The organism is Bradyrhizobium denitrificans (assembly GCF_013179005.1).
GTDB lineage: Bacteria > Pseudomonadota > Alphaproteobacteria > Rhizobiales > Xanthobacteraceae > Bradyrhizobium > Bradyrhizobium denitrificans.
Genome location: NZ_JABFDP010000025.1, coordinates 55948 through 111307 on the forward strand (window position 1 = coordinate 55948; position 55360 = coordinate 111307).

At 60.7% G+C, this 55360-nt stretch carries 61 protein-coding genes and 1 pseudogene (2 of these 62 running past the window's edge); 30 read left to right on the plus strand and 32 right to left on the minus strand.

What is annotated here, in order from left to right:
• On the minus strand, positions 1-216 hold the 5' end (the start) of the coding sequence (gene clpB, locus HL671_RS26715; protein WP_172240288.1) for an ATP-dependent chaperone ClpB. Its footprint begins 2373 nt before the window's first position; 216 of the gene's 2589 nt are visible here — the first part of the coding sequence; the start codon lies at positions 214-216; its stop codon lies off the left edge, out of view.
• 51 nt (positions 217-267) lie between these two features.
• Positions 268-2154 (minus strand): molecular chaperone DnaK, encoded by a 1887-nt coding sequence (dnaK, locus tag HL671_RS26720; protein WP_041751153.1) that lies wholly within the window; start codon positions 2152-2154, stop codon positions 268-270.
• A 228-nt stretch (positions 2155-2382) separates the two neighbouring features.
• Between dnaK and HL671_RS26725 the strand changes: the two genes are divergently transcribed.
• A complete protein-coding gene (locus HL671_RS26725; RefSeq protein WP_012047503.1) occupies positions 2383-3168 on the plus strand; it encodes an LOG family protein in 786 nt (261 codons plus the stop codon).
• 92 nt (positions 3169-3260) lie between these two features.
• Here the strand turns inward: HL671_RS26725 and HL671_RS26730 are convergent, their stop codons facing one another.
• The 14 genes from HL671_RS26730 to HL671_RS26795 all read right to left on the minus strand — a co-directional run bounded on the left by HL671_RS26730 (position 3261) and on the right by HL671_RS26795 (position 16691).
• A complete protein-coding gene (locus HL671_RS26730) occupies positions 3261-4949 on the minus strand; it encodes a cation:proton antiporter domain-containing protein (protein ID WP_041751154.1) in 1689 nt (562 codons plus the stop codon).
• A gap of 82 nt (positions 4950-5031) precedes the next feature.
• On the minus strand, positions 5032-5622 hold the full coding sequence (locus HL671_RS26735) for a MarC family protein (RefSeq protein WP_172240291.1): 591 nt from the start codon (positions 5620-5622) through the stop codon (positions 5032-5034).
• A gap of 5 nt (positions 5623-5627) precedes the next feature.
• The gene (lon, locus tag HL671_RS26740; RefSeq protein WP_172240294.1) at positions 5628-7988 is read right to left on the minus strand and encodes an endopeptidase La; all 2361 of its coding nucleotides are present in this window, start codon (positions 7986-7988) and stop codon (positions 5628-5630) included.
• Positions 7985-8404, minus strand: coding sequence for an Hsp20/alpha crystallin family protein (locus HL671_RS26745; RefSeq protein WP_172240297.1), 420 nt, complete (start codon positions 8402-8404; stop codon positions 7985-7987). Before HL671_RS26745 ends, lon begins: the two co-directional genes overlap by 4 nt.
• Positions 8405-8441: 37 nt before the next feature.
• The gene (locus tag HL671_RS26750; protein WP_172240300.1) at positions 8442-9365 is read right to left on the minus strand and encodes an HPF/RaiA family ribosome-associated protein; all 924 of its coding nucleotides are present in this window, start codon (positions 9363-9365) and stop codon (positions 8442-8444) included.
• 121 nt (positions 9366-9486) lie between these two features.
• Positions 9487-10143: a DNA starvation/stationary phase protection protein Dps gene (gene dps, locus HL671_RS26755; protein ID WP_312010751.1), complete on the minus strand. Its 657-nt coding sequence runs from the start codon at positions 10141-10143 to the stop codon at positions 9487-9489.
• Between the two features lie 33 nt (positions 10144-10176).
• Positions 10177-10617 carry a thioredoxin TrxC gene (trxC, locus tag HL671_RS26760; RefSeq protein WP_172240304.1) on the minus strand — a complete coding sequence of 147 codons (441 nt, stop codon included), beginning with the start codon at positions 10615-10617 and terminating at the stop codon, positions 10177-10179.
• Positions 10614-11102 carry a phosphate-starvation-inducible PsiE family protein gene (locus HL671_RS26765; protein WP_012047511.1) on the minus strand — a complete coding sequence of 163 codons (489 nt, stop codon included), beginning with the start codon at positions 11100-11102 and terminating at the stop codon, positions 10614-10616. The genes trxC and HL671_RS26765 overlap by 4 nt, the downstream gene beginning before the upstream one ends.
• Positions 11103-11155: 53 nt before the next feature.
• Positions 11156-11986, minus strand: a complete 831-nt coding sequence (locus tag HL671_RS26770) for an SDH family Clp fold serine proteinase (protein ID WP_012047512.1) — start codon at positions 11984-11986, stop codon at positions 11156-11158.
• Positions 11987-12007: 21 nt separating this feature from the next.
• On the minus strand, positions 12008-12745 hold the full coding sequence (locus tag HL671_RS26775) for a rhomboid family intramembrane serine protease (protein WP_012047513.1): 738 nt from the start codon (positions 12743-12745) through the stop codon (positions 12008-12010).
• Between the two features lie 3 nt (positions 12746-12748).
• A complete protein-coding gene (gene ftsH / locus HL671_RS26780) occupies positions 12749-14629 on the minus strand; it encodes an ATP-dependent zinc metalloprotease FtsH (protein ID WP_172240307.1) in 1881 nt (626 codons plus the stop codon).
• Positions 14630-14662: 33 nt separating this feature from the next.
• Positions 14663-15013, minus strand: coding sequence for a chaperone modulator CbpM (locus HL671_RS26785; protein WP_041751159.1), 351 nt, complete (start codon positions 15011-15013; stop codon positions 14663-14665).
• Positions 15014-15925: a DnaJ C-terminal domain-containing protein gene (locus tag HL671_RS26790; RefSeq protein ID WP_041751160.1), complete on the minus strand. Its 912-nt coding sequence runs from the start codon at positions 15923-15925 to the stop codon at positions 15014-15016.
• A 151-nt stretch (positions 15926-16076) separates the two neighbouring features.
• Entirely contained in the window at positions 16077-16691 is a 615-nt protein-coding gene (locus HL671_RS26795; protein WP_111355647.1) for an HdeD family acid-resistance protein, read from the minus strand.
• A gap of 278 nt (positions 16692-16969) precedes the next feature.
• On the opposite strand from HL671_RS26795, the gene HL671_RS26800 reads away from it, so the two are divergent.
• From HL671_RS26800 to HL671_RS26830, 7 genes are all read left to right on the plus strand, one after another.
• Positions 16970-17410 (plus strand): Hsp20/alpha crystallin family protein, encoded by a 441-nt coding sequence (locus tag HL671_RS26800; protein ID WP_172240310.1) that lies wholly within the window; start codon positions 16970-16972, stop codon positions 17408-17410.
• 16 nt (positions 17411-17426) lie between these two features.
• Complete coding sequence (locus HL671_RS26805; protein WP_012047519.1) at positions 17427-17810, plus strand: Hsp20/alpha crystallin family protein; 384 nt, start codon at positions 17427-17429, stop codon at positions 17808-17810.
• A gap of 19 nt (positions 17811-17829) precedes the next feature.
• A complete protein-coding gene (locus tag HL671_RS26810; RefSeq protein ID WP_041751161.1) occupies positions 17830-18333 on the plus strand; it encodes an Hsp20/alpha crystallin family protein in 504 nt (167 codons plus the stop codon).
• Between the two features lie 14 nt (positions 18334-18347).
• Positions 18348-19751 carry a DegQ family serine endoprotease gene (locus HL671_RS26815; protein ID WP_244424279.1) on the plus strand — a complete coding sequence of 468 codons (1404 nt, stop codon included), beginning with the start codon at positions 18348-18350 and terminating at the stop codon, positions 19749-19751.
• 127 nt (positions 19752-19878) lie between these two features.
• Positions 19879-21171, plus strand: coding sequence for a M16 family metallopeptidase (locus HL671_RS26820; RefSeq protein ID WP_049795449.1), 1293 nt, complete (start codon positions 19879-19881; stop codon positions 21169-21171).
• Between the two features lie 7 nt (positions 21172-21178).
• A complete protein-coding gene (locus HL671_RS26825) occupies positions 21179-22498 on the plus strand; it encodes a M16 family metallopeptidase (RefSeq protein ID WP_172240313.1) in 1320 nt (439 codons plus the stop codon).
• 51 nt (positions 22499-22549) lie between these two features.
• Positions 22550-22891 carry a DUF5335 domain-containing protein gene (locus HL671_RS26830; RefSeq protein ID WP_246705965.1) on the plus strand — a complete coding sequence of 114 codons (342 nt, stop codon included), beginning with the start codon at positions 22550-22552 and terminating at the stop codon, positions 22889-22891.
• 146 nt (positions 22892-23037) lie between these two features.
• On the opposite strand, the gene HL671_RS26835 is transcribed toward HL671_RS26830, so the two are convergent.
• From HL671_RS26835 to HL671_RS26845, 3 genes are all read right to left on the minus strand, one after another.
• The gene (locus HL671_RS26835; protein ID WP_172240319.1) at positions 23038-23412 is read right to left on the minus strand and encodes a PRC-barrel domain-containing protein; all 375 of its coding nucleotides are present in this window, start codon (positions 23410-23412) and stop codon (positions 23038-23040) included.
• A 72-nt stretch (positions 23413-23484) separates the two neighbouring features.
• Positions 23485-24102 (minus strand): HdeD family acid-resistance protein, encoded by a 618-nt coding sequence (locus HL671_RS26840; RefSeq protein ID WP_172240322.1) that lies wholly within the window; start codon positions 24100-24102, stop codon positions 23485-23487.
• Positions 24103-24227: 125 nt separating this feature from the next.
• Positions 24228-24761, minus strand: a complete 534-nt coding sequence (locus tag HL671_RS26845; RefSeq protein WP_172240324.1) for a DDE-type integrase/transposase/recombinase — start codon at positions 24759-24761, stop codon at positions 24228-24230.
• A gap of 155 nt (positions 24762-24916) precedes the next feature.
• Here HL671_RS26845 and HL671_RS26850 point away from each other — a divergent pair, with 155 nt between their 5' ends.
• The 4 genes from HL671_RS26850 (at position 24917) to HL671_RS26860 (ending at position 26851) form a co-directional block, all read left to right on the plus strand.
• Positions 24917-25447, plus strand: coding sequence for a BON domain-containing protein (locus HL671_RS26850; protein ID WP_312010752.1), 531 nt, complete (start codon positions 24917-24919; stop codon positions 25445-25447).
• Positions 25408-25578 (plus strand): BON domain-containing protein, encoded by a 171-nt coding sequence (locus HL671_RS38985; protein WP_312010753.1) that lies wholly within the window; start codon positions 25408-25410, stop codon positions 25576-25578. Before HL671_RS26850 ends, HL671_RS38985 begins: the two co-directional genes overlap by 40 nt.
• A 17-nt stretch (positions 25579-25595) precedes the next feature.
• Positions 25596-25769 (plus strand): hypothetical protein, encoded by a 174-nt coding sequence (locus HL671_RS26855; protein ID WP_172240162.1) that lies wholly within the window; start codon positions 25596-25598, stop codon positions 25767-25769.
• A gap of 347 nt (positions 25770-26116) precedes the next feature.
• Positions 26117-26851: an autoinducer binding domain-containing protein gene (locus tag HL671_RS26860; RefSeq protein ID WP_172240327.1), complete on the plus strand. Its 735-nt coding sequence runs from the start codon at positions 26117-26119 to the stop codon at positions 26849-26851.
• A 36-nt stretch (positions 26852-26887) separates the two neighbouring features.
• On the opposite strand, the gene HL671_RS26865 is transcribed toward HL671_RS26860, so the two are convergent.
• Both HL671_RS26865 and HL671_RS38505 read right to left on the minus strand, forming a co-directional pair.
• Positions 26888-29230, minus strand: coding sequence for a relaxase/mobilization nuclease domain-containing protein (locus HL671_RS26865; protein WP_172240330.1), 2343 nt, complete (start codon positions 29228-29230; stop codon positions 26888-26890).
• Positions 29227-29493 carry a hypothetical protein gene (locus HL671_RS38505; RefSeq protein WP_246705967.1) on the minus strand — a complete coding sequence of 89 codons (267 nt, stop codon included), beginning with the start codon at positions 29491-29493 and terminating at the stop codon, positions 29227-29229. The genes HL671_RS26865 and HL671_RS38505 overlap by 4 nt, the downstream gene beginning before the upstream one ends.
• A gap of 738 nt (positions 29494-30231) precedes the next feature.
• On the opposite strand from HL671_RS38505, the gene HL671_RS26875 reads away from it, so the two are divergent.
• Together HL671_RS26875 and HL671_RS26880 are read left to right on the plus strand one after the other, a co-directional pair.
• Entirely contained in the window at positions 30232-30933 is a 702-nt protein-coding gene (locus HL671_RS26875; RefSeq protein ID WP_172240336.1) for a ParA family protein, read from the plus strand.
• Positions 30930-31361, plus strand: a complete 432-nt coding sequence (locus tag HL671_RS26880) for a hypothetical protein (protein ID WP_172240339.1) — start codon at positions 30930-30932, stop codon at positions 31359-31361. Before HL671_RS26875 ends, HL671_RS26880 begins: the two co-directional genes overlap by 4 nt.
• A 49-nt stretch (positions 31362-31410) precedes the next feature.
• Here the strand turns inward: HL671_RS26880 and repC (HL671_RS26885) are convergent, their stop codons facing one another.
• Positions 31411-32637: a plasmid replication protein RepC gene (gene repC, locus HL671_RS26885; protein WP_312010754.1), complete on the minus strand. Its 1227-nt coding sequence runs from the start codon at positions 32635-32637 to the stop codon at positions 31411-31413.
• Positions 32638-32937: 300 nt separating this feature from the next.
• Between repC (HL671_RS26885) and HL671_RS26890 the strand changes: the two genes are divergently transcribed.
• Positions 32938-33249 carry a helix-turn-helix domain-containing protein gene (locus HL671_RS26890; RefSeq protein WP_172240342.1) on the plus strand — a complete coding sequence of 104 codons (312 nt, stop codon included), beginning with the start codon at positions 32938-32940 and terminating at the stop codon, positions 33247-33249.
• Between the two features lie 318 nt (positions 33250-33567).
• Entirely contained in the window at positions 33568-33729 is a 162-nt protein-coding gene (locus tag HL671_RS38510) for a hypothetical protein (RefSeq protein WP_246705969.1), read from the plus strand.
• An 80-nt stretch (positions 33730-33809) separates the two neighbouring features.
• Here the strand turns inward: HL671_RS38510 and HL671_RS26900 are convergent, their stop codons facing one another.
• Positions 33810-34139, minus strand: coding sequence for a single-stranded DNA-binding protein (locus tag HL671_RS26900; protein WP_172240345.1), 330 nt, complete (start codon positions 34137-34139; stop codon positions 33810-33812).
• 614 nt (positions 34140-34753) lie between these two features.
• A complete protein-coding gene (repC, locus tag HL671_RS26905; RefSeq protein ID WP_172240348.1) occupies positions 34754-35986 on the minus strand; it encodes a plasmid replication protein RepC in 1233 nt (410 codons plus the stop codon).
• Positions 35987-36524: 538 nt separating this feature from the next.
• On the opposite strand from repC (HL671_RS26905), the pseudogene HL671_RS38515 reads away from it, so the two are divergent.
• Positions 36525-36626, plus strand: a pseudogene (locus HL671_RS38515) (GIY-YIG nuclease family protein); the annotation flags it as partial.
• Positions 36627-36633: 7 nt separating this feature from the next.
• Here HL671_RS38515 and HL671_RS26915 read toward each other — a convergent pair.
• Positions 36634-37092: a MarR family winged helix-turn-helix transcriptional regulator gene (locus HL671_RS26915; protein ID WP_011942631.1), complete on the minus strand. Its 459-nt coding sequence runs from the start codon at positions 37090-37092 to the stop codon at positions 36634-36636.
• A gap of 169 nt (positions 37093-37261) precedes the next feature.
• Between HL671_RS26915 and HL671_RS26920 the strand changes: the two genes are divergently transcribed.
• The 10 genes from HL671_RS26920 to HL671_RS26965 all read left to right on the plus strand — a co-directional run bounded on the left by HL671_RS26920 (position 37262) and on the right by HL671_RS26965 (position 46260).
• Positions 37262-37687 carry an organic hydroperoxide resistance protein gene (locus tag HL671_RS26920; RefSeq protein ID WP_011942632.1) on the plus strand — a complete coding sequence of 142 codons (426 nt, stop codon included), beginning with the start codon at positions 37262-37264 and terminating at the stop codon, positions 37685-37687.
• Positions 37688-37837: 150 nt separating this feature from the next.
• The gene (locus HL671_RS26925; RefSeq protein ID WP_011942633.1) at positions 37838-39040 is read left to right on the plus strand and encodes a CaiB/BaiF CoA transferase family protein; all 1203 of its coding nucleotides are present in this window, start codon (positions 37838-37840) and stop codon (positions 39038-39040) included.
• Between the two features lie 191 nt (positions 39041-39231).
• Positions 39232-40548: a sn-glycerol-3-phosphate ABC transporter substrate-binding protein UgpB gene (gene ugpB, locus HL671_RS26930; RefSeq protein WP_011942634.1), complete on the plus strand. Its 1317-nt coding sequence runs from the start codon at positions 39232-39234 to the stop codon at positions 40546-40548.
• A 69-nt stretch (positions 40549-40617) separates the two neighbouring features.
• A complete protein-coding gene (gene ugpA / locus HL671_RS26935; RefSeq protein WP_011942635.1) occupies positions 40618-41499 on the plus strand; it encodes a sn-glycerol-3-phosphate ABC transporter permease UgpA in 882 nt (293 codons plus the stop codon).
• On the plus strand, positions 41499-42347 hold the full coding sequence (gene ugpE, locus HL671_RS26940) for a sn-glycerol-3-phosphate ABC transporter permease UgpE (protein WP_011942636.1): 849 nt from the start codon (positions 41499-41501) through the stop codon (positions 42345-42347). The genes ugpA and ugpE overlap by 1 nt, the downstream gene beginning before the upstream one ends.
• 137 nt (positions 42348-42484) lie before the next feature.
• Positions 42485-43564, plus strand: a complete 1080-nt coding sequence (locus HL671_RS26945) for a sn-glycerol-3-phosphate import ATP-binding protein UgpC (protein ID WP_011942637.1) — start codon at positions 42485-42487, stop codon at positions 43562-43564.
• Positions 43565-43697: 133 nt separating this feature from the next.
• Positions 43698-44123, plus strand: coding sequence for an Hsp20 family protein (locus tag HL671_RS26950; protein ID WP_011942638.1), 426 nt, complete (start codon positions 43698-43700; stop codon positions 44121-44123).
• Between the two features lie 58 nt (positions 44124-44181).
• The gene (locus HL671_RS26955) at positions 44182-44445 is read left to right on the plus strand and encodes a BQ00720 family protein (RefSeq protein ID WP_011942639.1); all 264 of its coding nucleotides are present in this window, start codon (positions 44182-44184) and stop codon (positions 44443-44445) included.
• A 124-nt stretch (positions 44446-44569) separates the two neighbouring features.
• On the plus strand, positions 44570-45076 hold the full coding sequence (locus tag HL671_RS26960; protein ID WP_172240351.1) for a GNAT family N-acetyltransferase: 507 nt from the start codon (positions 44570-44572) through the stop codon (positions 45074-45076).
• Between the two features lie 176 nt (positions 45077-45252).
• Positions 45253-46260 (plus strand): sulfotransferase domain-containing protein, encoded by a 1008-nt coding sequence (locus tag HL671_RS26965; protein ID WP_172240354.1) that lies wholly within the window; start codon positions 45253-45255, stop codon positions 46258-46260.
• Here the strand turns inward: HL671_RS26965 and ptsN are convergent.
• The 7 genes from ptsN to HL671_RS27000 form a co-directional block, all read right to left on the minus strand.
• Positions 46212-46673: a PTS IIA-like nitrogen regulatory protein PtsN gene (gene ptsN, locus HL671_RS26970; protein WP_011942642.1), complete on the minus strand. Its 462-nt coding sequence runs from the start codon at positions 46671-46673 to the stop codon at positions 46212-46214. The genes HL671_RS26965 and ptsN overlap by 49 nt on opposite strands.
• A gap of 325 nt (positions 46674-46998) precedes the next feature.
• The gene (gene hpf, locus HL671_RS26975; protein ID WP_008962741.1) at positions 46999-47601 is read right to left on the minus strand and encodes a ribosome hibernation-promoting factor, HPF/YfiA family; all 603 of its coding nucleotides are present in this window, start codon (positions 47599-47601) and stop codon (positions 46999-47001) included.
• Positions 47602-47673: 72 nt separating this feature from the next.
• Positions 47674-49311: an RNA polymerase factor sigma-54 gene (gene rpoN / locus HL671_RS26980; RefSeq protein ID WP_011942643.1), complete on the minus strand. Its 1638-nt coding sequence runs from the start codon at positions 49309-49311 to the stop codon at positions 47674-47676.
• Positions 49312-49522: 211 nt separating this feature from the next.
• Positions 49523-50533, minus strand: coding sequence for an LPS export ABC transporter ATP-binding protein (lptB, locus tag HL671_RS26985; protein ID WP_011942644.1), 1011 nt, complete (start codon positions 50531-50533; stop codon positions 49523-49525).
• A gap of 158 nt (positions 50534-50691) precedes the next feature.
• Entirely contained in the window at positions 50692-51369 is a 678-nt protein-coding gene (locus HL671_RS26990) for an LptA/OstA family protein (protein WP_172240357.1), read from the minus strand.
• Between the two features lie 4 nt (positions 51370-51373).
• Entirely contained in the window at positions 51374-52075 is a 702-nt protein-coding gene (gene lptC / locus HL671_RS26995) for an LPS export ABC transporter periplasmic protein LptC (protein WP_172240361.1), read from the minus strand.
• A gap of 162 nt (positions 52076-52237) precedes the next feature.
• The gene (locus tag HL671_RS27000; RefSeq protein ID WP_011942647.1) at positions 52238-52852 is read right to left on the minus strand and encodes a ribonuclease D; all 615 of its coding nucleotides are present in this window, start codon (positions 52850-52852) and stop codon (positions 52238-52240) included.
• Positions 52853-53619: 767 nt separating this feature from the next.
• On the opposite strand from HL671_RS27000, the gene HL671_RS27005 reads away from it, so the two are divergent.
• The 3 genes from HL671_RS27005 to HL671_RS27015 form a co-directional block, all read left to right on the plus strand.
• The gene (locus HL671_RS27005; RefSeq protein ID WP_011942648.1) at positions 53620-54591 is read left to right on the plus strand and encodes a TRAP transporter substrate-binding protein; all 972 of its coding nucleotides are present in this window, start codon (positions 53620-53622) and stop codon (positions 54589-54591) included.
• A 111-nt stretch (positions 54592-54702) separates the two neighbouring features.
• Positions 54703-55248, plus strand: a complete 546-nt coding sequence (locus HL671_RS27010; RefSeq protein ID WP_011942649.1) for a TRAP transporter small permease — start codon at positions 54703-54705, stop codon at positions 55246-55248.
• Positions 55239-55360: the start of a TRAP transporter large permease gene (locus HL671_RS27015; protein ID WP_011942650.1), read on the plus strand. 1171 nt of this gene lie beyond the right edge of the window; only the first 122 of its 1293 coding nucleotides appear in the window; its start codon is at positions 55239-55241; the stop codon falls past the right edge of the window. Before HL671_RS27010 ends, HL671_RS27015 begins: the two co-directional genes overlap by 10 nt.

The following is a 55360-nucleotide window of genomic DNA, read 5'->3' on the forward strand; positions in this document are numbered from 1 at the left end:
CCTTTGCAGCTCCTGTTCGGCCGCTTGTTTAACCTGGGCACTCGCCCCAGCGCCCGCAGCGGCATCGATCAGATTGAGGGCTAGCCGGTCTTCATCGTCCAGCAACGCTTTCAGCACATGAACCGGCGTGAGTTGCTGGTGCCCGCTTCGTAGCGCGAGCGATTGTGCGGATTGCACCAGCGCTTTAAGCCGGTCGGTATATTTCTCGATCTGCATGGCGGTACTCTTGTTCCTGTCGACACGTTTCGTGAGAGACAAACCTCTCGGCTAACCGGATTTTCGCTTGTCCACTTCCTCGAATTCGGCATCGACAACATCTGACTCCGGGGCACTAGAAGCACCAGAGGAGGTACTGGTTCCACCGCCTGTCGGCTGCAGGCGCATGGCTTCTTGCGCAAGCTTTTCGGTCGCCTGCCGGATGCCGCCGACATCCTCGCCAGCCATGGCGTCCTTGGCAGCCGAAATTGCTTGTTCGACTGCGGTCTTTGCATCCGGGGCAACTTGATTGCCGACCTCTTGGAGACGCTTTTCCGCACCGTAGATAGTGGCATCCGCCTGGTTGCGTGCCTCCACCAGCTCCTTGCGGCGCTTGTCTTCCTCGGCGTGCGCTTCGGCTTCCTTGACCATACGCTGGATGTCGGCTTCGGTCAGTCCGCCGGAAGCCTGGATGCGAATTGTCTGCTCCTTGCCGCTTGCCTTGTCCTTAGCGGACACGTTGACGATTCCATTGGCATCAATATCGAAAGTAACCTCGATCTGAGGTAATCCTCGTGGGGCAGGCGGAATCCCGACCAGGTCGAATTGTCCAAGCAGCTTGTTGTCAGCCGCCATCTCACGCTCGCCCTGAAAAACGCGAATCGTCACCGCGGTCTGGTTGTCCTCGGCGGTCGAGAATACCTGGCTGCGCTTGGTCGGAATGGTCGTGTTGCGCTCGATTAGCTTAGTCATCACACCGCCAAGCGTCTCAATGCCAAGCGAAAGCGGCGTCACGTCAAGCAGAAGGACATCCTTAACATCGCCTTGAAGAACGCCCGCCTGAATCGCCGCACCGACCGCCACGACCTCATCCGGATTGACGCCCTTGTGCGGTTCGCGCCCGAACAGCTTCTGCACCGTCTCCTGAACCTTAGGCATGCGTGTTTGGCCGCCAACCAAAACGACCTCGTCGATTTGAGAGGCTGCGATCCCGGCGTCCTTCAGTGCCGCTTGACATGGTGGCACCGTCTTCTGAATGAGATCGTCAACCAACGCTTCCAGTTTGGCGCGCGACAGCTTGATCGTGAGATGCTTCGGACCGTGCTGGTCGGCGGTGATGAACGGCAGATTGACCTCGGTCTGCGTCGCGCTTGATAGCTCGATTTTGGCTTTCTCGGCGGCATCCTTTAGGCGCTGGAGGGCGAGCCGGTCGCCGCGAAGATCGATCCCGTTCTCCTTTTTGAACTCATCCGCCAAGTAATCGATGATCCGCTTGTCGAAGTCTTCGCCTCCCAGAAACGTGTCACCGTTCGTCGATTTGACCTCGAATACTCCGTCGCCAACCTCGAGAACTGAAATATCAAAGGTTCCGCCACCGAGATCGTACACAGCGATCTTGCCGGTTCCCTTCTTTTCAAGACCATAGGCCAATGCTGCCGCGGTCGGCTCGTTGATAATGCGCAGCACGTCGAGTCCGGCGATACGCCCCGCGTCCTTGGTGGCTTGGCGCTGAGCATCGTTGAAATAGGCAGGAACCGTAATGACCGCCTCGGTTACTTTGGTGCCAAGGTAGGCCTCCGCGGTTTCCTTCATCTTCGTAAGAATGAATGCGCTGATCTGACTCGGGCTATATTTCTTGCCGCGGACCTCCACCCAGGCATCGCCATTGGGGCCTGGCACAATATTATAGGGCACCATGCCCTTGTCCTTCTGCGTCATCGGATCGTCGTACCGGCGACCGATCAGGCGCTTGATGGCGAAGATCGTATTTTCGGGATTCGTGATGCTTTGGCGCTTGGCGGGTTGCCCGACGAGAACCTCCCCCGTATCGGTGAAGGCCACCATGGAGGGAGTGGTGCGGGCGCCTTCTGCGTTCTCGATCACTTTCGCCTGGTTGCCTTCCATCACGGCAACGCAGGAATTGGTCGTTCCCAGATCGATCCCGATCGCCTTTGCCATCACGTTCTCCTCTCGTTCCGGGGACGAGTTAAATCAGCCCGACGCCTAGCCGGATCTCGGCGTTACTTGTATTTCAACCGACATGCTGCCCGATCACGTTGACGGATATCAACATTCCGATCTTTCGATCAGCATCCTGCGTCGGATTTCCCGAGACGGCAACCGGATTTCCGGACCGGGGCTCGGCAAAAACGCGAATTTCATCGTGCCACTAAGAAGGACTACCGGATGACAGCGCAAACGACCCCTATCGACAATAGAAAACAGCTTCAGTCTCGGACCTATCAGCTCGCCGCGCTCGACCAGGACTTCATTCTTGGAGAGTCGACACGCGGTATCCGGCTTCAACTTGAGTACGCCAAAGCGGAAGAGGCTCTGCGCGCGTGGGGCGTGCGCTCGACGGTCGTCGTGTTCGGCAGTGCACGCGTGCGTGAAAATGGGCCTCCCCGGCATGCGACCTGGTATCGGCAAGCTCGCGAATTCGCCCGCATCGTTTCGGAACGTGGCGGCGCAAAGAGATCAAATGGCCCGGTCCGCGATAACGTAATTGCGACCGGTGGAGGACCGGGCTTGATGGAGGCCGCCAACCGAGGCGCATGTGATGCCGATGCCCCTTCCATCGGCTACAACATCACGCTCGTTCACGAACAACAGCCCAATGCCTATTCGACACCCGAGCTGACATTTCGATTCCAGTATTTTGCTATACGCAAAATGCATCTCGCGATGCGAGCGAATGCGCTCGTAATCTTTCCCGGAGGATTTGGCACTCTGGATGAGATGTTTGAAATATTGACGTTGAAGCAAACCGCCAAAATTTCACAAATTCCAATTCTTCTTTTCGATCACTCTTACTGGCGCTCGCTTCTAAATCTTGATGTCTTGGTGTCGGAAGGCATGATCGCGCCTCAGGACACGAGCCTGTTTATGTTCGCCGACGATGCGGAAGAAGCGTGGGCCTTGCTCAAGGAGCATCTGTTATGCGCCTTTTCGCCACGTCAGGACTCTCCATGACAATTTCTTTGCGGCCTCTACACCCGGTCGCGAGGCACCCATTGGGATGAGCAACAAGTCCTATTCAGTTGCGCGATAACCCCGACTGATATTCATTCGGTGTGGAGCTCCCGGCGCATTTGCGAGAATAATACCTCAAGACGATCGCGGGGCAATCCTACTTCCTGCAAACATTGCCTCGCAAGCGCCAGCCCAGCGGCAATATGTTCATGAAACACGTTGACGTTCCCGATGAGCTGAAGCTCCTCCGCCGCTGCTTCGGTTCTCGCGCTGGCAATCAAAGCCAGGTTTGGAAAGCGATGCCGCAACGCACGAAGTATCCTGAATGCCGGTCGGTGCTGGTGGAAGGTGACGACAACCGCCCGGGCGCGCTCCACACCAGCCGCTTCCAGAGTCGCGAGCCGGCTCGCATCTCCGAGAATGACGGGCAATCCCAACTCTTTCGCTTGCACAAATGGCTCGTAGCGCGTTTCGAACAAAAGATGAGATATGCCGGCTTTCAAGAGCGCTCTCGATACGATCCGGCCAAGGGAGCCGGCACCGCAAACGAGCACGTGCTGTTGTAGGTCCTTCGACTGATCAAATCCTTCCAGCTCCTCGAGCTGAGGGTGGTGTGGTTGCCGGTGGGCGCGGAATATGTGTTGCACTAACCGATCATGTTCTCGAATCAAAAGCGGCGCCAGCGCCATGGATATTGCGATCGCGATCATCGCTGGCTGTCCGATGGTTGCGGGCAGAAAGTCTGCGCTGATTCCCAAGCTCACGAGCAGCAATCCGAATTCGCCCCCGTGGCCCAGGATGATTGCCCCTCGTCCGGCATCAAGCGAACCGAGCTTCGCGAGACGTAGTGCTATCGCGCTGATAACAATTTTGATTGGCACCAGCAGGAACAGCCAAAAAATCACGCTGAGCGGAGATTGCGTGACAAGAGCAAGATTGAGTTGCACTCCAGTCGTGATAAAAAACAATCCAACCATTAAATCCCGGAAGGGACGAATGTCGTCTTCGATGCGATGTCGGAAGTCGCTCTCCCCTAGAACAAGACCCGCAATGAATGCCCCCAGAGCAGGCTCAATTCCGAGATAATGGCTGATCCACGCTGTTATCAGAACGAGCAAGATTGAAGCGAGCAGAAAGGCTTCAGAATGACCGTGACGGGCAACCCATGCCAACGACCGATAAAGAATCGGTTTTCCCACCAGGACGATGATGCCGAGGATCGCCAGAATTCGAACCACTTCAATCGCAATTTGGGTGCCAGCCTCGGTCCTACTGGCTAGCAATGGAAGCGCCGCGAGAAGAGGAGCGGTTGCAATGTCCTGGAATAGCAGAACGGCCACGCTGGTTCGGCCATGGCGCGTGGTAAGCTCGCCCTGATCAGCCAATTGTTTGGCGCAGATCGCCGTCGATGACACCGCTGCGGCCGCCCCGACCATGACGGCCGCACTTGGAGAGGCGCCGAGCAAATACGCTACTCCTCCGAATGCGACGCTACCCAAAGCAAACTGTAGCCCGCCGGCCGAAAGAACACGCCAGCGTGTTGCCCATAGTTCGGCGACTGACAGTTCGAGACCGACCGTGAACATCAGCAAAATGACGCCGATTTCTGAGAGAAACGTCAATGCGTCGCCGGGCTGCACGAGCCTTCCGACCGATGGGCCAATTATGACCCCGGCTAGAATATAACCAAGGAGGGTTGGAATTCGCATTCGAGCGCATAGACCAGCCGCAATCGCAGCTGCGGCGATCAACACGACCGATATAGCGAGAAGGTCTTGCATACGTTTTATCGCACAAGCCGTGCTTCCACGACGAATTGTGAGCCTGCGATCGATCTGCAGACTGACCGCTGGCCGATAGGCTTCACGCGTCAAATGGTTTCAGAATTGCAATATAAGCGGCAAACCCGTCGAGCATATATTGAACGATCCCAAAAACGCGCCCTATGACATTGACGCCCGTCAATCCGAGCACGGCCATCAGTCGCGATGCAAAAAGGAAGACCAATAGGCAAAGCAGCAACACAGAGAGGAGGGTAGACATTGCGATAAGCTGAATCAGGAAATCGCTGCCTGCCTTTCCCATAATAAGAATGACGGAGGTCATTGCGCCCGGACCGGCAGAGCGGTACTGCAAGTGGAAAACCCGCCACGTCCGTGCTTTGCTCTGCCTCGTCTTCTTCGGCCTCGGTTGCAGTCCGTAGTCCGCTGGGACGCCGGCAATTCGAAACGCCGGGAGCGATATGCCCAGAAAGCGAAAAACAGTATCGCCGGCGAACGCAAACACGATCAAAATCGGGCCAGCAAGAAGGACGGCGCGAACTGCAATTTGTTGTCGGATCGCGACACTCTTTTTTCCGGTCAAGGCCATGAAGATCGGGAGAATGCCAAGTGGGTCGATCACCACAAAAAATGTGACGAAGGTCGTAATGACGAATTCCAGCGTCGACGGCACGCGAGCTATTTCCCCTTAGGCGGTTCAAGCGCCGCCGCGATTGCGTCATCGACGGTCCGCATCCAAACGAATTTGATCCGTTGTCGCGCATCAGGAGGGATATCTTCGAGATCCTTTCTGTTTCGTTCGGGAAGCATGACCGTTTCAATGCCGCCCCGCACCGCAGCGAGGACCTTCTCCTTGACGCCGCCGATCGGCAGAACCAGTCCACGGAGCGAAATCTCGCCTGTCATCGCGGTGTCGCCTCGTGCCGTACGGGCGGTCAGAAGCGAGGTCAAGGCGATGAACATGGCAACGCCCGCGCTCGGGCCGTCCTTCGGAATCGCGCCTGCCGGCACATGAACGTGAATATCCGACTTTTCGAACTGGGCAGGATCGATGCCGAGGCTCTCGGCGCGCGATTTGACAAGACTGAGCGCGGCTTGCGCGCTCTCCTTCATCACGTCACCAAGTTGCCCCGTCAGAATGAGCTTGCCGCTTCCGGGCACGCGCGCTGCCTCAATGAACAGGATGTCGCCGCCGGTCGGCGTCCAGGCAAGTCCGGTGGCGACGCCCGGGACGCTGGTGCGCATCGCGACCTCGTCCTCGAAGCGATGGGGCCCGAGAATCGTTGGCAGGTCCGCCTCGCCGATCTTGACCGCGGTGTCTTTGCCCTCGGCAATACGCATCGCGGCGTGGCGGCAGAGCGCGCCGATTTCTCTCTCCAGGTTGCGGCAGCCGGCCTCGCGCGTGTAATACCGGATGATCCCCCGGAGCGCCTCGTCGGAAATGTCGCATTGCTCGGCCTTCAAGCCGGCAGCATCGAGCTGTCGCTTGATGAGGTAGCGCTTGGCGATCTGCAGTTTTTCATCTTCCGTATAACCGGGGACCGAGATCATCTCCATGCGATCGCGCAGGGGGCCGGGAATGCTGTCCGGAATATTGGCGGTTCCGATGAACAGCACTTTCGATAGGTCGAAGGGTAGGCCCAGATAGTTATCGCGGAAAGTGCGGTTCTGCTCGGGATCGAGCACTTCGAGCAGGGCCGACGAAGGGTCGCCGTGAAACCCGGCGCCAAGCTTGTCCATCTCATCGAGCATCAGGACCGGATTGCGCGCGCCCGCTTTGCGAATAGCCTGAATGATGTTCCCAGGAAGCGCACCGATATAGGTTCGGCGATGCCCGCGAATCTCCGCCTCGTCGTGAACGCCGCCGAGGCTCAGGCGCGCGAAGGGACGTCCGGTCGCCCGGGCGATGCTCTGACCAAGCGAGGTCTTGCCGACGCCCGGCGGGCCGACGAAACAGAGAATCGGCGCTTTGCCATCCGGATTAAGCTTGCGCACCGCAAGATATTCGAGAATGCGCTTCTTGACCTTGTCGAGATCGTAGTGGTCTTCGTCGAGGATGCGGCGCGCTTCTTGAATGTCGATCCTCTCGTCGGCCAGTTTTGACCAGGGCAATTCGATGAGCCAGTCGAGATAGGTGCGGATCATGGAATACTCGCCGGCGGCATCTGGCATCCGTTCGAGACGCCGCAGCTCCTTCTTGGCCTGATCCTCGACCTCCTTCGGCATGCCTGCCGATTCGATAGCGCGCTTCAGTTCTTCGAGCTCGGCGGAACGATCGTCGGACTCGCCGAGCTGGCGCTGGATCTGCCGCATCTGCTCGCGCAGGATGTGCTCGCGTTGCTGCGTACTGAGTGTCTCCTGCGTCTGCTCGCCAATCTCTTTGCTGATACGGAGCACCTGAATACGCTCGGTCAGGAACCGAATCGTTTTTTCAAGCCGCGTTTTGACGTCGAATGTTTCGAGAATGTCCTGCTTGTCAGACGGCTTGATGTCCATCAGGTTGGCGACGAAGTCGGCCAGCGCCGAGGCCGACTGAACCCCGTCAAGTCCTGCGACAAGCTCGGCCGGGACATTCGGCAAGAGCTGCATGGCCTCGTGCGCCCGCTGTCGCAGCAATTGCACCCGGCCCTCGATTTCCGGCGTCAGAACTTCGGATTCCCCGATTTCCTCCACCTGCGCGGTCACAAAGGGATATCCTGGCAAGAAGCTTTGAATGCGAAACCGGCGAGTGCCGCGGACGATCAGATGATGGGTGCCGTCCGGCGCCGTCACGTAGCGCAGAATTTCCGCGACTGTGCCGATACGATGAAGCTGCTCATCGCCCGGTTCGTCGACTGTCGGATCGGTTTGCAACACGATGCCGATCGGCCGCTCACCGCGCAATGCTTCCTGGGCGGCAGCCTGGGAGCGTGGCCGCCCCACCGTCAGCGGCATCACGACGCCGGGAAACAACACCATATTGCGCACTGGCAGCAAGATCAGTGCGCCCGGCGGGAGCTTGGTGTTGCTCTGGCTTGATGGCGAGACTTGTTCGTTCATCTTTTTGCGCCTTGTGCCGATTTGGCGAGACGGAGAAGGAGACAGCCATCCTCAAAATCCTGCGCCGCGAGTGCTGCGCCCGCTTCGGGAAGCGTGAATCGAAGCAAAAAACGTCCCTGAGGAATCTCAAGCCGATGAATGGCCGCGCCTCTGACCAATGCCGGCATTCGGCGATGGCCGCGAACTTCAAGCGTCCGCCCGAAAAGCCCAATCTCGACGTCGCCCGGAGCCACCCCGGGCAACGCGATCAGTGCAATGAATTCGCTTTCCGTCTCATATAAGTCAACGGGCGGCGACCAACCGATTGTGCCTTCGACGGCAAGAGGCGTGAAAAATTGACGATGAAGCCGCTCCGCGCGAGCCAGGAGCTCACAAGCATCCGCCCACATCCACCGCTCGATTTCGCCAAATGCCATGGATCTGACCCCCTAACACCGCTTCGGTGCTGTCTTCCTATGTCTCAACCGGCTCCGAGCGCAGACTCCGACGAATTTGATTCTCGATGACATCAAGAGCATCCTTGACTTGTTTCTCTGGCTTTCGGGTGACCATCGCGATCTCGTCCGTCTCAAAGCCTTCGACGTAATGCAAATCGAACACTTCTTGCTCGAAAGGGGATAACGTAGCTAGCACCTGATCCATCGCCGACAACAAACCGGATTTCGGAGAGGCTTCTCCGGTAAGCGATGAGGGCGCGATCGGAGGATGCCCTTTTCGCGAGCCGCTGCCGCGCTGTGCGATGGCCTTGCGGACGAGGCGATAGAGCTGCGCGCGATCATTTGTCAGCTTTTGGCGCTTCGATAAAGCCGCAAGCTTGTCTTTTGCCTCCCCAACCAATTCCGCAAGCTCTCGATCGGTGACTGACTCATCTTGGCTAGGAGTGCGATTGACAGCTCTGCGCGCGAACCGTGTCAACCGGCTGCGGTGACCTTCAACGAAAGCTTCGCGGATTTCGGCGGCGCTTTGCGGTACCGCGCCACCTTCGCTTGGTCCGGACGCAAATGACAGCTTCTTGCGCCTCGCTTTGCGTTTCCATTGCGGCTCTTCCCGCATCTTCTCTTTGAGAGCCTTTAGTTCTTGCAGAAGCGCCTTTACCGCATGCGTCAATGCGGTGATAGCTGACTTTGCCGACTTGTCAGCATGCAAGATGTGCGACGGCAGCCGGAGCGTAAGAACGGCCCGATGCTCCTCCTTGCGCGCGTGCCGGTCGAGTTCAATAAGAAGATGCACAGCATCCGGGGGAAAACGTTGCAGATGCTGTTCGAGAGCGCGAATTTTGCTGTAAAGTTTCTCTCGCAAAAACGGGTGTCCGTGCAGGTTGCGCGTGACGATATTCCAGCTGAAGTGACCGGCGTTTTCACCTAAGTCTGCTGTCATGGACGGGGGGTCTCCGCTGGCCGATTGAACGAAAATAGTCATATCACCTATTGGTGGCGCTGAGCCGCAAGCGGCAGGCGCATCGTATCTTCTTCAGCGCCTCCAGTCTTTTTACCTGCGATCACGCCTTGGCCTGACCATGGGCTTCGACAAACCACAATGTTTTGTCGATACTTCTGGAGACCTCAGTGAACAAGTCGGCCGTGCCCTGGTCGCCCGCCTCAACCGCCTCGTCGATGTTGCGGCGAACATTGGCGCCAAATGCGGCAAGCGCATCCGCGAGAGCCGAAACATGGGCGCGACCGTCGACGATATCGAGCGGGTATTCCTTAAGCATCGATTGCTTGGCGGCAACGCGCGCCGTGCCTTCCGCGGTACCGCCGAGCGTCGCGATTCGTTCGGCGATCGTGTCGGCATGCTCGCGAGCGGTCGTTGCAACCTGATCGAACAGTCCGTGCAACGCGATAAAGCTCGGTCCTTTAACATTCCAATGCGCCTGCTTGGCTTGGGTTGAGAGGTCGACGGCATCGGCCAATCGCGCTTGAAGCAATCCGATGGCGGTTCCTCGAACGTTGGAAGGCAAATCGATGCGGGTGTCATGCATGGCGACCTCCTGATTTCGCTTGCTTGGCAAATCCTCGGCAGGGATAGGTACCGCAGGGCCAATTCGCGCCGGAATCCAGCCCGGCGGATCGCTGGCAGGAAACGATTCGATGGCCGCTTCAATGACAGGATCGTCATCGGTTTCAGGAGGATCCGGCTTACGTTTTCTTGCCATTCGCGTACTCTCATTTTTAGCGCGTTAAGGCACTCAATGCGCGTGCGACACGATCCATTGCTGAAGGCGGCGTTCATCCATGGCGCCGCTCACGCGATCTACGATCTGGCCTTTACGAAACATAATCAGGGTGGGAATCGATCTTATGTCGTAACGCTCCGCAGCGCCTGGATCATTCTCGGTGTTCAACTTCAGCAACCGCGCGTTCGGCTCCAGTTGTCCCGCGGTGCGCTCGTAGGCCGGCGCCATCATGCGGCATGGTCCGCACCACGGCGCCCAGAAATCGACGACGACCGGTATCTCATTTGACTTGATATGCTTCTCCAGCCGTTCGCCGATGACCTCCGCCGGATGACCGTCGAAGAGCGCACGATGACAGCGGCCGCATTTGGCCTCTTTGGCCGGCTTGTCCGCAGGGATGCGGTTGACGGCATCGCAATGAGGACAAACGATATGCGTGACGTGTTGACTCATGTTGCCGGCCTCTCACGCTCTGCGATCTCGGCCTTTCGGTCCTGATCGCGCACGAGCCAATAGACGGCGCCAAGAGCGATGACGCCCGCCGCCAGCGCAAACATTTGATTGGCCGTAGCGGATGACAAATCGATGATGATGAATTTCCGGATCACCGCGAGCATGGCAATCAGGACGACCGTGCGCACCTGCACGACGCTTTGTTCCCGCTTCACCATGATTAGGATGGAATGTTTGAATTCCAAGGCGATGATGACGGTAAACATCATGCCAAACACTGTCTGAAAAACAGCAGGATCTGTCGGATCAAAACTGGCCAGGACGAGGCCGAATAGGATCTTAATTGCCAGATGCCAGACCGCGGAGGCGATAACGACGATGATCAAGCCGGTCAGAATGAGAACGACCACTTGCTCGAATTTCTCGTAGACGCTGGCGACCTCCCATTGCGTGGTTTTGATGTCCAAATGTTCGAGCAATTTCATAGTTGACTCCGTCCGCTGCGCCACCGGCTTTTCTCTGACCACGCCTGTTTAAGTTACTTTCGCAACGCTTCCTTCTGTCGCGGCACCGGAAGATATTCGACGCCGCCCCCTTGCGACCGTACCGGCTGGGGATAAAGCGTCATCAGTTCGAGCACTGCGTCCGGCATGTTCGTGCTGACAGGCAGGCCCAAGTCTTTGGCCTCCGTCGGCGAAATCGGATAGTCGTGCGTCCATTGTCCGGTCGATAATTTTTCAGCGAGCGCTTCGGCCTTATCCTCGGGCATTTTATCCGTCAGGAGTTCCTTGGCAGCAGCTTTAACCTGGGCAATCGCCTTGCGGCCGACATCGGCAAGAACCAGGGTCTGGTCGTCGATCTCCGCAATCGGCTTCTGCTCGATCACCTTAAGCAAAGAGGCCGCGGGCGATTGCCCGAGCTGCGGATCGATCGGGCCGAGCACAGAGTGCCGGCACATGACGATCTCATCGGCTGCGAGTGCAATGAGCGTACCGCCGGACATCGCGTAATGAGGCACGAAAACGGTCACTTTCGCCTTGTGCGCGCGGATGGCGCGCGCGATCTGCAACGCAGCCAGCACCAGTCCGCCCGGCGTGTGCAGCACGATGTCGAGCGGCACATCGTCATCGGTCATATGAATGGCGCGAAGCACATCCTCGGAGTCGTTCACGTCGATGTAACGCATCAGCGGGAAGCCGAGCAGCCGCATTGTTTCTTGCCGATGCACAAGCAGGATGACGCGCGAGTTCCGATCCCGCTCGATCTGCGCGATCTTTCGCGTTCGCATGGCCTCCAGCATGCGTTGCCGAAGCAACGGCTGCAGCATAGTGAACATGAAGAACAGCCAGAAGATGTCGTTGATGCTCATGAAGGCAGATCTCCGGATTGCTCAGCGTCGGCCATTGGGCGTGAAACCATAGATTCCCTCGTCAAGGTAGTATTTCCGATAAGTTCGCCGCGGCTGCGTCAAAACGGATGTCAGCAACACCCCCGCGATGAATCCGCCGATATGCGCCCACCATGCGATACCTCCGCCCGCCGAAGGACTGACAAGTTCGATCGTTCCTTGCACGAATTGCATCAAAAACCACAGTCCGGCGAACAAGAGTGCCGGAACTTCAAAAAAGAACGGAAAGAAGAAGATCGGAATGACGACGATCAAATTCGCCAGCGGAAAGAGACGGACGAAGGCGCCGATGACGCCGGCGATCGCACCGGAGGCGCCCAAAGCCGGAACAAACGATGTTGCATTAAAATACGCATGCGCTGTCGAGGCCGCGATCCCGCAAAACAAATAGAAAAGCAAATAACGGGCTCCTCCCATTCGATCTTCGACCGTCGGCCCGAACAGAAACAGGGTCCACATGTTCAAGATCAGATGCAGCCATCCGCCATGCAGGAACATATTGGTTGCAAACGGCAGATAATCCGAAAGCGTGGGTTCGGGCACGAAAGGCAGAGGAACGAAATAACGTCCCGGAATAAGCGCGTAGTCCACGAGAAATCGATCGAGTGCTGGCGGCGAGAGACTGACTTGGTAGAGGAACACGGCCACGTTTGTGGCGATCAGACTCCAGGTGACAAAAGGTGCGCTGCGGTGCGGAACGCCATTTTGGATCGGAAACATCGGTCATGCCCTCGCGGCTTGAGAGGCGGCCGTCATGGCCGGCGCGGCCATGGCCTGAGTGCCAGGCGAACGCAGATCGCGGGTAAGCTCGCGCAGTTCGTCTTCGTTCAACGTCTCTTTTTCGAGCAAGGATTTGACGCAGCGCTCCAGAACATCACGGTTGGCGGTAAGGATTACGGTTGTCCGATCGAACACGGCATGGACGATCGATTTCACGGCAGCGTCGATCGCTTCAGCCGTCGTTTCGCTGAATTGACGCTCGCTCGGCGCCTGTCCTGGCACATTGCCCAAGAAGGAAGGCCGTTCGGGTTCGTACACGACATAGCCGAGGGTTTCGTCCATGCCGTAGCGCACCACCATATTGCGGGCAATGTCGGTCACCTTGGCGAGATCGTCGGCGGCGCCGGTCGAAAGCTTTCCGAACACCAATTTCTCGGCAGCACGCCCGCCCAACAGAACAGCGATTTTGGCTTCGAGTTCGTCGCGGGTCATTAAATAGCGGTCCTCGGTCGGCCGCTGGATCGTATAGCCAAGCGCGCCTACCCCGCGTGGAATGATCGAGACCTTGTGAACGGCATCGGTTTTGGAAATCGCGAGTGCAACCAGCGCATGGCCCATCTCGTGATAGGCAACAACCTTTCGCTCGTTCGGGTTGAGCAGCCGATTCTTCTTTTCCAGACCGGCGACGATGCGCTCGATGCCGGCCGTAAAATCCTGCATGGCAACCGCCGACGCGCCCCGGCGGGTGGCCAGGAGGGCGGCCTCGTTAACCAGATTGGCGAGGTCGGCACCAGTGAATCCCGTGGTCAGAGCTGCGATCTTTTCTGGGTCGACATCCTCGGCCAAGGTCACTTTCCGCATGTGCACCTTCAGAATTTGGACGCGGCCGGTCTTGTCGGGACGGTCGATGAGAACCTGTCGATCGAAGCGGCCGGCGCGTAACAGAGCGGGATCGAGGATTTCCGGGCGGTTGGTGGCGGCCAGAAGTACGATGCCCTGCGCCGGATCGAAGCCGTCGAGCTCGACCAGAAGCTGATTGAGCGTCTGTTCGCGCTCGTCGTGACCGCCGACGGCCGGAAATGCGCCGCGCGCCTTGCCCAGCGCATCCAACTCGTCGATGAAAATGATGCAGGGTGCCATGCTTCTTGCCTGCTCGAACAGGTCGCGCACGCGCGCCGCACCAACGCCGACGAACATTTCCACGAATTCGGAGCCGTTGATCGATAAAAACGGCACGCCGGCCTCGCCCGCGATCGCGCGTGCCAGCAACGTCTTGCCCGTACCCGGCGGTCCCACCAGAAGGACGCCCTTCGGGATACGCGCACCAAGCCGGCCGTATTCCTGCGGCGCCCGCAGGAAGGCGACGACCTCCTTCAGTTCTTCCTTGGCTTCATCGACGCCAGCGACGTCGTTGAACGTGACCTTGATATCTTTCTCGACATAGACCTTGGCCTTGCTCTTGCCGATCGGCAGAAAGTTGCCCAGCCCCTGCTTCTCCGCTACTCGCCGAAACACGAACATCCACAGGCCGAAGAAGAGCAGGATGGGCAGAACCCATGAGAGGATATCGCGAAGTAAGGTGCTTTCGACGGCCCCAGTAAAGCGCACGCCCTTTTCAGCAAGCTTCTGGGCCAAAGCCGGATCGACCCGCGTGGTCACAAATTGCGTGCGACCGTCGCGCGGCTCTTTGAAGTAACCGCGGATGAACTGATTGCCGACGACGATGTTGTTGATCTTTCCATCATCGAGATAACGCTCGAATTCGCTATAGGGGATCGGCTCGACGCGCTGGCTCTCGATCCAGAAATGCTGAATCAACAGAACGCCGAAAACGGCCGCAACCACATACCAGATGTTGAAAGTCGTTTCCTTACTGAACTGCATGGCGCGTCCCAAATGGTAACGGATCGAGCGTGCTCATGGGGTCTCCGGGCCTTTCATCGGTATCGGCCGCCGGCTGCGCATATCGGCAAGGATACGTTGTTGCAGCTCGGGCGACTGGACGCCGACGGCTTCGCACAATTCGCGCAGCGTCTTTCTGAGACCGTGCATCTGGTCGATCAGATCGAGAACGATGGCGATGCCTTCTTCGTTGACGCCCAGATCTTCGCGCAAATCGCGAATCATTTGCGCGCGGGACATGTCCATTTCCGTAAAGGCCAGTCCTTGGTCGGTTCTTTGCGGGCGTAGCCATCCTTCCTCAACCCACGTCTCGACAACGTCCTGGCTCACCTTCAAGCGCAAAACAAATTCTGGGATATGGAGCATCTACGCCTCCATGCCGCGGCGGGGATCGTGGGCTTTGCCAGCGGTCCAACTTTGAACGAACTTCTCCAACTCGGGATCGGGCTTCTCCGGCAGGACCACCTTTAGTTTCACATACTCGTCCCCCCGCGTCCCGTTCGAACGCGCGACACCCTTGCCGCGCAGGCGCAGAACCGTGCCCGTGTTGGAGCCCTTTGGGACGTTCATCGACACGGCTCCCGTCGGTGTGGGAACGGAAATCTTACCGCCCAGCACGGCTTCGGTGAGCGAGACCGGCAATTCCAGATGGATATCGTCATCTTTGCGCGTGAACAGCGGATGTGGCTTCACAACAATTTCAACAAACGCGTCGCCCGGCGGACCGCCGCCGATCCCCGCGCCCCCCTTGCCGGCAAGCCGCAGAAGCTGGCCGTCACGCGCGCCGGGCGGGACGGTAACATCGACGGTGGAGCCGTCCGAGAGCGTGATGCGTCGCGTCGCACCATTGACCGCCTCCAGGAACTCGACGGGCAGGCGGTAATGCACATCCTGCCCGCGCATCTTCAGGTTCATCCGGCCGCCCCGGCCGAACAGGCTGGAAAAAAGATCACCCTCGTCGCTGAAATCGGAAAATCCTTCTGATGATGCATAAGGATGGTCACCGGCCGCCCCGCCGGCAAAATCCCGATAGTAGCGCTGCCGCGGCCGCTCCTGGCCCGAGGCGTCGATCTCGCCACGATCGAATCGCGCGCGCTTTTCCGGATCGCTCAGGAGATCGTAAGCCGCTGAAACGGCTTTGAATTGCTCCTCTGCCTGCTTGTTGCCGGGGTTGAGGTCGGGGTGCAGCTTCTTGGCAAGCTTGCGGTAGGCCTTCTGAATGTCGTCCTGACTAGCGTCCTTCTTGACGCCGAGGACGTTGTAGGGATCTGCGTTCAATCGGGGCCCCCGAACCAATATGTGGTTTTCCGTGACCGGCCCGGTCTGCAGAGCCGATGCGCACAAGCTAATTCTGCTACGGTCGGGGGCTCGACGCAAAGCCGCCAGACGAGCGGCGCACTCCGGGGATCCGCGGGCTCGACCTAATCCATCAGCGCAGTCGGCGCAGCCTCAGCCCCAGGATCGTGAGAATGATGCCAGAAAACAAAGCGTAGGTCGCCAGCAGCCAACCGGCGGCCACAAAAGTTTCAACAGGCTTGGTCAAGAAGAGCCAAACGACAATGCCTCCGAGGACAACCGAAATCGCTCCGCTAAGAATTAGCCAGATTTCGCCCCTGATTTCATGACGAAGGCGTATAGCGGCGAAAATTTCAAAGGCTCCGGTGAAAATCGACCAGACCGCAATGCTCGCCCATAAAAACGACGCGAGCGCCAAGGTAGCCGTGAGCGGCCAGACGATCACCACAATGCCAGTTAGAACGCCCAGGATGCCGCTGAAGGCAAGCCATCCCCAGCGCTCGCCTTTGCGGACATTGTACACTGCCGCGATCAAGACCAACACACCGTCGGCAAACGAGAAAGCACCAAAAACGAGCGTAAACGCCAGCAACGCCTGTGTTGGCATCCAGAATGCCAGAGCAGAGAGAATCAACGCCAAAACGCCGCGAATTACAAATGCCCACCAATTGGTGCTCAACGAGCACAACAGCCGACGGCCGGAGTCGTCATAGTTGACGTCTTTTTCTGCGAAACTCTGGTAGCTCATGATTAGGCCCTTTCAAACCAACCTGCCGAATAGTCTCATCGAAGCTGCCAGACTTGACCGTTGCTAGAGTGATCGTGAGCCGGCTCACCCTCGGACTGGCGAAGTGCTACAATATGCAAGCCTGATGCGCTTGGCCATTGATCATTGATGGCATTCCGTTCGGTGCGCCACATTGACGACCGTCAATGCTGAGCCACGCAAATGCAGCCTTGATGTCAAGGCGCCGATGCGTGAGGGCGCTATCGGTTGATCTGAAGGGGATAAAGGGAGTTTTAGCCATGCTCACTGATCTAGCGCTCGGCGGCCGGTGGCCCGACCTGGCCCGCGATATGCGCCGACTTCAGGAAGAAATGAACCGCACCTTCGGCGGCTTCAGGTTTGCCGTCCCGGCCGAGTACCCGCCCGTCAACGTCTGGGCGGGGGCGGACGGCGCCATCATCACCGCGGAAATTCCGGGCGTCGCGCCCGACCAAATCGACATTACGGTGCACCAGGATACGGTGACGCTGCGCGGAAAGCGCGAGCCTGCGGCGCCTGGCAAGGACGCGACGGTTCACCGGGAAGAACGCACGGTGGGTGCATTCGCCCGAACACTGGTTCTCCCTTTCCGCGTCGACTCCGAAAAGGCCTCCGCACGCTTCGAGCGGGGAGTTCTCATTCTCGAACTGCCGCGGCCGCCTGCCGACAAGCCCCGCCAGATCAAGATCAACCCGGCGTGAACGAGGGAGGTTCTCCATGACCGACAACACATCAGGCGCTAAAGCGCAGACCGAGACTGTAAGCCAGGCTCCGACATTCCTCCCGGCTGCCGATATCTACGAGACCAACGATGCGGTGGTCATGCTGCTGGAAATGCCGGGTGCCGATCCGCAGAGCCTCAACGTCACGCTGGACAAGCGGACGTTGACCATCACCGCGAGTTCCAAGCCCTTCGCGCCTCAAGGGTATACGCTGGTCCATGCCGAGTACGAGGACGGTAACTACGAACGAGCATTCACGCTTTCGGAATTGGTCGACGGCGATCGGATCGACGCCGAATTCAAGGATGGCGTGCTACGTTTGACGCTGCCGAAGGCTACGCCATCCCCGGCCAAAAAGATCAATGTCCGCGCGGCGTGACCGTTCAAGGAGGACTCCAATGAATATCCGCGATCTTATCCCCTGGAACTGGGGCAAACGGCAGGTGCCGGTTCGGCGCGAGCAAAGCCAGCCGCTCCAATCGTTGCAAAACGATATCAATCGGGCCTTCGACAGTTTCTGGCGGGGATTCGATCTGCCTTGGCCGTCCACGTCGTCCGCGTGGTCGATCTCAATGCCGAGCGTTGATGTTTCGGAGAGCGACAAGGAAATCGAGGTGACGGCGGAACTCCCCGGCATAGACGAAAAAGACATCGATATCAGCCTCGCTGAAGGCGTGCTGACGATTCGCGGCGAGAAAAAATCAGAGGTCGAGAAGAAGGAGAAAGACTATTATCTCCAGGAACGGACCTTTGGCTCGATCGAACGAGTCGTGCCGCTGCCCGATACCATCGATCTCGACTCCGCCAACGCCACGTTCAAGAATGGTGTCTTGACCGTCAAGCTTGCAAAAAAGCCGGAAGCTGCGGCCGCCACAAAGCGGATTACTGTGCGGCGCGCTTGATCCAGAAGCCCTCAATGAAGGTGGCTGCGATGAGAATGCACGTGCGAACTGTCCTTCTGACCCTGTGCTTTGCCGCCGTGATCGGGAGTGCTCCCGCAGTCGCACAACAGGCAGCACTCGTTCCGTCGCAGCCAACCCTCGCTCCGCTGGTCGAAAAAGTGGCGCCCGCGGTAGTCAATATTTCCGTGCTGTCGCGGTCGCCGGTGCAGGATAATCCACTGCTCCGGGATCCGTTCTTCCGTCGCTTCTTTGAGTTGCCGGATCCCGACAAGATTCCTCCGCAGATGAGCGCGGGTTCAGGCGTCATCGTCGACGTCGGTAAGGGTTACGTGATCACTAATCATCACGTGGTCGACAAGGCGACCGAAATCGTCGTTACGTTGCGCGACCGCCGACAGTTCAAGGCAAAGCTCATCGGCAGCGATTCCGCAACCGACATTGCGCTGGTGCAAATCGAAGCTGATCGGCTGACCCAGCTCCCGCTTGCCGACTCCGACAAGGTCCGAGTCGGAGATTACGCCCTCGCCATCGGCAACCCCTTCGGCCTCGGGCAGACCGTTACTATGGGCATTGTGAGCGCGCTCGGGCGTAGCGGCATCAATGCCGAAGGCTATGAGGACTTCATTCAGACCGACGCCTCGATCAATCCGGGCAATTCCGGTGGGGCCCTGGTGTCCCTCAGTGGCGAACTGATCGGGATCAATACGGCCATCATTGCACCTTCCGGCGGAAATGTCGGAATCGGCTTTGCGGTATCGAGCAACATGGCTCGCTCCGTCATGGATCAGCTCATTCGCTACGGCGAAGTCCAACGCGGTAGGCTCGGATTCGTGGTGCAGGATATCACGCCGGATATTGCGAAGGCGATAGGCGTACCCGCGACGGCTGAAGGCGCGGTCGTCGTGCAGGTTGAGCCGGGTTCGGCGGCCGACAAAGCCGGCGTCAAGGCCGGAGATGTCGTGACCGCCCTCGGCGGGCGGCCGGTGCGCGGCGCATCCGACCTGCGTAACCGCATTGGACTGACCCGCGTCGGTGAGGACGTCGAGTTGAAAGTCCTCCGAAACGGCGCAGAGCGGCGGCTGCGAGCGCGCGTCGAGCGAAGCTCGGCCTCTCCTCAAACGGCCGCTTTACAGACCGACAAGGGCACAACGATCCCGCGTTTACGCGGCGCGGTTGTTCGCGACATCGGTCCGGGTATGCCTATGTACGGCAAGGTCCAGGGCGTCGTGGTCGCCGAGGTTGAGGACGGAAGCCCGGCAGCCGCGCGCGGCTTGCGCGCCGGCGATGTGATCGTCGCCGTCAACCGCAAACCCGTCCGCAATGTGGCTGAATTCCAGGCCGCCCTGCAGGAGGCAGGCCGTGTCGCCGCGCTCGATGTGCTGCGTGGAGACATGTCGCTCTTTATCTTGATCACGTAGGCAGAGCGCATCGGCTATGTCCTCTTGGAGGTTATCGGCGAGAGGCTGGCGCGCTATCGTTGCGCTTCGAAAATTGTCGCTTACGGCTGTCGTTTGTGTTTGGGCGCTTACAATTGGCGATGCGACCATGAGCAGCTTGCAGACAATCGCTCAGGCACAATCGCTAAATGCCCAGACCTTCGAACTGCCGAACGGGATGAAGGTCATCTATGTCCCCGATCGCCGTCTCCCGATCGTCACTCATATGCTTTGGTATCGCGTCGGCTCAGCCGACGAGGAGCCGGGCAAATCGGGTCTTGCTCACTTTTTCGAGCATCTGATGTTCAAGGGGACGCCAGCCAATCCGGGTGACTCCTATGCCCGTTTCATCGGTGAGGTTGGAGGCGAGCTGAACGCATTTACGTCTTATGACTTCACCGCCTACTACGCGACCGTGGGCTCTGCTCACCTTGAGAGAGTCATGGAGCTTGAGGCCGACCGCATGGTCAATCTCGCGCTCACTCCGCAACAAGTCGCTGTCGAACGGGAGGTGATCGTCGAAGAACGGCGCTTGCGTACAGATAACAAACCGGAAGCATTGCTTCTCGAACAAGCCCTTGCGTCGCTTTTTCTCAACCATCGTTATGGAATTCCTGTCATTGGCTGGATGCATGAAATTCGCTCTTGGACTCAAGAGGATGCACTTTCTTTTTATCGTCGGTGGTATGGGCCTAGTAATGCGTTGCTCGTCGTTTCCGGCGACATCGATTTTGAGCAGCTCAGGCGTCTCGCGACCAAGCACTATGGGAAGCTACCTGCTCACGCCGTAACGCGTAAGCGCGCCACCGAGCCGCCCTCGCTCGCGGAACGGCGCGTCATCATGAAGGACCAGCGAGCGGGCCGTCCCTTATGGCTTCGTCTGTATTTGGCTCCGTCCTATGGAACGGAAAATCGGTCCAAGACCGCTGCAATCGAAGTTCTGGCTGAACTCCTTGGCAGCGGAGCGACCGGTATTCTTCATCGTCGTCTGGTGATGGAGCGCGGATTGGCGACTGACGTGTCCGCGAGCTACGACCCCGCTGCGATCGACGAAACGATGTTCGCGATCAACGCGATTCCTAAGCCGGGTGTTACAATGGAACAGTTGGGGGGCGCAATCGACGAGGAGATCAATACTGTCGCAAAGACTCTTTCAACGGCCCCTGCCGATCTGACGCGCGCAAAACAGAAGCTCATCATGGCTGGCTTGCAAGCCCGCGATGGAACCTACAAAGCCGCACTTACAGTTGGATCTGCTCTCATGACTGGAGCGGCGCTAAATGACATCGAACAACGACAAGATTTGATTTCCTCCGTCACCGCCGAAGAGATCGCAGTTGTCGCTCACGATCTCTTCCAACCAACGCGCTCGGTAACATCGTTTTTGTTGACCGAAAGGTGAATGAAGCATGTCTGTGCGGCTAAAAAGCGCCTCGCATCTCCTATGGGTGACCACTTTTATGTTTTTGCAAACTCACCAGGCGTTTCCCTTGGACATACATACCGTCAACAGTTCCTCCGGAATCGTGGCTTGGCTGTCGGACTCTCGGCAGCTTCCCGTCATTGTCGTCGACTTTGCCCTCATCGGAGCCGGCTCTGCGTCTGACCCTGATGACAAACGAGGACTCGCCAATTTCGGTGCTCAGATGCTTTCCGAGGGCGCCGGTGTATTTGATGCCAAGGCATTTCAGGAACAACTCGCGGATATCGGAGCTACGCTATCCTTTGCCGCAGACCGAGATGCGCTGGTCGGACACCTCGAGGTCGCACGCGAGCATCGAAATCGTGCATTCGATTTGCTCCGATTGGCTTTGTTGCAGCCGCGCTTCGATCTTGAAGCCATCGAGCGGGTCAGGATCAAACGGGACGTTGATCTCGCGCGCCTTGACAACGATCCAGCTTATGTCGCCTCACGCGCGTGGTGGGAGGCTGCTTTCCCGGAACATCCGTATAAGTATCCTCCGCTCGGCTCTCGTGAAGCAAATGGCCGCATCACGTCGGCTGATTTGCAAAACTTTCAGTCTCGATTAACGAACTCGAAACTCGTTGTGGCAGCAGCGGGCGACGTGAATGCCGCTGAATTATCGGATTTGCTTGATCGTGGTTTCCCAAATGGGTCGAAGGGTCGAGGAATCGACGCTCGTGCAAAGGCCGAGTATCGAACATTTGCGCCTGCCATTGTGCGTCTGCCCTTTCCCCAATCCGCATGTGTTTTCGGCCAACCGGGCATTTCTCCGACCTCGGCCGAATACCTTCCCATGCTCGTGCTAAATCACATCCTGGGAGGCGGGACACTGACATCGCGACTGTTCGTCCAACTGCGAGAGCGGCGGGGGCTCGTGTACTCAATTCGCACCGCCCCGGAGACACTTTCGCAAGCCGATCTTCTTATCGGTCGGTTCGCGACGGAAAACGTCAAGACACAAGCAGCGATCGAAACAATTCAGGCGGAGTGGCGTCGTATGGCCCAAGGAGAGATTTTAGACAAAGAAATCGCAGCGGCAAAGTCCTATCTCAAGGACATGTTGCCCGTATCGATGGACGGCACGTCCGCTATTTCTTCAAGACTTCTTGCTGTCCAACGTATGACGCAAGGTATCGATTACATTCAGCAATGGCGCAATAGGATCGAGTCAGTTGAGCCGGAATTGGTGAGACGCACGGCCAGGAAGGTATTTGTGACCGACGTCCTGACTTTCGCCGTTGCGGGCGAACCTAATGGCCTTTGATTTGATGTCGGAAATCAACGAGAGTGTCGCCGCTAGAGGAGCATGAAGCAAATGCCTGTCCGTCAACTTCAAAAGAGCGAATGGAAATCTTACTGCGATCGCATCTCCAAGGGCCTGGAGGGAAAGCGGGCAGAAATTGAGGTCGCGGGTCTTCCGATAGGGGACCAAATCGTCGCCAAGCAGATTCATATCTTTGGTATTACTTATGATCCGAAGGACGATATCATTGAAGTGGCGCTCGAAGGCCTCGATCACATCATCCATAAGCCCCGGAGCTTAGTTGCGGACGAGGGAGCAGCCGGCCTTGCCAATTTGGCAATTGTCGATGGAGAAGGCCGAAAGCAAATCGTCAAACTGATGGATCCGCTGATGTTGCCTCCGCCGGAACGGTGAGATGCCGGACAACACGATCGAGGTTCGCGTCGAGGATAACCCGGAAACTCTAACCTCCGGCGATCCAAGATTTGGGAGCGGAGCACGGCTTCGTCGGAACTCGCATCTAAATGCCCGGCACATCTATTTAGGATTTACGAAATCCGCTATCGAGGTAAATACACCGGCAATTTTTCCAGTGTTGAAGGATTGATACCGGACAACACAATACTTCCGCTCGAATTCTCGAGTTTAAGGCTTCGAAACGGAATGGCGACTAAGTGATACGACACGAGGTCGCCGACTGCGAGGACCACATAAATGTTGCCATCTTTGCCAAAGATAAAATCGCTGATTCGTCCGAGAGTCTCGCCTTTTTCATTAACAACTGTTTTGCGCTTTAGCGCCTCTCCACTATAGCCTCTCGCGAGTTCTGCAGTCTCCACAGGGGTGAGGGCCACTTCCTGTCCCACAGCATAGCTGTACGGGAGACAATTCGTCACCAAGACGAGTAAACGGAAGTGTGACAACAATTTCTTCATGAACGACTCCTGACTGATGGCACGTCATACCTTTATGGTTCGACGATCATTGTTTGTGGACTTTACGATCGGCTAGAACTCCGTCTTACTTCGTCTGTGCTGGTGTCGTAAAACGCCAGAAAGAACCACGAGCGCCACGGCAAAACACAATAAATAACCCATCAGCCACCCAGCGAACGTATTCGCGGCACCATCCGACGATGACCCTACGATGCTTATCAGTACGCCCCATACAATCGACACCAGTCCTACCAAGGCTAGTAGTCCCTGGATATAACTCTCCGGCGTTCGCCGCGCGGCGGCAAGCAACAACGCACCAGTTGCAACAGCCCATATGCTGGCCAGACTTACAAAGGCAGTGGCGGCAATGGCGGGCCAAACGAGCACGGCGGTCGAAAAAAATAGATTAAGCGCGCCCTCAAACACCAAACTCCGCCACAACTCACGGCGCCTAATCCTAAAAAGTCCAGCGACAATAGCGGCGAGGCCGTCAGCCGCGACATATATTGCAAAGATCACAACTAGTGCTGCGAATGTATGCGCGGGACCCCAAAAGATGCCAATTGCAAACCCAGCAGCAAGCGTTGCGCGGATCGCGATCGCCCACCAATTGCGTGCAAGCCCGTCGCTTCCTGACTTCGCACGAACTACTGAGTCGCTTTCGCTGTTGGTGCTATTTGGATTTGCCATGGTTTCTTGGATAGCGGCTGTCCTCTAGCTGTCGTTCCCAAGAACGTTGTTCAGCCTGAGGCATGGGGTTTGGTTGGTGAGGGCTGAGCGGGGTCTTTTTGTGTCGTAGGCGTCGATCCAGCGGGTCATGGCTTCGGTTCGTTTTCTGCGGAGAATCGATAAGGCCTGGCATAGGCCCATTCCCTGAGGCTGGTCAGGATGAAGCGCTCGGTGCGCGGCGTATATGGTCGGGTGCGGATATGGCGGAGGCGGCTGGCGGCACACAGATTGCGGAAGTCGTCGCGCCTGTGGGCGGCGCCGTTGTCGGTCACCACCCGCTCGACGCGGACGCCATGAGCGGCGAAGAAGGCCCGCGCCCGGAGCAGGAAGGCGAAGGCGCCCCTTTCTTCTCGTCGGGCAGGATCTAGGCTTAAACGAGGCGGGAAGTATCGCCGACACAGCCATGGAATGGCGCTGACGGTCGAGCGAGGAGGGCCGAGGCGAACAGCGATGTGCGGGCCGGTCCGTCCCCCCGCCTGAGCCCTTCGATCGCGGCAGCCATCACCGCTGGCAGGCGATGCCAAAAGCGGGCGGGCGCTGAGCTCCTGTCGGCAAGCATCCCGTTTCGCCAAAAGGGCTCGACCGTCGACCGTCATGCGGGCATTGTTGTGCGCTTTCACGGGAGGCTCCGACTCTGGGATCAGTTGTTACAACCCAACCCTCGCAGTCCATCTCCGGATGAACAAACTGACATTGACAACGATCAATGCGGGCATTCTTGCCTCGGACGATAGTTGCTTGCGGATAGGAAGTCTCGAGGAAAGGGAGAAGTTAAATGGTTTCACTATTTCGCACAGATTCTACGATAAAGCGTGACGTCGAGGATGAGATCAAATGGGATCCCTCGATCAACGATTCCAGCCATATCGCCGTTGCCGTGAAGGATGGCGTTGTGACTCTAACCGGGTTCACAAAGAGCTACATGGACTCCTATCAAGCGGAAAAAGCTGCAAGGCGTGTTTCCGGTGTCAAAGGCATCGCTAACGATATTCAAGTCAAGCTTTCGTATGAACGAACCGATCCTGAGATAGCTGAAGAGGCTGTCAAGGCCATCAAACGTGAACTGCCGTCGAGTTCTGACAGCATCCGTGTCGTAGTGAAAAACGGATATCTCACACTCGAGGGTGAGGCAGAATGGAACTATCAGAAGGAATGGGCCGAGCGTTCAGTCCGCTCGATCTCTGGTGTTAATCGATCTCCAATCTCATTCAAGTCAAGCCGCGCGTCAGTGCGAGCGATGTCAAGCACAAGATCGAAGATGCTTTGGTGCGCAGTGCCAAGGTTGATGCGGACAAAGTCGTCGTAGACGTTGAGGGCAGTAAAGTAACCTTGCGAGGTACAGTCCGCTCTTGGGCAGAGCGTCAGGAAGCCGAACGCTCTGCGTGGGCTGCACCAGGAGTTAGCAGTGTCGAAAATAAAATAGTCGTCTCGATTTAGTTTAGCGCGACGAAATCGTGAAACTTTTGCGGGGGCAACCCGTTCGATGGTTATGGCGGCGCGGGCTGCACGAAGTCGTCGCTGCGATCAACTACGAGCTCACGGAAATGACCGTGGCCTATGGTTCGAAGCTGCGGCGGGAAGCCAAGCTCACCCTGCCGCAGGAACCGATTGCGGAGTATGCTCCGTGAATCGCGCCATACAGATCACCTGGTGGCTTGAGCAGATCGAGGCAATACGGTACGCGGTGGCGCAAGCGCGCCCCGACGCGCACCATCATCGGTGCGTCCCGGCCGGCAGAGCAGCGACAGGCCGAATCTTGCCGGCGGCAACGCCGGAAATCCCTATGAGAAACTTGCTGCCTCGGAAATGGCGACAAATTACATTAATGCTCGGAAAGTCTACCTTAAACTCCTGCGCGCGGCCATGGACAAAACGTCTTCTCACGGCGTTATCCGATGTGCCGGCATTGGCGGTATGGCGATGCATGTAGAATAATAGCCTAACAGTGAAAATCACATGTCGGGGACGCCCACCATTGAACTTGGATCTAACACAAACCTGGACTGTTCTTGGTTGGCTCGAGCAAGCCATTGATGTTCAAGACATCGAGACGCGTCTTCTTGCCTACGCAGCCCGGTTCGGCCTCACCGCTCTTTTCGCAGGTTGGGTTCCCAGGCTCGATCCCGGCACCGCTGGCGATATTCCTTCGAAGATCCTGTTTCAGAAGTTCCCTCTCGAGTGGGCTGCGCGATACAATGAGCGGAATTACGTATTCCGTGATCCGGTTGTTCAACGTCTGCAAACCGACCACAATTTGTTTAGCTGGACCGAGGCCTACGATTCTTGCCGCTCGTCGAAAGACGTCAAAGTAATTGGCGGAGAAGCGTCCGAATTCGGCTTGGTCAATGGTCTCGTCGTCCCGATTCAATCAATTGACGGAGCACATGCGGCATTCTCGTTCGGCGGAGAACGCTTACAGATCAGCGAAGAAGAAGCGGCTGCGTTCGCCTTCGTGACGAATTTCGCCGCAGGGCGTCTATTGACGATAACGTCTCGCCGAAGGATTGGTAAACAATCCAGGCTCACGCCTCGAGAAATTGATTGCTTGCTCTGGTCGGCAGAAGGCAAAACTGACTGGGAGATATCGCGAATTCTGGGAATATCTCGGTCAACCGTCCTAAAACATATGGCATCTGCTCGCGAGAAATTGGGCGCCATGAACAAAGCCCATGCCATAGCGATAGCGATGCGAGCAAACGTGGTGAGGTGATAATCCGCAGATATTGATCGTCGTCTTCTTGACCCGTCATGTAAGCCGCTGGCCTTTGATAATCTGTGTCTCAGCCTTGTCAGCCTCAAGCTCGAGTACGATTTTTTCCTGTTCTGCGCGTAACTTTGCCAAGGCGTCGGTTTGGATCACATTTGTAGGTAACGGCTGGCCGGGATGCTCCGCTATCACGTGAGCGGCCTGAGCCGTGGCGGCCGCTTCGCGCGCTTCCTTCGCGGCCGCGCGCTCGGTTCCTGCAACGATCGCTCTCTCAACGCGAAGCTCACGTTGGGATGTCGGATCAAGCCCCGCAACCGCATCTTCGCGCCGCTCGGCATTCACAGCGCGATCGGCAAGCCGCGCGGCCTCAGTCGCCTCACGCCCTTCACGCAGCCGAAGCGCTTCCGCCTGCTCGATCAGACGCTCGGCGTCGACGCCGGCGATGGCGGCGACCTCCGCCCGCGTCATTCGCTCGACCCCACGCTCCTGCACGCGCTGCAGGTCCAGCCGATTGGCAAGCGTCTCGAGATACCGCGATGAGGCTTCCCGGAACTGCTGTTTCGTTTCACCATCAAGCAAATCGCTTGTTCTCGACACTGCCTCGTTCATGAGGCGAAGATCTTTCACCATTTGCTCCGACGTGATGGCCATTTCCGGTCCCTCCTTGGTGAGTTGGTCGACCCGCCTCCCAATCGTTTGAAGAATGGCCCCGACGGTCTGAGCCATCAACAGCCTTTCGAGCATGCCCCTTGCCACGGGATTGCCGGGCTGCTCGGAGGCGACCGTCTTCCAAGCGAGGACGCTTTCGTTCACGGCTTTACGATCGGGAGCCGACATCGGCAGACGGATCGGATTTGTGCGCGCCACCTGGATCCTTTGGCGGGCATTATCGATCAGCCTGTGGTTAGCTGGATCCGCCGCGTAGGCCCGATCGCGAGCCTCGCGCGCCGGGCGAGGACGGTCCGCGGCCTCGACGATCGCCTTGTCCTTCGGACCATAGCTCTGCGACGATGCCCGTTCTCGCGCCGACGTCGCCACGATCTTCAATCCTTCGGCTTGGGCATGCTGAGCGTAGGCCTGGCGCCATTCGGAGAAGGTTTCGCGGCTGGGGTGGATCTTCTGACCGGACTCGGATCTCACCGCGATCACGGCATGCGCATGGATGTGCCCGTCCGCCTCTTTGTCCGTATGGACCCCGAACATGAACTTGTGGTCGGCGAACCGATCCTGCAGGAAGGCGCGGGCTGCTCGCGTCAGTGCCTCGACATCCGTCCCGGCTTTCGCCGAGATGATGAGATGCATCGTGTCGCGCGCGGATTGGGAACGCAACGATGGTCCCCACTCGCGTGCAGCGATCCGGGCATCCGCAACATTGCTAACGGTCTTGCCGCGGTCGTCGGTCGCCGGGCCCTTTTCGATCAGTTTGTTGAGTCGATAGGTCACACCATCGCGGCCGTGGCTGGTCGCGCCTGGCGCGAGGCGGATCGCATCCACGGGGATTGCGGTTGCGCCAGCGATCCGCTCTGCGACACGGGCCTCCGACTTCATGTCGAGGCGCTTTTGGGTGAACCCGTTCTCACCGTCGCCTACTTGCTCCTGGCGCACCCTGAACCTCTCCTTGGAGAGGCCGGCCATCGCAACGACGACGCGCGCCTCGAGTGCGCCGGATGCCGTTGTCTCAAGGCGATAGGCATAGCGATGGCCGTCGAACCCGGCGGCGACCGCCTTGGCGTAGGTCTCTCGGCCCTCGGCGGTGTCGGAGACGCCATCGAGCCTCAGCCGGATGGCGCCGACATCCTGGCTTTCCGCTCGTTTGGCGAACGAGCTGGACCAAGCCTTGATTTCATCGGCAACCGCCTCGCGATCGGAAAGCGTGCGTCCATCATGCGTCTCAAGCGGAACGTCCTCCCGCTGCACGTACTGACCCGTCGCTGCCGCGCGCGCAACGCCACGCGCATAGGACACGACCTTGATGACGGCAGGCTGATAGCCTGCGGCAAGCTGCCGGGCGCGACCGACCGCTCCGCCCTGCCCTGCCCGGCTGGCGCCCGTCGCTCCCCCGCTGAGACCGCCGGCGATCGGCGCAAGCCCCGCCCCGCGTGGCGTTCCAGAGCGGCCGCCGGCGCCGCCTCCGCCGCTGACAGCCGGCAGAGCTCTCGCCCGCTCCTCATCACGCTCGCCCGTAATGGTCGCACCTTGGATGATCTCTTTCACAGGCGGCGACTTCGGAAGCGGCGGGACGCGGGCGCGCCGGCGGCGCAGATCATCTTCGAGCAGACCCGACGGCCGCGGCCGAAGCCGCTCCTCGCGTGCTTGCGCCACCGCGTGCCGTGTCGCCTCGACCTGCTCAACCCACCAGGTGATCTGTATGGCGCGATTCACGAAGCATCCTCCGCAATCGGCTCCTGCGGCAGGGTGAGCTTGGCTTCCCGCCGCAGCTTCGAACCATAGACTACGGTCATTTCCGTAAGCTCGTCGTTGATCGCAGCGACGACTTCGTGCAGCCCGCGCCAGACCGGCTCGGTATCCTCGATCCGCACCGCCTGCCCACGATGAATGGCCTTTAGGACCTGAGCCAGATTGCGACCGACCATCCGCACCTGTTGTGCGAGCTCGACGACGACTCGGGTGTTCTCGGCCGACAAGGCAGGACCTGCCTGGACTGAGGCTCGGATGAGCCGCCGCACGACCTCGGCCTTCGGCAGTCCATAGAGCTCCACGGCTCGCTGCAGATGGTCCTCGTCAGCCTCGGACAACTCTGTCCGGAGCCTCGGCTTGCGTCGCGGAGCTCTGGCGGAGCGAGCCATCGGCGCTCCCCTTCCCTTCCCGTTCGAACGGCTCCTCGGTTGAAGACCGGGAGCCGAACATGCCGGCATCGACGAGATGCCGGCGCCAGCGCGTCAGCGCGCTTCGGCTGCGTCCAGCAGCCGTCCCCGGTTTGGCCCACAAACCGGTATCTTGTCAACCAATATCTAATATAATGAACCTAAGAAGTCGATGCATGAAGGGCTCTTGCGTCCGAAGAGCCGTCCGCATGGACTCCGCATCACTTACGCGCACAGTGCGAACCGCAATACGACAATACGACATTCCCGCACACAAACATTCCAGCAATATCCGAATGCCGCCTTATCGGACGTGCCAACAACGCTACTGCGGTATTTCATCAATCCAACAACGTACCAGTGCCGCATGTCGCTTATAACGAGATGCCCCAATGCAAGGTTGCGAGCTTTCGATATCCCGATATCGCTGCAATAGGACACTGCCGAATTGAAGCAACATCGCCTTGCGCGGATCGCGCTTTCGCGCGTTGCGCCATGTTCATTTTACTGTATGTTGTCACTCACGAATTGCGGCATTGACGCAACAGGGAGGCCGGCATGCCGAGCATCTTCGCAGTGGCGAACCCAAAAGGAGGCAGCGGCAAAACCACCGTTGCGATCATCTTGGCCGGCGAATTTGCCAAGCACGGCTATTCAGCCGCAATCGTCGACGCTGACCCCCAAGGCTCGTCTTATCAATGGCACGCCTCCTCCGTCGTGCGCGGCCTCAGTCCGCAAGGCGTCGATCTCGTCCGGGCGCCCGATGAAGCGGCCCTGCTCCACGCGATAGAACGGCTTGGCGGGTACGACGTCATCGTTGTCGACACACCCGGCTACTATGGCGGCGTTCTCATTGAGTCGGCTCTGCGTGCGGATCTCGTGGTGCTGCCCTGCAAGGTCCACACATTCGACGCTTCTCAGGTCGTCCGAACCATCCGAAACCTCGAGCAGCACGCCGCCGGTGCGAAGCTGCCGATGAGCCAGCACCGCGTGCTCTTTAACGAGTACGACAGTCTCGACCGGAATACCCGGCCATTGCGCGAGGTGGTGGCTTATCTGGACGCCGAACGCGTTCCCGTCTGCGCAAACGCCCTTTATCGACGTGTCACGTACCGCACGATGACGAGCGGTCACGGGACACTCTACCAGATGAGTGACAAAGACGAGTCCGTGCGTAAAGCGCGCTACAATGCGGACCAGGTCGTGCGCGAGCTGCTGGCGGCGAGCCAAGGCACCGCCACGGACGAGACGGCCGCATGAACGACTCAGCGGCAACGCCGAAGCCCGACCGCCCTACCCTGCCCCGCGACGCCTTCCGATCGCAACGGACCGGCATCGCCCGCGTCGAGGCTGTCGCTCCTGTTCAGCCCGTCGTCGTGACGCCCGCTTATGATGATCCCATCACACCTGCGCCGGTTCCAAAGCCAAGCGAGGCGGCGGTCGCTAACGCGGAAGTGCCTAGATCGTCACCACGACCGAAGCCGGCGCCGCGACGCGAGCGCAACCCGTTCGATGGTTATGGCGAGCGCTCGTCCTCGCGGCCCTACGCGATGCGGTTTCCCGACGCGATCGATCTCGTGCTGCGTCAACTTGCGGCCGAAGACCGCACGCACCCGCTGCGAATTATCGACCGTATCGTTTACGACCACCTCAAGCGGATCGGGCGGCTGCCGCCGCGGAGGGACTGAAGCGATACGCATCAGGGCCTCAGCGTAACGAGGATCGCGGAGGGACAGTTCATCCGGAAGGGAAGGAGTCGGATGGCGCTCGGGCGTGTTTGTCCTGCCGGTTTAGGCGGGACGTTGCGAGCGCCATAAGCATTGGCCAGATCGAGAACTGACCTGCAGAGGCGCGTCGTGTCAGCGTTCTCAGATATCCGCCAGGGTTTTTGATGGCGTCGCCTTTTTGCAGGATTGCGGCAAGAGTAGCGCTCGCTTGGCCTTCCCCCATCACCGTGCAGGCGTCTTCCCAGGCACTCGGGCTGACGCCGAGCAGAGGCCGAATGAGGGTCGCCGTCGCAATGACGTCGCGCGCAGTGCGAATATCGTCGCTGGCATAGTCGCCAAAGTGCGGGCAAGCCTCGACGATCAATCGAACTGGAATTGTGTTCGGTGCCTGGGGTTTGACACTAGGTGCGGCGGCGGGGGGAGACACCGGCGCCGCGTCCGGTTCTGGCTCGCTGCAATCGTCTGCCGGATGGACCTGCGCGGTCGCTGGCTTCTGCCCGTGCTGATCGAGGTGTTGTCGCAGAATTTCGAGGACGGTCGCGGCAAGCATGGCGAGTTCTTGGACGAGCGGCTGAAGGGCCTCGCGGGATGGAACACGCGGAAGGCGCGCGACCAACTGACGGAAATCGCGATGAATCGTCGACCAGTCGGCATCCACGCCGTCCTCGACGCCTGCCGCGATCATCTTGGCGATATCACGACGGGAGAGCGTGGCCTGCTCTCGCAGCAGATCGACCGCTTGGCGCTCCCTGGCGATCGCTTCGGCGAGACGAGCAAAATCGTCTGCGCGGGCGACAATCGGGCCGAGGTCGAAGCCGAAGGCTTGATCGATATGCCCGCTTGCAGCTCGCCGAGCATAGCGCTTTCCGTTTGGGCTATCGCGCCGCAGGAGAAGGCCGGCGGCGATGAGAGAAGCCAAATGCCGGCGGAGCGTCGAAGGGGCGACGCCATGGGCCCTGAGCGCAAGCTGCCGGTTCGAGGGATAGACGACGAGGTCCGCCGCGCCCGAGACGAGCACCGTATCAGGATGGAAGCTGACGAGGGCGTTGAGGATGGCGAGCGCCCGATCAGAAACGCCGAGCTGGGATCTCGCTTCGCAGATATGTCGAAATACCTGCCACTTGTGAACCGGCTTACCGGGTGGGCATGTGTTGACGTCGCATTGCGTTTGAACGATCGCAAGCGTTAACCTACCCCTTCCGAAGGGCGTCGTCGGACCTTGGCCAAGCATCTCCATTCGCGGACTCTCCTGATCGAGAGCGCGGGTCAAACAAAGACCGTGGCGTAAAAACGCTGAGTCTCTTGAACTGTCGGGTGGGGCGCGCTAAAGTGCCATCAAGCGTTTTGGGCACTGTTGGCGATTGGCGTCGCCAGCCCGCTCACCCTCATGAGAGACCCGGCTCTGCCGGGTTTTTCTTTGTCCGAACGCTCTGCTCCTGGTTGAATCGAATCCGTCTATTATATTGAATGTTGATTAGGCGTCCAACGTGTGAGTTCAGGGACGGCGCCATCGATTTTCGATGCGGGCGGGTGAGCGATGGTCGCAAAGAAATCCGGTCGAAAGGCTGCACACGCGGCCCAGGGCAACACGCTTCTCCTAGCCTTCCAGGGAGCGCTCGAGGGTCTGCGCCGTGAACTGGGGCTAAGCCGCCGCGCTTTCGCGGAGCGGCTCGGAATCCCGCGATCGAGCTACTTCCATCTGATGACGGCCGCCGCCAATCCGAGCCTCGATTACATCGAGCTGATCGCCGAGCGCGCCGGCATCGAGCCGATCGCGTTTCTCGGAAGCGTCGCGGCCAGGCGGACGACGCAGAGCCGGGTTTCGCAAGGCCTGCGACCACTAAGTTGAGTCATTTTCAAAGAAAATTTGATCTGACAACGTCCAATATACTGGACTTCAGACACGGGGTGTGATGATGGATCAGGGTGTCTCAATTTGTGTGAAAACTCGGTCGCGATGCCGCCCGTCCGCAAGCCCCAATCCGTCGATCATTCGGTGCTGAACGAAATGCTCGCTGTTCGGCTTCAGCAGCTCGAACTCGAAAACGGCGGCATGGAGGCCTTTTGGCCAAAGACCGGATTGGCACGGGGCACCTACTATACGATGCTACGCGGAATCGGAAATCCAACGTTGCGGACGATCGAGAAGATCGCATCAAGCCTGAACATGAGCGCGCTCGAACTCCTGGGCTTCGAGGCGTCGGACGCGCGCCGCGCGCTCAAGAAGAGCGGCGTCGACTATGACGACCTGGTTTCGGCGATCGGAAAGAAGAACCGGGCTGATCGGGCCCTGGCGCGCCAGACGCGGTCGCGAAAACTGCCGTCCTGACTTTGAGTATCATCGGGGCGCAGAACGCGGCCCGGCCGGCAAGAAAGGGATGGGGAGGCTTTCGCCTCCCCGCTCCTGGCTCAGGCGGCCGCGCGGTCACTCGCCTGAGCGAGCCGGCCGAACTCGAGGGCGATGAGATCCACCGTGTAGACCCGCTGACCGTCGCGCTCGAAGCTATTCTGCCGCAGCCGTCCGCGCACATGGACCAGGTCACCCTTGCTGACGTGCTCCTTCACGTAGGTCTGAATCGACTTTGTGAAGATCGTGACTTCGTTCCAGTGCGCGTCGTCTTTCCACTCGTCCTTGTCCTTGAAGGGATAGTTGGCGCAGATGCTGACGCGGACGGTCTTGCCAACTTCCTTGATGGTCCCGACGCGACCGATGAGGGTGAATTCGGCGATGTTACGCATGGTCTCTCTCCATCTTGTGGGGCTGCGCCCCGTTGCGATGGCGATCCGTCATGGCCGGGAAGACGGCACAGAGCCGTAGCCCGCGAGACGCGGGCGAAGGGCAAGCGCAGCGCCGCTCCCCGGCAGGAGCCACGAATTTTGGCGCCGCAGGCGCATGCGCGAGGAATGCCGGTCGGGGTCCCCGCTCGCGGGGTGATCCGGCAGGGGAAATTCTTGGCTCCAGGGGTCGACGTGCCGGCGACGGCCATAGGTATTCCGCCATGCAACCGGGAGCCGCAGCCCAAACCGGAGAAGGCCGTGAGCGTCGCCCGTTCTCATCCGGCCAGACGGGCCCCGCGAGTTGGCAAGACGACTGCGATCATCCCCCCTGCCCCTCCCCCCAGGACGGACGAGAGCGACGTGCCGATGATGGACGCCACGATCGGAACTCGATTCCAGACCGCGGACCGCACCCGGCGCGACCGGTTTGCGCACTGGCGATGGCCGTCGACAAGCGCCGTTCGGTCCTGGATCACGCGGGATCTTGCGTCGAGATTCGGCCGGGATCCAAGCTCCGGAAATGACGCCGACAACGCCTGAGCCAGCGCGCCGCGGAGAGACGTCTTTTTCGTCCATCAGGCCGGTCGCTTTTCGTGAAGCCGCGAGTTGATCTGCGCCATCAGGATCGGCCCGAGCGAGAATTCACCGGCCTCGGCTTTTCGCGTCAGCCCACGCAAATATCCGCCCGCGGAACGGATCGCGGCTCCACGCTGCAGGATGCAGCCGACGACGATTGCCGCCTGGGTTTCGCCCATGACGGTTTGCGCCTCTTCCCATGCGCTGGGACTGATTCCGAGCATCGATCGCACCACCGACGCCGTCGCGAGAAAATCCCGCCAAGTCGAAATTCCGCCTTTGGCGTAATCGACGATGTCCGGGCAAGCGCTCAGCACCATCCCCAAAGGATAGGATCCTTCCGCAGGTCGCGATGGTTGAGGTTTTGGCTCCGCCCTCGCCGCCCTGCCTTCTCGAAGGCTAGGTTCAAGATCAATAAAGGGGTCTGTATTTGAATTCTGTATGTGGCGCTCAGAATGGGACTCATTGGCGCTTGGATTCTGAGATTTAATGTGCGCTTCCAAAAGATTGAGTACGTCGTCCGCGAGCCGCGAGAGTTCTTCGGCTATCGGCTCGAGTTCCTGTCTGGTCGCGGTACGCGGAATCCCATCGACGATCGAGCGGAAGGCGGCATGGACTTCCTGCCAGTCGGTCGGCCCCTGCCCTTCCCTGCGGGTCGGGACGCCTTCCTCGATCCCCGTGGCGATCATTTTCGCGATGTCGCGCCGGCATAGCGTGATCCGCTCGCGAACGAGTTTCAGCGCCCGCGCTTCCGCCTCGATCTCGGCCGCCAGGTTCTCGAACTCTTCTGATCGCACGACCAGCGGCGACAAATCGAACCCGAAGGCAAGCTCGATCTCGCCGGCCCTGCCCTTGCGCGCATAACGCTTGCCGTTGGGGCTATCTCGTCGAACGATCAAACCCGCGTCGACCAGCACGGCGAGGTGGCGTCGCAACGTCGACGCCGGCATGCCGTGAGCTCTCAGCGACAATTGGTGGTTCGACGGGAAGACGATGAGATCGTCCTCACCGGTCAGTGCGGTTTCGGGGTGAAACGTCAGGAGCGCATCCAATACGGAGAGCGAACGTTCCGAAACGCCAAGGCGCGGCCGTGCCGTGCAGATGGCGTGGAAGATCTTCCACTTGTGGACGATCTTCTCAGGCAGCCGCGCGGTTGCTACCATCTGGCTTGACACATGGGCAAGCGTCAGCGATCGCCGCCCAAAGGGCGTCGTTGGGGAATGTGATTGCATCTCTTTGCCTCAGTTAGGGCAAAGAAAATCCGCTCGCCGAAACGGCGATCAAATCGCGTGGAGACTCTTGACTGCGATTCGCGAAAGTGATTCTCTGTCAGTCGCCAAACTTGAAGAGAAGGCTTCCGGAACTCCGTTTCGGGGGCCTTTTTTCTTTTGCCGTGTTGCTCCTGGTTGGTGATTGACGATGAGGCGATCAGGCCTCGGTGGTCTCCTGGCGCTCGCTCGAATTGGAAAAGGCGTCGAACAAGTGCGGGAGCTGATCGACGAGGAAGTCCGCGAACGCTGCGGGCACCGCCTTATCGATGGAGAGTTTCAACTCGCGGTCGGCATGTTGGATCTGAGCGATTTTCTGCCCGTTGGTCGCGACGACCGCCGCTAAACGGCCAGCCTTGGACGCGTGTGTTGCGGTCGGTCTGCTCGCCGCGGAAAACGCGGCGAGAAACCGGGCATTCGAATCCTTGCTGGCGAAAGCCGGATCGGAGATTGCGGCCTTGGTCCGCTTCGCCGCTGCGGCATCCGCGAGCAGTTCCGATAGTGCGCGTTTCCGGACAAGTCGAACGCGCTCGCATTCGAGGCCTATCTGAAGTCGCATTCCGGGCGAGCGTTTTCGAAGAAGCGGCTTGTCCGGCCGTGTTGAGCCTCTCTCACCCCGCCGCCGCATTCAGTTGTTCCCGCAGCCGCACCAGTTTGCCATGCAGGTCGGCAAGCTCCGCGAGCGAGCAGCCTGTGGCGTCGAGGATCGCCGGCGGGATGATGGCCTTGGCCTTGTCTCGCAGCGCGGCGCCCTGCGCGGTCAGCGCGACCAGCACCTGTCGCTCATCCGCTGCCGAACGTGTGCGCTTCAGCAGATGCGCCGCCTCCATCCGCTTCAGCAGTGGCGTCAGGGTGCCCGAGTCGAGGTACAGCCGCTCGCCGATCTCCTTCACCGACAGCCCATCCCTTTCCCACAGCACCAGCATGACCAGATATTGCGGATAGGTCAGACCGAGACGGTCGAGCAGCGGCTTGTAGACGCGGTTGAAGGCGTGGGCCGTCGAATAGACCGCGAAGCAGAGCTGGTTGCCGAGCTGGAGCGGCACGTCGGCCGCGGATTTCTTTCGCATCGAGGTCACCACAGATCGATCCTGTCCGGCATCTTTGGCCCACGGTTCCCCTAGCGACAATGAGGGGCCAGCGCCGATCACGATTTTTCTACCGCACAATCGTATTGTGCACAATCTAATTGTATGCAATATGGCGTCATTGAATTCGTCATCAACCCGGAGACACCCCATGTCCGTGAACGTGCTCTACAAGACCAGCGCCAAGGCCACCGGCGGCCGCGATGGTGAGGCGGCCACTCTCGACGGCTCGCTGAGCGTCAAGCTCTCCACGCCGAAGGAGCTCGGCGGTGGCGGCGGCGCCGGCAACAATCCGGAGCAGCTGTTCGCAGCCGGCTACGCCGCCTGCTTCATCGGCGCCATGAAGTTCGTTGCGTCGCAAGGCGGCCCGAAGGTTCCGGCCGACGCCTCGGTGACGTCAACGGTCGGCATCGGCCCGCGTTCCGAAGGCGGCTTCGGCATCACCGTCGAGCTCGCGGTCGCGCTGCCCGGCCTTGCCAAGGCGGATGCCGAGGCGCTGGTCGAGAAGGCCCACCAAGTGTGCCCGTACTCGAACGCGACCCGCAACAATGTGGACGTGAAGCTCAGCGTCATCTGAGGCTGAATTCCACCCTGCGGCACAGCCGCTCTCGGACCTTCCGCATGGCAGCCCCCGTCTCTGGCGAGGGCTGCCATGGCCCGACGCGTTTGCACCTGCGCCTTGGCAGTGCTTAATGACCGCGAGTTCAATCCAACCTCGCGACATCCGATGACACCCCAATTTGCTCCCGGCGCCATGGCCGGACTGCGCGTGATCGATCTCACGCGTGTGCTCGGCGGCCCCTATTGCACGCAGATCCTGGCCGATCACGGCGCCGACGTGATCAAGGTCGAGCCGCCGGCCGGCGACGAGGTGCGCGACTGGGGCCCGCCCTTCCACGACGAGGACGCGGCGTATTTCGTCGGCATCAACCGCAACAAGCGTTCGATCGGCCTCGACCTCGCCTCGGACGGCGGCCGCGTGGTGCTTCTGAAGATGCTCGAGACCGCCGATGTGCTGATCGAGAACTTCAAGCCGGGCACGCTCGAGAAGTGGGGTATCGGCAGCGATGCGCTGCGCGAGAAATTTCCGAAACTCGTGCACTGCCGCATCTGCGGCTTCGGCGCCGACGGGCCGCGTGGCGGTAATCCGGGCTATGACGCCATCATCCAGGCGATGACCGGCATGATCGCCGCGACCGGCTCACCGGAGAGCGGCCCGATGCGCATCGGCGTGCCGCTGGTCGACATCACCACGGGGCTCTATGCCGCCATCGGCATCCTGATGGCGCTGTCGGAGCGGCAGCGCTCAGGGATCGGCCAGTTCCTCGAAGTGACGCTGTACGAGACCGGCCTTGCGATCATGCATCCGCACACCGCGAACTACTTCATGCACGGCAAGCCGCCGTCGCTGACCGGCAACGAGCATCCCAATTTGGTGCCCTACGCGATCTTCCCGACCAAGACCGATGACATCTTCATCGGCGTCGGCAATGACGGCACCTTCCGCAAGCTCGCACGCGAGATCGGACGTCCCGACCTCGGAACCGACCCGCGCTTCGCCCGCAACAGGGACCGCGTTGCCAACCGCGAAGCGCTGCGCGCCGAGCTTGCCGCGGTGTTCAGCCAATTCGAGGCCGAGCCGTTATGCGATCGGCTGCTCGCCGCCGGACTGCCGGCGGGTCCCGTACAGAAGATCGATCAGGCCCTGACCCATCCGCACACGCTCTACCGCGGCGATGTGATCGAGAAGGACTGGTACAAGGGCGTTGCATCGCCGATCCGGCTCGAACGCACCAAAGCGAGCCTCCGCACGACACCGCCGGCGTTCAGCCAGCACGCCCAGGAGGTCCTGGCCGAGTTCGGCTACACGCCGGACGAGATCGAGGCGCTGCTGGCTGAAGGAACCGTTTGCGCCGAACGCAAGCGCTGACCGCGACCACATCGGAGCGATCGCCGCGCCGCACCAGGACGCGGCGAGGACTCGCTAGATTTACCGCTCTTCAACGATGCACTTCGCACGGCTTTCCCATGCCGGATCAGCCGTCTATACATTCACATAACTGTCATCTGGCGCTGTTAACGGCCGCAAACGACGATGACGTTCATGGGAGGTATATTTTGATGTCACTTCGCCAATTCGCTGCTGCCGCCGTGGTCACGGCGACCTTTGGTTTCGCTGTTTCTCCCGCACACGCGGTGACTGAGATTCAGTGGTGGCACGCCATGACCGGCGGCAACAACGACATCGTCAACCGGCTCGCCGAGGAGTTCAACGCCTCCCAGAGCGACTACAAGGTCGTGCCGACCTTCAAGGGCGCCTATCCGGACACGCTGAATGCCGGCATCGCTGCGTTCCGCGCCGGCACCGCGCCGCACATCCTGCAGGTGTTCGAGGTCGGCACCGCGACGATGATGAGCGCCAAGGGCGCGATCAAGCCGGTCTATGAGCTCATGAAGGATGCCGGCGAGCCGTTCGATCCCAAGGCTTATCTGCCGGCGATCACCGGCTACTACTCGACGTCGAAGGGCGACATGCTGTCGTTCCCGTTCAACTCGTCCTCGATGGTGATGTGGATCAACAAGGATGAGCTGAAGAAGGCCGGCGTCGCCGAGATCCCGAAGACCTGGCCGGAGGTGTTCGACGCGGCCAAGAAGCTGAAGGCGGCCGGACACGACACCTGCGGCTTCTCCAACGCCTGGGCATCCTGGGCCAATATCGAGCAGTTCTCGGCCTGGCACAACGTGCCGATCGGCACCAAGGCCAACGGCCTCGACGGCTTCGACACGGTGCTCGAATTCAACACCCCGCTGCACGTCAAGCACCTGCAGAACCTCGTCGAGCTGCAGAAGGACAAGACCTACGATTATTCCGGTCGCGGCAGCGCCAGCGAGAGCCGCTTCGGCTCCGGTGAATGCGCGATCTTCCTGACCTCATCAGGCTACTACGCCACTGCCAAGAGCACCGCGAAGTTCGACTTCACCTCGGCACCGATGCCGTACTACCCGGATGCACCGGGCGCGCCGCAGAATTCGATCATCGGCGGCGCCTCGCTCTGGGTGATGGGCGGCAAGTCGGCCGACGAGTACAAGGGCGTGGCCAAGTTCTTCACCTTCCTGTCCGACACCAACCGCCAGGCCAAGCTGCACCAGGAGTCCGGTTATCTGCCGATCACCAAGGCGGCCTATGAGAAGACCAAGGCGGACGGCTTCTATGAGAAGAATCCGACCCTGCAGACGCCGCTGAAGGAGCTCACCAACAAGGAGCCGACCGAGAACTCGCGTGGCCTGCGCTTCGGCAACATGGTGCAGATGCGCGATGTCTGGGCCGAGGAGATCGAGGCGGCGCTGGCCGGCAAGAAGACCGCCAAGGACGCGCTCGATTCCGCTGTCGCCCGCGGCAATGCGATGTTGCGCACCTTCGAGAAAACGGCCAAGTAGAGCCGTCCTTGAGATGTCCCCTCCGCCCCCGGAGGGGACGTCTCGCCTCTCCCTCTCGCGGCGCACTGCATGGAAAAGTCGGTCGTCTTCAACGGCAAGCTCTTGCCCTATGTGCTGCTGGCGCCGCAGCTCGCGATCACGCTGATCTTCTTCTATTGGCCGGCCAGCCAGGCGATCTGGCAGTCCTTCCTGCGCGAGGACGCATTCGGCCTCAATTCCGAATTTGTCGGGCTCGAAAACTATCAGGCCCTGTTCGCTCAGCCGGAATATTACACCGCTATCGGCACCACCGTCGTGTTCTCGTCGCTGGTGACGGTGCTCTCGCTCGGCGTCGCGCTGCTGTTCGCCACGCAGGCCGACAAGAACCTCAAGGGCGCCTCGGCCTATAAGACGCTGATGATCTGGCCCTATGCGGTGGCGCCGGCGATTGCCGGCGTGTTGTGGTTCTTCATCTTCCATCCGACCCTGGGCACGTTGGCGCGCCCGCTGCGCGTCATGGGCTTCGACTGGAATCCGATGCTCAACGGCACCCATGCCATGGTGCTGGTGGTCATGGCCGCGGTCTGGAAGCAGGTCGCCTACAATTTCCTGTTCTTCCTCGCCGGCCTGCAGGCGATCCCGAAAAGCGTGATCGAGGCCGGCGCGATCGACGGCGCCGGTCCGCTGCGGCGGTTCTGGACCATCATCTTCCCGCTGCTGTCGCCGACCACCTTCTTTCTGCTCGTCGTCAACATCGTCTATGTGTTCTTCGAGACCTTCGGCATCATCGATGCCGTGACGTCGGGCGGTCCCGCCGGCACCACCACGACGATGGTCTACAAGGTGTTTGCCGATGGCAGGCTCGGCGGCGATCTCGGCGGCTCGGCTGCGCAATCGGTCGTCCTGATGGTGATCGTGATCGCGTTGACGGCGATCCAGTTCCGCTACGTCGAGCGCAAGGTGCAATACTGATGGTCGAGCATCGCCCGCTCCGAGATCTCGTCGCGTATCTGGTGCTCTCGCTCGGCGTCGTGATCTTCGCGTTTCCCGTCTACGTCGCCTTCGTCGCCTCGACCTATGACGCAGCGACCGTAGTCAGTGGCAATCTGCCGCTGGTGCCGGGCGGACGCATGCTGGAAAACTACTACCGCGCCGTGTTCGTCGGCGGCTCCCGCTTCATGAACCAGCCGGTCGGCGTGCTGCTCGTCAATTCCTTCATCACCGCCATCGGCATCGCGGTCGGCAAGATCATCATCTCGATCCTGTCGGCCTTTGCGATCGTCTATTTCCGGTTTCCATTCCGCAAGACGGCGTTCTGGATCATCTTCATCACCCTGATGCTGCCCGTCGAGGTCCGCATCTACCCGACCTACAAGGTCGTCGCCGATCTGCGCATGCTCGACACCTATGCCGGGCTGATCCTGCCCCTGATCGCTTCCGCGACCGGCACGCTGCTGTTCCGCCAGTTCTTCATGACGGTCCCGGATGAGCTGCTCGAGGCCTCCCGGATCGACGGCGCCGGCCCGCTGCGGTTCTTCTGGGACACGCTGCTGCCGCTGTCGATGACCACCGTGGCGGCTCTGTTCGTCATTCAGTTCATCTATGGCTGGAATCAGTATCTCTGGCCGCTGCTCATCACCACCAAGGATTCGATGCAGACCATCGTGATCGGCATCAAGAAGATGCTGACCACCACCGACGAGCTTGCCGAATGGCAGCTCGCAATGGCCACCGCCGTGCTGGCGATGCTGCCGCCGGTCGCTGTCGTGATCTTCATGCAGCGCCTGTTTGTCAAAGGCCTGGTGGAGACGGAAAAGTGAGCGGGGCGAATAGCGAATGGCGATTAGCAGATAGGGGCGTCCGCGCATGAAGATCCATTCGCCTTCCCCTATTCGCCACTCCCTCTTCGCTCTTCGCCAGCAATCGCTCGCTCGTCACGCATCACCGGTACCCGCCCATGGCTAACGTCACGCTCCGCAACGTCCGCAAGGTCTATCCCGGCGGGTTCGAGGCCATCAAAGGCATCGATATCGAGGTCGGCGACGGGCAGTTCTGCGTGCTGGTCGGTCCGTCGGGCTGCGGCAAATCCACGCTGCTGCGGATGGTCGCGGGGCTCGAGACGATCACCTCGGGAGAGATCGATATCGGCGGCCGCATCGTCAACGCGATCGAGCCGGCCGATCGCGACATCGCGATGGTGTTCCAGAACTACGCGCTGTATCCGCATATGAGCGTCTACAACAACATGGCCTATGGCCTGCGCAACCGCCGCGTGCCCGAAGCCGAGATCAAGACGCGCGTCGAGGACGCCGCGCGCATCCTCGAGCTCGGCACCATGCTTGAGCGCAAGCCGCGCCAGCTGTCCGGCGGCCAGCGCCAGCGGGTGGCGATGGGCCGCGCGATCGTGCGCAAGCCGAAGGTGTTCCTGTTCGACGAGCCACTCTCCAATCTCGACGCCAAGCTGCGCATCGCGATGCGGGTCGAAATCCGCAAGCTGCAGCGCCGTCTCAACACCACGGCGATCTACGTCACGCATGACCAGCTCGAGGCCATGACACTGGCCGACATCCTGGTGGTGATGAATGGCGGCAAGGTCGAGCAGATCGGCAATCCGCTGGAAATCTATCAGCGGCCGGCGACCACGTTCGTGGCGTCCTTCATCGGCGCACCGCCGATGAACCTGATGCCGATCGAGGGCGTGCGCGCGCAGCTGCACGGCGCCGACGCGGTTCCGGCCGAGGCCGGCCAGCTCGGCATTCGGCCGGAGGATTTCGAGCTTGCCGATACGGTTCCGGCCGGCGGGATCGGCCTCGACCTCAGGGTCGACGCGATCGAGCATGTCGGGGCGGAGACCTATGTTTACGGCGCCCGGCAGGGTTCCGACAGCCAGGACAGCCTCATTGCGGCCGCCAACGACGTCATCGTGCGGCTACCGGGCACCGCGGCGCCGGACATCGGCGCCCGGATCCGGGCCGTCGCGCCGCGCGGCAAGCTGCATCTGTTCTCGGTTGACGGCCGGCAACGGCTGCCGATTTAACCCCTTCCACAGACAGGCCGTTTGCGACTTTGGAGGTGCTTGAACGCGCCTGGCATCATGACCATATTGCTGCTCAAGGGGTGCCGTCAGGGCCCTGAAACGTCAAAGTCGCTTCGAGAGGACTTTGTAAACCATGTCTCGTGTTCCTTCGCTCTCCAGTCCGTTCCTGCTGGGCTTCGACGAGATCGAGCGCGTGCTCGACCGCGTGGTCAAAGGTGCCGACGGCTATCCGCCCTACAACATAGAGCGGTTCGAGCGCACCAATGGCCAGCCCGAGCGTCTTCGGATCACGCTGGCGGTGGCGGGTTTCACCCGTGACCAACTCGATGTCACCATTGAGGAAAACCAGCTCGTCATCCGTGGCCGCCAGCAGGACGACAAGTCCCGGCAATACATTCATCGCGGCATCGCCGCGCGCCACTTCCAGCGCACCTTCGTGCTGGCGGAGGGAATGCATGTGCTCGGGGCGGATCTGAAGAACGGGCTGTTGTCGGTCGATCTGGCCAGGCCAGAACCTGAGCGGATCGTTAAGACAATCGCTATCAATGAACACGAATAATGGTGTGATGGAACGAGTAGCGGACTCGACCGCTTGAGTCTCAGAAGGAGTCGAGACCATGAACGAAGTGAATGTTGCGTCTGATTCCCGCGTCTCCCCGGAGGCGCTGGCCACCTTGGGTGAAGGTCACATCGCCTATGTGAAGCAGATCCGCTCCGAAGACGTGCCGGGCCTGTTTCCGCAAGCGCCGCGTATTGCGCCGGGACTGAAGCTGTTCGCCTTGCATGCCGCCGATGGCACGCCGATCATGCTCACCGACAGCCGCGAAGCCGCGATCGCCAATGCGTGGAGCCATGAGCTTCAGGCCGTGAGCGTGCACTAAGCGGGGCGCAGTCCTCGCCGCCGGCGACGGCATCTTGTGAGACCCATGCGGCTGATGCACTGATATGAGGGCGGTCCCCTGACCAGGGGACGGCCCTTTTTTATCGTCAGGACGGTCGCCACGCATGAGCTCGTCGATCACCGCGTTGAGCGCGACGGAGTTGCGGGTCGACGACAAGCTCGCGGCCGCCCTGCTCGCTCTGAACAATGCCCACGCGTCTGAACTGTCGTGGCTCGCGCCCGAAGCGCTGCTGCATCTGGTCGAGCAGGCGTGGCGCGCCTGGCGGATCGGCGCGGCGGATGCGCTGCTGATCGCGCTGGACCAGGACGCTGTCTATGACAGTCCGAACTATCGATGGTTTCGCGCCGGCTATGATCGCTTCGTCTATGTCGATCGCATCGTGGTCGCGCCGTCCGCCCGCGGCCGCGGTCTGGCGCGCCGGCTCTATGACGAGCTGATTCGGACGGCGACGGAAGCCGGGCACGACCGCGTCGTGTGTGAGGTCAACCTCGACCCGCCCAATCCGCAATCGGACGCGTTCCACGCCGCACTTGGCTTTCAGCCGTTGGCGACAGCGCGCATCCATGGCGGCACGAAGACGGTGCGCTACATGGCGAGATCATTGCGATAGCCAGCGACAGACGAAGCCGCTGCGGAAAGGATTTTCGAGAAATTCATTTCCGTCGATGTCCGGAGCGGTTGATTTCACAACCAGAAACAATCCGGACAAATATGTCCAATCCTTAAGTTGTCCCCGTTGCAGCACGCGGTAGTCCGATGTGTGACGAGCATGTGTAGGGATGGCAAATGCATGGATCACGGCTTGATGCAGGCGTCTTTCGCGAGCTTGCACGCGGGACCATACCCAACCGGCACGTATTTCTGGACAGTCCTCAGCCGGGGCCGAGCCCTTACTACGTCATCTGCAACAGCGTGCCGAAAGCGGGGACCTACCTGCTGGTTGAACTTGTCCGAGCGCTGGGCGGTCATGTCGACCTCGGCTATCACACCTACACGTCATCGATCAGCAAGCTCAATCCCGACGGTTCTTTGGACTACGGGCGCGCGCTTCCGGCCCCGCTCTGGGCGTCGGCCCTGCGCTCCGGTTACTTCTGCGCCTCGCACACCGAGTACTGTCCGTATCTCGAGCAATATCTTCTGGGCAGACCGGAACACAAGATGCTGTTCATCGTCCGCGACCCCCGCGACATCGTCGTGAGCTGGGTCGACTTCGTCTACCACTCGGCGTCGTACCCGAAGATGCGGAAGTGGAACGCCTATCTGCGGGCGGCCGGATCGGTCGCTCACCCCGATGACGCCTCCCGCATCACATCGACCCTTCTCTCTTTGCCCCGATCGGGCATCAAGAACTTCATGAGCTGGCTGGACTCGCCGGCCTGCCTGACCGTGCGCTTCGAAGAGCTCTATTCAGAACTCGCGGCCGACGATGCAGCACGGTCATCGTTTCCTGTCCTGCATCGCATCTGCGACTATCTTGGACTGCCACGCAGGACAGCCGCGGAGCTCGATGTGCTTGGCCGCGGTCTGACGTCGTCAGGACGCGGCCGGAAGATCGGCATCTACAAGGAGCGGATGCTGCCGCAGCATTTCGACCTGCTCCGAAGCGAGGCATTCCAGGAGCTTGTCGTCGAATTCGGCTACGAGCCGACGCCGCTGCCCATACCCGCGCGGACGAACGGGTTTGGCGCCGCGCGGAGGCTCGCCAGCAGGCTTTCCCGATCGTTACAGGGCGGGGTGATACGACGTCAGGCTGCGGAGGCCGGCGGCAGTGCCAGCACCGAATACAGCGCCTGAGCATCCCGTGAGGCGCGGAGCTTCTTGGCGACGTCCTGGTCGCGGAGCAGTCGGGCGATGCGGGCCAGCGCCTTCAGATGATCGGCCCCCGCGCCTTCCGGCGCGAGCAGCAGGAACACGAGGTCGACCGGCTGGCCGTCCATGGCTTCGAAATCGATCGGCCGTTCCAGCCGGGCAAACAGCCCGAACAGCTTGTCCAGCTTCGGCAGCTTGCCGTGGGGGATTGCCACGCCGTAGCCGACGGCCGTGGTGCCGAGCTTCTCGCGCTGCAGCAGGACTTCGAACACGGCACGCTCGTTCTGCCCGGTCAATGCGGCGGCCCGAGCCGCCAGCTCCTGCAGCGCCTGCTTCTTACTGATGACCTTCAAAGCCGGCAGGATCGCCTCGGGTGCGACCAGATCGGTAATCGGCATAGGGCGTTCCGAGGTGATTGAACCGTCAGTGTGCGAAATAGGTCGGGACAGACCGGCGTCAAGAAGCTGAGGCGGCAGGCGGGGTTAACCCCGTGTCCGATGCGAGGCGCTTCTACCCCAACGCAACGGCGGTGCCAACTCCCGCAAGCATGTTCCGGCAGCCTATCCTTAAGATCGCCGGAGCATGGCGGCCTGAAGGCGCGAACGCCCCAAACCGCTCATCGCACCTCTTCATCACCGTGGCGTGACGTCGCGACCTCTTCGGCAAACGTTTGATCAACAACCGATTTTGCGGTTGCAGCGCCGCCCGGCCTGTCCCGTCAAATTACGGCTTCACGGCCGGCGGATCGACCCAGCCGATATTGCCGTCGGCGCGGCGGTAGATGATGTTGACCCGGCCGCTGGAGCCATGCTGGAACACCATGCAGGGTGCGCCGGACAGATCCAGCTCCAGAACCGCTTCGGACACCGACAGCCGCTTCAACGCGGTGGTGTTCTCGGCGATGATGACCGGATTGTAGCCCGTGATCTCCTCGTCGCCCTCCGCCGGCGCCTCGATCACATAGCTCGGCGCATCCAGCACGGCGCCGTCGAGACCGGCCAGCGCGGCATTGGCCGCATGCGATTTGCGCGCCGACCGGTCCTTGAGCCGGCTCTTATAGCGGCGGAGCCGCTTCTCGATCATCAAGAGCGCCTGATCAGCGCTGGCATAGGCGTCCGGCGCGTTCGATTCGGCCTCGAGGGTGATCCCCGAATCAAGGTGCAGCGCGCAATCGGTCTTGAAGCCGAAGCCGTCCTTGGAGAGCGTGACGTGGCCGGAATAGTTGCCATCGAAATACTTGCGGAGCACCTCGTCGGTGCGCTCGCTCACGCGGCCGCGCAGCGCTTCGCTGACGCTGATGCTCTTTCCGGAAATCCGCAGGGTCATGTGTCGCCTCGATTCATGTGAACCGAATATGACACTAAGCCTATTTGGTTAAGGCGCAATCTTGCGCAGTGGTCAAACTGACGCGGTATCCCGGGTGCGGTCGGCGCCGGCTGGTCCCGACAGCGCGTGCGCCAGCATGCTCTGCTTGTCGCGGCGGCGTTGCACCGAGGATGGGATCCGCATCGCCTCCCGGTATTTTGCGACCGTGCGGCGCGCAATATCGATGCCGGCCGCGCGCAGCTTCTCGACGATCGTATCGTCGGAAAGGATTGCGGAGGGATCTTCCGCATCGATCAGTTGCTTGATGTGGTGGCGCACCGCTTCCGCCGAATGCGCCTCGCCGCCATCGGCCGATGCGATTGAGGCGGTGAAGAAATATTTCAGCTCGAAAGTGCCGCGATTGGTCGCCATGTATTTATTGGCGGTGACGCGTGACACCGTCGATTCGTGCATCTGGATCGCATCCGCAACGGCCTTGAGGTTCAAGGGCCGCAGATGCGCGACACCATGGGTGAAGAAGCCGTCCTGCTGGCGCACGATCTCGGTCGCCACTTTCAGGATGGTGCGTGCGCGCTGGTCGAGCGCGCGCACCAGCCAGGTTGCGTTCTGCAGGCAATCGGTGAAGTAGGACTTGTCGCCGTCCTTGCGGATCGTCTTCGACAGCTCGGAGTAATAGACCTGATTCACCAGGACGCGCGGCAGCGTGTCGCTGTTGAGCTCGACCAGCCAGCCGCCGTCCGGACCGGGACGCACATAGACATCGGGCACCATGGTCTGGGTGCGGGTCGTGCCGAACTTCAGGCCCGGCTTGGGATCGAGCCTGCGGATCTCGCCGATCATATCGACGAGATCCTCGTCATCGACGCCGCACAATTTGCGCAGGCTGGCAAAGTCGCGCTTGGCGAGGATATCAAGATGCTCGACGAGAGCCTGCATCGCCGGGTCATAGCGGTCGAGCTCGCGCAGCTGGATCGCCAGGCACTCGCTCAAATTGCGCGCGCAGATGCCGGGCGGATCGAACGTCTGCAGCACGCCCAGCACGGCATCGACATCGGCCTGTTCGGCGCCGAGCCGATCGGCAGCCTGGCCGAGATCGGCCGGCAGATAGCCGGCCTCGTCGACGAGATCGATGAGATATTGACCGATCATGCGATCGGCGGGCGCGGTGAAGGCCACCGCGGCCTGTTCGGCGAGATGATCCGACAAAGTGGTCTCGGCCGCGACAAAGGCTTCGAGATTGTAGTCCTCGTCGCCGGAGGCGCCGCCGCCCCATTCGGTGTAGGTGGTGGGCGCAGCGTCCTGGGCGTTGCGCGCGGCCGTCTCCGCCGGCTCCTCGGAGAAGACGTTGTCGAGCCCGGTGTCGAGGGTTTGTTCGATCTCCGTACGGGTGCCGAGATCGCGGCTCATCCAGTCTTCCGGGGCGCCGTCGAAGCTCTCACCGGCGGCGCCGCCGCCATCGCCGAAATCCTCACCACCGGCCTCGCCGGCATCCGAGAACTCGGAGCGCTCGGACATCTGCTGCTCACCGGCGACCGGCGCTTCCGGACCGTCATTGGCACGCTCCAGCAGCGGATTGCGCTCAAGCTCCTCTTCAACGAACGTGGAGAGGTCGAGATTGGACAGCTGTAGCAGCTTGATCGCCTGCATCAGCTGCGGCGTCATCACCAGCGACTGCGACTGGCGGAATTCTAATCTCTGCGTCAACGCCATGGGAGCAAGAACATTCCCTTACTGGTCCAATTCTTGCTTATCCTAATCTGCGCGCGATGTACACGTCTTGACGAATAAGAAAAACGGAGTATGCGCGGCCAGAAGATGAGATTACCGGTCGCCGGGGAGCCTTCAGGAAACAGCGTTAATCACAGCGTTTCCCGCGCCTGTCACACCCGCGACAATACCGACGAACATCGCGTCCGTAATCCTACAGCCGGAATTCCTCGCCGAGATAGAGCCTGCGCACGTCGGGATCGGCGACGATCTCCTCGGGGCTGCCCTCGGTGAGAATCTGTCCAGCATAGACGATATAGGCGCGGTCGGTGAGGCCGAGCGTCTCGCGGACATTATGGTCGGTGATCAGGACGCCGATGCCGCGATTGGTGAGATGGCGCACCAGCTGCTGAATATCGCCGACCGCAATCGGATCGATGCCGGCGAACGGCTCGTCGAGCAGCATGTAGTTCGGACGCGTCGCCAGCGCGCGCGCGATCTCGACGCGGCGACGCTCGCCGCCGGACAGCGCGATCGACGGCGATTTGCGCAGCCGCGTGATGGTGAACTCCTCGAGCAGCGCATCGAGCTCGCGCTCGCGCTTCTTGCGTGACGGCTCGACCACTTCGAGCACGGCACGGATGTTCTGCTCGACGGTGAGGCCGCGGAAGATCGAGGCCTCCTGTGGCAGATAGCCGATGCCGAGCCGCGCGCGCTGATACATCGGCAGCCGCGTGACGTCATGGCCGTCGAGCTCGATGGCGCCGCGATCGGCCTTGATCAGGCCGGTGATCATGTAGAACACTGTGGTCTTGCCGGCGCCGTTCGGCCCGAGCAGGCCGACCGCCTCGCCGCGCCGGACGTAGATCGACACGCCGCGCACGACCTGACGGCTGCCGAAGCTCTTCTCGATCGAATGCACGGCAAGGAATCCGGGACGGCGCAACAGCTGCGGGCCGCCGCTGCCATTGCTGCGCGGCTTGGCCGGCATCGGCTGCGAGGCCGGTCGCTTGCGCTGGATCTGCTCGGTGTTCTGCGGCGAGCGCGGATTGATCCGCGGCGTCGCTTCGTCGCGCACGGAATCGGCCAGCGCCGCGAGCGGATCATCGCCGTAGGAATTGCCAAAGGGATCGTTCATCGCGGTGATGTCGTCGCGCCGACGCGCCGAGCCCTGCGGGCTGCGCTTGGCGGGACGCCGACGAAACATGCCGATTAGATCCACCATCCCTGCTTCGCTTACGCCCTTCGACGCGCCGCTCATCATCGACCGCAGCACTGGTCCGGCCGCACCAGCCTGTCAGGACGAGCAAAGCCCAGCGTTAGATAGAGGCAGCCGCAGCTAGGTTCAACTGCAGCCGGCAATCTTTCGGTAACTATTTGAGGTCACTTCGTTTTGGTGCTGCCCAGCGACAGTGGCGCGCCGCCGCTGGGGGCAGCGCCGCCGGATGATCCGCAACCGCCCGAACCCGAGGAGGCCTGCGGCAGCAGCGCCTGGACCCGGCCGCTGTCGGATTCCACCCGCGACACGCCGGTCGTCATATCGACCATCAGCCGATCACCGCGCAGCACGTTCTTACACTGGGTCAGCACAACGTTGCCTTGCATCGTGATCTGGTTGGTCTTGGTGTCGAACACCGCGGTCTCGCCGGTGACGACCTGCTCCTTCTGGGTCACGGTCACGCCGCCGCGCGCCTCCAGCCGCCGAATCGACGAGCTCCCGTCCGGCCCCGGCGCCGCCGCCTGCATGGTCTTGGCCGGCTTCGCACCGCCCTGGGCGCCGCCATCATAGAACACGACCAGCGATTTGGAGGTCATAGTGGTGTCGCCCTGCACGACCTTCACATTGCCGGAGAACGTCGCCTCTTTCTTCTTGTCGCGCATTTCCAGCGAGGCCGCCTCGATCTGGATCGGCTGATCACGGTTTTGCGAGAATCCCTGCAGGGCGTTCGGCACCCCGGTGGCCGCCGTCTGCGCCTGCACCGCCCCGGCGCACGCGACCATCGCCAGCGCAACGAGGCCGGCACCGCGGATCGCGGCGGAAATGAAACGACACGTCGTCATGCGGTCACTTTGCGTTACGGGCCGGACGGCCAGGATCGCTGCTCGCGGTCGCGGCCGGAGCGGCGTTGATGTTGTCGAGGTTCATCACGACATTGCCTTCGAAACGCACCACCTCGCCATTGTCGGTGATGCGCAGCCGGTCAGCCGACAAGGTGCCGTTGGTGAGCTTGACGTCGACGCGTTCGTCCGAGCTCACCGTGCCCTTGGCCATGTCGACGAACGCGCGGCTCAAACGCGCCTCGTAGCCGCTCGATGTCGTCAGCAGGATGTCCTTTTTCAGATCGAGCTGCTGCTGTTTGGTATCGAACACGCCGGTCTTTGCGTTCAGCGTCACGGTCGACTGATCCTCCATCAGCACCTTGGCGCGGAGGATGTTGAGCTCGACATGATCGGGATCGGTGAGGTCCTGCACGGCACTCTTGGCGACGAGATCATAGGGCCGCTGGTCCGGCGTGAAGCCGGTGAGATGCGGCGTCTCCATCGTGATCTTGCGGCCGGAGATGACGAGATTGCCGGTGAGGTTCTTGGTGTTGATCTCCATGTGGAACGGATTGAACAGCGCAACGCCGATGACGACCGCCATCGCCAGACCCACGGCCGCCGGCACCGCCACGCGCAACACCCGCACGAAGCGGCTGTGGCGCGCCGCCACCGCGAAGCGCGCCTGAAGGCTGGGATCGTAAGCGGGGTTGTGGACCGAGTTCACCGGGACTCCGAAACACACGGGACGCGCGCGAAACAGCGATCATCCTACCATGGGCACCGGGTGCATTGCAGCCCGGAACTGGCGCGAAATCGCGACGCAGCAGAGGCTCGGGATCATTAAGAGAGATTAATGGTCATGAACGGCTCGGGACCCGGGTGGCCGTCACGAATGCGCGAAGATGTCCTCGGCCTCGAATCCGCCCAGATCGAGCGTTGCCCGATGCGGCAGGAACGCGAAACAGGCCTGCGCCAGCCCCAGCCGGCCCTCGCGGGCCAACATGACATCCAGCTTCTCGCGCAAAGCGTGCAGATGCAGCACGTCCGACGCGGCATAAGCGAGCTGCGGTTCGCTCAGATTGTCGGCGCCCCAATCGCTCGACTGCTGCTGCTTGGAGAGATCGACATTGAGCAGCTCGCGCACGAGATCCTTCAGGCCGTGACGGTCGGTATAGGTGCGCGCCAGCCGCGAGGCGATCTTGGTGCAGTAGACCGGCTGCGGCATGACGCCGAACGTATGGAACAGCGTCGCGACGTCGAACCGCGCGAAGTGGAAGATTTTTGTGATGGCGGGATTGGCGAGCAGCGCCTTGAGGTTCGGCGCGTCGGTGTGCCCCTTCGGGATCTGCACCACATCGGCCGAACCGTCGCCGGGCGACAACTGCACCACGCAGAGCCGGTCGCGGTGCGGATTGAGCCCCATGGTTTCGGTGTCGATCGCAACCGACGAGGTGTAGCGGGACAGATCAGGCAGGTCGCCGCGGTGCAGGCGTACGGTCATGGGTGTCAAAACCTCGGTCGGGTCGGTATCGGACGGGTCGGACAGGCCCGACGCCGCAAGACGCGCTCGGGAACCGGCGTAGCCCGGCGCTGGTAACCATCCGGCAAACGCGCAAAGCGAATGCGGGGATCCAGCGAGGGAATGCCAGCCTCGCCGCCCGGATGCAAGGGCCGGGCTCGGGCTGGCAGCGTACCGGGGGGAGAGCCCGGCCGGCGGGCCGCTCGGGATCCTGTCCGACAGGCAGCATGCCTTGGCAGCCATGTAGGCCGGAAGGACTTGTGCGAGCGCAGGGGGGCCCATGGGTCAGCCATGCGGTGAGCCCGACAACCAGCACCGCGCACCCTGCCCCCGACCCAAGTCACGGCGACACCAACCGCGCCTTGATGCCCGCCACAACTCATGATTGCTTCAAACGGCACCGTCCGGAGAGAAGCTTGTGACAGTAGGCCAGGAATTGTGAAGAGAGAGCCTCTTGTGAAATGAGAGCCTCGCGCTGCGCACGCAGTCCGCGTTGCCGACAAGCTTGCTGGCGCAAATGCGCCGGCCAAGCCGGCTCGTTTGTTGCCTCGCGCCCCACCCCGCCGATCGATGCAAGTCTTGCATTGATCGATGCCGCATTTGGCTTGGACAGAGATTGCCACTCGCCCTAGGGACCATATTGGTGCTTGACTTCATTGGTGCTTGACTTCGCATGTGAAGCGAAGCGGCCCAAGGCGGCCCGCAGCATCTGCCCAACAACGACATAATCAACCCAGGAGGAAGCCCAGATGAAGGCACTTACAGGTATCATCGCAGCCGCCGTGCTGGCGGTTTCGGCGCCGCTGGCGACCGCGCGCGATTTCCGCTCCGCCGACGTGCACCCCGCCGATTATCCGACCGTCGAAGCCGTGAAGTTCATGGGCAAGCAGCTGGCTGCTGCGAGCGGCGGCAAGCTCGGCGTCAAGGTGTTTCCGAACGGCGCCCTCGGCTCCGAGAAGGACACGATCGAGCAGCTCAAGATCGGCGCGCTCGACATGATGCGCATCAACTCCTCGCCGCTGAACAACTTCGTCCCGGAGACCGTTGCGCTGTGCCTGCCCTTCGTGTTCCGCGACACGCAGCACATGCGCAACGTGCTGGACGGCCCGATCGGCGACGAGATCCTGGCCGCGATGGAGCCCGCCGGCCTGGTCGGCCTCGCTTATTATGACAGCGGCGCGCGCTCGATCTACACCGTCAAGGCGCCGGTCAAGTCGCTCGCCGACCTCAAGGGCCTGAAGATCCGCGTCCAGCAGTCCGACCTCTGGGTCGGCATGATCCAGAGCCTCGGCGCCAACCCGACCCCGATGCCCTATGGCGAGGTCTACACCGCGCTCAAGACCGGCCTGGTCGACGCCGCCGAGAACAACTGGCCGTCCTACGAATCCTCGCGCCATTTCGAGGCCGCCAAGTTCTACAACATCACCGAGCACTCGCTGGCGCCCGAGGTCCTCGTGATGTCCAAGAAGGTCTGGGACACGCTGAGCAAGGAGGACCAGGCGCTGGTCCGCAAGGCGGCCAAGGACTCGGTGCCGGTCATGCGCAAGCTCTGGGACGAGCGCGAGCAGGCCTCCCGCAAGGCCGTCGAGGCCGCCGGGGTCCAGGTCGTGACGGTCGCCAACAAGCAGGAATTCGTCGACGCGATGAAGCCGGTCTACCAGAAGTTCGCGGGCGACGAGAAGCTCTCGAGCCTCGTCAAGCGCATCCAGGACACGAAGTAACGGACACGAAGTCACAGTCGCGAAGTAAAAGTAACAATCACCAAGCAAGAGTAGCCGGCCCCGGCGTCGCCACGCGGCGACGCCGGACGCAGGCGGGGGAGAGGGACGGGAATGACAGACCCACACGTCGCAGACCACGAGTCGCCGGAGGGGCGCCCGTCGCGCGGCCCGCTGACGCGGATCAACGCCATCATCGCGCGCTTGGGCATGTATCTGTCCGTCGCCGGATTGCTCGTCATCGTCACCATCGTGTTCTACCAGGTGTTCGGACGCTACGTGCTCAACTCCAGCCCGACCTGGACCGAGAACCTGGCGCTGGTCCTGATCCTCTATGTCACCCTGATCGGCGCCGCCGTCGGCGTCCGCGACGCCGGCCATATCGGCATGGACAGCCTCCTGGTGATGCTGCCGGACAGCACGCGCGAGAAGATCGAGCTGGTGATCCATGTGCTGGTCGCCTTGTTCGGACTCGCCATGGCCTACAATGGCTGGATCCTCGGTGCCTCGGTCGGCACGGTGAAGATCCCCAATCTCGGCCTGCCCGAAGTCATCCGCTACGTGCCGCTGGTCGCCTCCGGCGTCCTGATCGTCTCCTTCTCGATCGAGCACATCATTGCTCTCCTGCGCGGTGAAGAGGTCATCCCGTCATGGAACTGATCATTCTCGGCGCCACCTTCTTCGGCTTCCTGGTTCTCGGCGTCCCCGTCGCCTTCGCCATCGGCCTCTCGGCCATCTGCACCATTCTGTATGAAGGCCTGCCGGTGGCGGT

Excerpts from the sequence above, each read along its gene's own strand:
- dnaK (WP_041751153.1), bottom strand. The coding sequence starts at position 2,154 with ATGGCAAAGGCGATCGGGATCGATCTGGGAACGACCAATTCCTGCGTT.
- HL671_RS26725 (WP_012047503.1), top strand. The coding sequence starts at position 2,383 with ATGACAGCGCAAACGACCCCTATCGACAATAGAAAACAGCTTCAGTCT.
- HL671_RS26730 (WP_041751154.1), bottom strand. The coding sequence starts at position 4,949 with ATGCAAGACCTTCTCGCTATATCGGTCGTGTTGATCGCCGCAGCTGCG.
- lon (WP_172240294.1), bottom strand. The coding sequence starts at position 7,988 with ATGAACGAACAAGTCTCGCCATCAAGCCAGAGCAACACCAAGCTCCCG.
- HL671_RS26745 (WP_172240297.1), bottom strand. The coding sequence starts at position 8,404 with ATGGCATTTGGCGAAATCGAGCGGTGGATGTGGGCGGATGCTTGTGAG.
- HL671_RS26750 (WP_172240300.1), bottom strand. The coding sequence starts at position 9,365 with ATGACAGCAGACTTAGGTGAAAACGCCGGTCACTTCAGCTGGAATATC.
- dps (WP_312010751.1), bottom strand. The coding sequence starts at position 10,143 with ATGGCAAGAAAACGTAAGCCGGATCCTCCTGAAACCGATGACGATCCT.
- trxC (WP_172240304.1), bottom strand. The coding sequence starts at position 10,617 with ATGAGTCAACACGTCACGCATATCGTTTGTCCTCATTGCGATGCCGTC.
- HL671_RS26765 (WP_012047511.1), bottom strand. The coding sequence starts at position 11,102 with ATGAAATTGCTCGAACATTTGGACATCAAAACCACGCAATGGGAGGTC.
- HL671_RS26770 (WP_012047512.1), bottom strand. The coding sequence starts at position 11,986 with ATGAGCATCAACGACATCTTCTGGCTGTTCTTCATGTTCACTATGCTG.
- HL671_RS26775 (WP_012047513.1), bottom strand. The coding sequence starts at position 12,745 with ATGTTTCCGATCCAAAATGGCGTTCCGCACCGCAGCGCACCTTTTGTC.
- ftsH (WP_172240307.1), bottom strand. The coding sequence starts at position 14,629 with ATGCAGTTCAGTAAGGAAACGACTTTCAACATCTGGTATGTGGTTGCG.
- HL671_RS26785 (WP_041751159.1), bottom strand. The coding sequence starts at position 15,013 with ATGCTCCATATCCCAGAATTTGTTTTGCGCTTGAAGGTGAGCCAGGAC.
- HL671_RS26795 (WP_111355647.1), bottom strand. The coding sequence starts at position 16,691 with ATGAGCTACCAGAGTTTCGCAGAAAAAGACGTCAACTATGACGACTCC.
- HL671_RS26800 (WP_172240310.1), top strand. The coding sequence starts at position 16,970 with ATGCTCACTGATCTAGCGCTCGGCGGCCGGTGGCCCGACCTGGCCCGC.
- HL671_RS26805 (WP_012047519.1), top strand. The coding sequence starts at position 17,427 with ATGACCGACAACACATCAGGCGCTAAAGCGCAGACCGAGACTGTAAGC.
- HL671_RS26810 (WP_041751161.1), top strand. The coding sequence starts at position 17,830 with ATGAATATCCGCGATCTTATCCCCTGGAACTGGGGCAAACGGCAGGTG.
- HL671_RS26815 (WP_244424279.1), top strand. The coding sequence starts at position 18,348 with ATGAAGGTGGCTGCGATGAGAATGCACGTGCGAACTGTCCTTCTGACC.
- HL671_RS26820 (WP_049795449.1), top strand. The coding sequence starts at position 19,879 with ATGAGCAGCTTGCAGACAATCGCTCAGGCACAATCGCTAAATGCCCAG.
- HL671_RS26825 (WP_172240313.1), top strand. The coding sequence starts at position 21,179 with ATGTCTGTGCGGCTAAAAAGCGCCTCGCATCTCCTATGGGTGACCACT.
- HL671_RS26830 (WP_246705965.1), top strand. The coding sequence starts at position 22,550 with ATGCCTGTCCGTCAACTTCAAAAGAGCGAATGGAAATCTTACTGCGAT.
- HL671_RS26835 (WP_172240319.1), bottom strand. The coding sequence starts at position 23,412 with ATGAAGAAATTGTTGTCACACTTCCGTTTACTCGTCTTGGTGACGAAT.
- HL671_RS26840 (WP_172240322.1), bottom strand. The coding sequence starts at position 24,102 with ATGGCAAATCCAAATAGCACCAACAGCGAAAGCGACTCAGTAGTTCGT.
- HL671_RS26850 (WP_312010752.1), top strand. The coding sequence starts at position 24,917 with ATGGTTTCACTATTTCGCACAGATTCTACGATAAAGCGTGACGTCGAG.
- HL671_RS26875 (WP_172240336.1), top strand. The coding sequence starts at position 30,232 with ATGCCGAGCATCTTCGCAGTGGCGAACCCAAAAGGAGGCAGCGGCAAA.
- HL671_RS26880 (WP_172240339.1), top strand. The coding sequence starts at position 30,930 with ATGAACGACTCAGCGGCAACGCCGAAGCCCGACCGCCCTACCCTGCCC.
- repC (WP_312010754.1), bottom strand. The coding sequence starts at position 32,637 with ATGGAGATGCTTGGCCAAGGTCCGACGACGCCCTTCGGAAGGGGTAGG.
- HL671_RS26890 (WP_172240342.1), top strand. The coding sequence starts at position 32,938 with ATGGTCGCAAAGAAATCCGGTCGAAAGGCTGCACACGCGGCCCAGGGC.
- HL671_RS38510 (WP_246705969.1), top strand. The coding sequence starts at position 33,568 with ATGAGCGCGCTCGAACTCCTGGGCTTCGAGGCGTCGGACGCGCGCCGC.
- HL671_RS26900 (WP_172240345.1), bottom strand. The coding sequence starts at position 34,139 with ATGCGTAACATCGCCGAATTCACCCTCATCGGTCGCGTCGGGACCATC.
- repC (WP_172240348.1), bottom strand. The coding sequence starts at position 35,986 with ATGCAATCACATTCCCCAACGACGCCCTTTGGGCGGCGATCGCTGACG.
- HL671_RS26915 (WP_011942631.1), bottom strand. The coding sequence starts at position 37,092 with ATGCGAAAGAAATCCGCGGCCGACGTGCCGCTCCAGCTCGGCAACCAG.
- HL671_RS26920 (WP_011942632.1), top strand. The coding sequence starts at position 37,262 with ATGTCCGTGAACGTGCTCTACAAGACCAGCGCCAAGGCCACCGGCGGC.
- HL671_RS26925 (WP_011942633.1), top strand. The coding sequence starts at position 37,838 with ATGACACCCCAATTTGCTCCCGGCGCCATGGCCGGACTGCGCGTGATC.
- ugpB (WP_011942634.1), top strand. The coding sequence starts at position 39,232 with ATGTCACTTCGCCAATTCGCTGCTGCCGCCGTGGTCACGGCGACCTTT.
- ugpA (WP_011942635.1), top strand. The coding sequence starts at position 40,618 with ATGGAAAAGTCGGTCGTCTTCAACGGCAAGCTCTTGCCCTATGTGCTG.
- ugpE (WP_011942636.1), top strand. The coding sequence starts at position 41,499 with ATGGTCGAGCATCGCCCGCTCCGAGATCTCGTCGCGTATCTGGTGCTC.
- HL671_RS26945 (WP_011942637.1), top strand. The coding sequence starts at position 42,485 with ATGGCTAACGTCACGCTCCGCAACGTCCGCAAGGTCTATCCCGGCGGG.
- HL671_RS26950 (WP_011942638.1), top strand. The coding sequence starts at position 43,698 with ATGTCTCGTGTTCCTTCGCTCTCCAGTCCGTTCCTGCTGGGCTTCGAC.
- HL671_RS26955 (WP_011942639.1), top strand. The coding sequence starts at position 44,182 with ATGAACGAAGTGAATGTTGCGTCTGATTCCCGCGTCTCCCCGGAGGCG.
- HL671_RS26960 (WP_172240351.1), top strand. The coding sequence starts at position 44,570 with ATGAGCTCGTCGATCACCGCGTTGAGCGCGACGGAGTTGCGGGTCGAC.
- HL671_RS26965 (WP_172240354.1), top strand. The coding sequence starts at position 45,253 with ATGCATGGATCACGGCTTGATGCAGGCGTCTTTCGCGAGCTTGCACGC.
- ptsN (WP_011942642.1), bottom strand. The coding sequence starts at position 46,673 with ATGCCGATTACCGATCTGGTCGCACCCGAGGCGATCCTGCCGGCTTTG.
- hpf (WP_008962741.1), bottom strand. The coding sequence starts at position 47,601 with ATGACCCTGCGGATTTCCGGAAAGAGCATCAGCGTCAGCGAAGCGCTG.
- rpoN (WP_011942643.1), bottom strand. The coding sequence starts at position 49,311 with ATGGCGTTGACGCAGAGATTAGAATTCCGCCAGTCGCAGTCGCTGGTG.
- lptB (WP_011942644.1), bottom strand. The coding sequence starts at position 50,533 with ATGGTGGATCTAATCGGCATGTTTCGTCGGCGTCCCGCCAAGCGCAGC.
- HL671_RS26990 (WP_172240357.1), bottom strand. The coding sequence starts at position 51,369 with ATGACGACGTGTCGTTTCATTTCCGCCGCGATCCGCGGTGCCGGCCTC.
- HL671_RS27000 (WP_011942647.1), bottom strand. The coding sequence starts at position 52,852 with ATGACCGTACGCCTGCACCGCGGCGACCTGCCTGATCTGTCCCGCTAC.
- HL671_RS27005 (WP_011942648.1), top strand. The coding sequence starts at position 53,620 with ATGAAGGCACTTACAGGTATCATCGCAGCCGCCGTGCTGGCGGTTTCG.
- HL671_RS27010 (WP_011942649.1), top strand. The coding sequence starts at position 54,703 with ATGACAGACCCACACGTCGCAGACCACGAGTCGCCGGAGGGGCGCCCG.